51 protein-coding genes and 4 pseudogenes (1 of these 55 only partly in view) are annotated in these 53,601 nt (G+C 71.9%); 26 read left to right on the top strand and 29 right to left on the bottom strand.

Going from position 1 to position 53,601, the window contains the following annotated elements; translation table 11 throughout:
- Together ACFWWU_RS33645 and ACFWWU_RS33640 are read left to right on the top strand one after the other, a co-directional pair.
- A partial coding sequence (locus ACFWWU_RS33645; RefSeq protein ID WP_384151700.1) for a methylmalonyl-CoA mutase family protein occupies window positions 1-456 on the top strand: 456 nt, incomplete at its 5' end.
- Between the two features lie 42 nt (window positions 457-498).
- A pseudogene (locus tag ACFWWU_RS33640) lies at window positions 499-622 on the top strand (transcriptional regulator); the annotation flags it as partial.
- Between the two features lie 16 nt (window positions 623-638).
- On the opposite strand, the gene ACFWWU_RS33635 reads toward ACFWWU_RS33640, so the two are convergent.
- Complete coding sequence (locus ACFWWU_RS33635; protein WP_384151697.1) at window positions 639-1,073, bottom strand: hypothetical protein; 435 nt, start codon at window positions 1,071-1,073, stop codon at window positions 639-641.
- Between the two features lie 154 nt (window positions 1,074-1,227).
- Between ACFWWU_RS33635 and ACFWWU_RS33630 the strand changes: the two genes are divergently transcribed.
- Complete coding sequence (locus tag ACFWWU_RS33630) at window positions 1,228-1,551, top strand: nuclear transport factor 2 family protein (protein ID WP_384151695.1); 324 nt, start codon at window positions 1,228-1,230, stop codon at window positions 1,549-1,551.
- A gap of 42 nt (window positions 1,552-1,593) precedes the next feature.
- Here ACFWWU_RS33630 and ACFWWU_RS33625 read toward each other — a convergent pair whose 3' ends face one another.
- Complete coding sequence (locus tag ACFWWU_RS33625; protein WP_384151692.1) at window positions 1,594-2,337, bottom strand: SDR family oxidoreductase; 744 nt, start codon at window positions 2,335-2,337, stop codon at window positions 1,594-1,596.
- A gap of 192 nt (window positions 2,338-2,529) precedes the next feature.
- Window positions 2,530-3,531: a Gfo/Idh/MocA family protein gene (locus ACFWWU_RS33620; protein ID WP_384151689.1), complete on the bottom strand. Its 1,002-nt coding sequence runs from the start codon at window positions 3,529-3,531 to the stop codon at window positions 2,530-2,532.
- 81 nt (window positions 3,532-3,612) lie between these two features.
- On the opposite strand from ACFWWU_RS33620, the gene ACFWWU_RS33615 reads away from it, so the two are divergent.
- Window positions 3,613-4,923, top strand: coding sequence for a multidrug effflux MFS transporter (locus tag ACFWWU_RS33615; protein WP_384151686.1), 1,311 nt, complete (start codon window positions 3,613-3,615; stop codon window positions 4,921-4,923).
- A 116-nt stretch (window positions 4,924-5,039) separates the two neighbouring features.
- Entirely contained in the window at window positions 5,040-6,026 is a 987-nt protein-coding gene (locus tag ACFWWU_RS33610) for a small ribosomal subunit Rsm22 family protein (protein ID WP_384151683.1), read from the top strand.
- Here ACFWWU_RS33610 and ddaH read toward each other — a convergent pair.
- Entirely contained in the window at window positions 6,023-6,853 is an 831-nt protein-coding gene (gene ddaH, locus ACFWWU_RS33605) for a dimethylargininase (RefSeq protein WP_384151680.1), read from the bottom strand. The two genes, ACFWWU_RS33610 and ddaH, sit on opposite strands and share 4 nt — an antisense overlap.
- Before the next feature lie 232 nt (window positions 6,854-7,085).
- Here ddaH and ACFWWU_RS33600 point away from each other — a divergent pair, with 232 nt between their 5' ends.
- A complete protein-coding gene (locus ACFWWU_RS33600; RefSeq protein ID WP_384151677.1) occupies window positions 7,086-7,865 on the top strand; it encodes a bifunctional DNA primase/polymerase in 780 nt (259 codons plus the stop codon).
- Window positions 7,866-7,949: 84 nt separating this feature from the next.
- Here ACFWWU_RS33600 and ACFWWU_RS33595 read toward each other — a convergent pair whose 3' ends face one another.
- Complete coding sequence (locus ACFWWU_RS33595; protein WP_384151674.1) at window positions 7,950-8,987, bottom strand: hypothetical protein; 1,038 nt, start codon at window positions 8,985-8,987, stop codon at window positions 7,950-7,952.
- A gap of 141 nt (window positions 8,988-9,128) precedes the next feature.
- Between ACFWWU_RS33595 and ACFWWU_RS33590 the strand changes: the two genes are divergently transcribed.
- On the top strand, window positions 9,129-9,431 hold the full coding sequence (locus ACFWWU_RS33590) for an HtaA domain-containing protein (protein WP_384151715.1): 303 nt from the start codon (window positions 9,129-9,131) through the stop codon (window positions 9,429-9,431).
- A gap of 22 nt (window positions 9,432-9,453) precedes the next feature.
- Here the strand turns inward: ACFWWU_RS33590 and ACFWWU_RS33585 are convergent, their stop codons facing one another.
- The gene (locus tag ACFWWU_RS33585; RefSeq protein ID WP_384151671.1) at window positions 9,454-11,544 is read right to left on the bottom strand and encodes an FG-GAP repeat domain-containing protein; all 2,091 of its coding nucleotides are present in this window, start codon (window positions 11,542-11,544) and stop codon (window positions 9,454-9,456) included.
- Between the two features lie 82 nt (window positions 11,545-11,626).
- On the opposite strand from ACFWWU_RS33585, the gene ACFWWU_RS33580 reads away from it, so the two are divergent.
- Window positions 11,627-12,295 (top strand): PhzF family phenazine biosynthesis protein, encoded by a 669-nt coding sequence (locus tag ACFWWU_RS33580; RefSeq protein WP_384151668.1) that lies wholly within the window; start codon window positions 11,627-11,629, stop codon window positions 12,293-12,295.
- 39 nt (window positions 12,296-12,334) lie between these two features.
- Here the strand turns inward: ACFWWU_RS33580 and ACFWWU_RS33575 are convergent, their stop codons facing one another.
- Window positions 12,335-12,985, bottom strand: a complete 651-nt coding sequence (locus tag ACFWWU_RS33575; protein ID WP_384151665.1) for a heme oxygenase (biliverdin-producing) — start codon at window positions 12,983-12,985, stop codon at window positions 12,335-12,337.
- 114 nt (window positions 12,986-13,099) lie between these two features.
- On the bottom strand, window positions 13,100-13,957 hold the full coding sequence (gene map, locus ACFWWU_RS33570; protein WP_384151662.1) for a type I methionyl aminopeptidase: 858 nt from the start codon (window positions 13,955-13,957) through the stop codon (window positions 13,100-13,102).
- A gap of 61 nt (window positions 13,958-14,018) precedes the next feature.
- On the opposite strand from map, the gene ACFWWU_RS33565 reads away from it, so the two are divergent.
- Complete coding sequence (locus ACFWWU_RS33565) at window positions 14,019-14,252, top strand: hypothetical protein (protein WP_384151659.1); 234 nt, start codon at window positions 14,019-14,021, stop codon at window positions 14,250-14,252.
- 36 nt (window positions 14,253-14,288) lie between these two features.
- Here the strand turns inward: ACFWWU_RS33565 and ACFWWU_RS33560 are convergent, their stop codons facing one another.
- Both ACFWWU_RS33560 and ACFWWU_RS33555 read right to left on the bottom strand, forming a co-directional pair.
- The gene (locus ACFWWU_RS33560) at window positions 14,289-15,590 is read right to left on the bottom strand and encodes an MFS transporter (protein ID WP_384151656.1); all 1,302 of its coding nucleotides are present in this window, start codon (window positions 15,588-15,590) and stop codon (window positions 14,289-14,291) included.
- Window positions 15,591-15,674: 84 nt separating this feature from the next.
- A complete protein-coding gene (locus ACFWWU_RS33555; protein ID WP_384151653.1) occupies window positions 15,675-16,277 on the bottom strand; it encodes a hypothetical protein in 603 nt (200 codons plus the stop codon).
- Between the two features lie 106 nt (window positions 16,278-16,383).
- Here ACFWWU_RS33555 and npdG point away from each other — a divergent pair, with 106 nt between their 5' ends.
- Both npdG and ACFWWU_RS33545 read left to right on the top strand, forming a co-directional pair.
- Window positions 16,384-17,118: an NADPH-dependent F420 reductase gene (gene npdG / locus ACFWWU_RS33550; RefSeq protein WP_384151650.1), complete on the top strand. Its 735-nt coding sequence runs from the start codon at window positions 16,384-16,386 to the stop codon at window positions 17,116-17,118.
- Window positions 17,119-17,142: 24 nt separating this feature from the next.
- The gene (locus tag ACFWWU_RS33545; protein ID WP_384151647.1) at window positions 17,143-17,382 is read left to right on the top strand and encodes a hypothetical protein; all 240 of its coding nucleotides are present in this window, start codon (window positions 17,143-17,145) and stop codon (window positions 17,380-17,382) included.
- Here ACFWWU_RS33545 and ACFWWU_RS33540 read toward each other — a convergent pair.
- On the bottom strand, window positions 17,379-18,173 hold the full coding sequence (locus tag ACFWWU_RS33540; protein ID WP_384151644.1) for a site-2 protease family protein: 795 nt from the start codon (window positions 18,171-18,173) through the stop codon (window positions 17,379-17,381). The genes ACFWWU_RS33545 and ACFWWU_RS33540 overlap by 4 nt on opposite strands.
- 203 nt (window positions 18,174-18,376) lie before the next feature.
- On the opposite strand from ACFWWU_RS33540, the gene ACFWWU_RS33535 reads away from it, so the two are divergent.
- Complete coding sequence (locus tag ACFWWU_RS33535; protein ID WP_384151641.1) at window positions 18,377-21,685, top strand: BTAD domain-containing putative transcriptional regulator; 3,309 nt, start codon at window positions 18,377-18,379, stop codon at window positions 21,683-21,685.
- Between the two features lie 15 nt (window positions 21,686-21,700).
- Here ACFWWU_RS33535 and ACFWWU_RS33530 read toward each other — a convergent pair whose 3' ends face one another.
- From ACFWWU_RS33530 to panB, 3 genes are all read right to left on the bottom strand, one after another.
- Complete coding sequence (locus ACFWWU_RS33530) at window positions 21,701-22,564, bottom strand: ABC transporter permease (protein ID WP_384151638.1); 864 nt, start codon at window positions 22,562-22,564, stop codon at window positions 21,701-21,703.
- Complete coding sequence (locus ACFWWU_RS33525; RefSeq protein ID WP_384151635.1) at window positions 22,561-23,553, bottom strand: ATP-binding cassette domain-containing protein; 993 nt, start codon at window positions 23,551-23,553, stop codon at window positions 22,561-22,563. The genes ACFWWU_RS33530 and ACFWWU_RS33525 overlap by 4 nt, the downstream gene beginning before the upstream one ends.
- A gap of 121 nt (window positions 23,554-23,674) precedes the next feature.
- Entirely contained in the window at window positions 23,675-24,538 is an 864-nt protein-coding gene (panB, locus tag ACFWWU_RS33520) for a 3-methyl-2-oxobutanoate hydroxymethyltransferase (protein ID WP_384151633.1), read from the bottom strand.
- Window positions 24,539-24,970: 432 nt separating this feature from the next.
- On the opposite strand from panB, the gene ACFWWU_RS33515 reads away from it, so the two are divergent.
- Window positions 24,971-25,999 carry an endonuclease/exonuclease/phosphatase family protein gene (locus ACFWWU_RS33515; RefSeq protein WP_384151630.1) on the top strand — a complete coding sequence of 343 codons (1,029 nt, stop codon included), beginning with the start codon at window positions 24,971-24,973 and terminating at the stop codon, window positions 25,997-25,999.
- A gap of 92 nt (window positions 26,000-26,091) precedes the next feature.
- Window positions 26,092-27,333, top strand: coding sequence for an MFS transporter (locus ACFWWU_RS33510; RefSeq protein ID WP_384151627.1), 1,242 nt, complete (start codon window positions 26,092-26,094; stop codon window positions 27,331-27,333).
- Here ACFWWU_RS33510 and ACFWWU_RS33505 read toward each other — a convergent pair.
- A complete protein-coding gene (locus ACFWWU_RS33505) occupies window positions 27,296-29,071 on the bottom strand; it encodes an NAD+ synthase (RefSeq protein WP_384151624.1) in 1,776 nt (591 codons plus the stop codon). The genes ACFWWU_RS33510 and ACFWWU_RS33505 overlap by 38 nt on opposite strands.
- A gap of 113 nt (window positions 29,072-29,184) precedes the next feature.
- On the opposite strand from ACFWWU_RS33505, the gene ACFWWU_RS33500 reads away from it, so the two are divergent.
- From ACFWWU_RS33500 to ACFWWU_RS33490, 3 genes are read left to right on the top strand one after another with little or no spacing between them, the layout of a single operon-like run.
- Window positions 29,185-30,675 (top strand): APC family permease, encoded by a 1,491-nt coding sequence (locus ACFWWU_RS33500; RefSeq protein WP_384151621.1) that lies wholly within the window; start codon window positions 29,185-29,187, stop codon window positions 30,673-30,675.
- Window positions 30,676-30,688: 13 nt separating this feature from the next.
- A complete protein-coding gene (locus ACFWWU_RS33495) occupies window positions 30,689-31,516 on the top strand; it encodes a DUF998 domain-containing protein (RefSeq protein ID WP_384151618.1) in 828 nt (275 codons plus the stop codon).
- Complete coding sequence (locus ACFWWU_RS33490) at window positions 31,513-32,433, top strand: alpha/beta fold hydrolase (protein ID WP_384151616.1); 921 nt, start codon at window positions 31,513-31,515, stop codon at window positions 32,431-32,433. The genes ACFWWU_RS33495 and ACFWWU_RS33490 overlap by 4 nt, the downstream gene beginning before the upstream one ends.
- Here the strand turns inward: ACFWWU_RS33490 and ACFWWU_RS33485 are convergent.
- The 4 genes from ACFWWU_RS33485 to ACFWWU_RS33470 form a co-directional block, all read right to left on the bottom strand.
- Window positions 32,418-32,828, bottom strand: a complete 411-nt coding sequence (locus ACFWWU_RS33485; RefSeq protein WP_384151613.1) for a CBS domain-containing protein — start codon at window positions 32,826-32,828, stop codon at window positions 32,418-32,420. The two genes, ACFWWU_RS33490 and ACFWWU_RS33485, sit on opposite strands and share 16 nt — an antisense overlap.
- Window positions 32,829-33,002: 174 nt before the next feature.
- Window positions 33,003-33,629: a DUF305 domain-containing protein gene (locus ACFWWU_RS33480; protein ID WP_384151712.1), complete on the bottom strand. Its 627-nt coding sequence runs from the start codon at window positions 33,627-33,629 to the stop codon at window positions 33,003-33,005.
- Window positions 33,630-33,670: 41 nt separating this feature from the next.
- A complete protein-coding gene (locus ACFWWU_RS33475; RefSeq protein ID WP_384151610.1) occupies window positions 33,671-34,318 on the bottom strand; it encodes a DUF3105 domain-containing protein in 648 nt (215 codons plus the stop codon).
- Window positions 34,319-34,386: 68 nt separating this feature from the next.
- Window positions 34,387-34,719 carry a hypothetical protein gene (locus ACFWWU_RS33470; protein WP_384151607.1) on the bottom strand — a complete coding sequence of 111 codons (333 nt, stop codon included), beginning with the start codon at window positions 34,717-34,719 and terminating at the stop codon, window positions 34,387-34,389.
- A 298-nt stretch (window positions 34,720-35,017) separates the two neighbouring features.
- Here ACFWWU_RS33470 and ACFWWU_RS33465 point away from each other — a divergent pair, with 298 nt between their 5' ends.
- On the top strand, window positions 35,018-36,379 hold the full coding sequence (locus tag ACFWWU_RS33465; protein ID WP_015033133.1) for a glutamine synthetase family protein: 1,362 nt from the start codon (window positions 35,018-35,020) through the stop codon (window positions 36,377-36,379).
- A gap of 76 nt (window positions 36,380-36,455) precedes the next feature.
- On the opposite strand, the gene ACFWWU_RS33460 is transcribed toward ACFWWU_RS33465, so the two are convergent.
- Entirely contained in the window at window positions 36,456-37,721 is a 1,266-nt protein-coding gene (locus ACFWWU_RS33460; protein ID WP_384151605.1) for a tyrosine-type recombinase/integrase, read from the bottom strand.
- A gap of 194 nt (window positions 37,722-37,915) precedes the next feature.
- On the opposite strand from ACFWWU_RS33460, the gene ACFWWU_RS33455 reads away from it, so the two are divergent.
- Window positions 37,916-38,674 carry a hypothetical protein gene (locus ACFWWU_RS33455; RefSeq protein WP_384151602.1) on the top strand — a complete coding sequence of 253 codons (759 nt, stop codon included), beginning with the start codon at window positions 37,916-37,918 and terminating at the stop codon, window positions 38,672-38,674.
- Between the two features lie 36 nt (window positions 38,675-38,710).
- Here the strand turns inward: ACFWWU_RS33455 and ACFWWU_RS33450 are convergent, their stop codons facing one another.
- The 4 genes and pseudogenes from ACFWWU_RS33450 to ACFWWU_RS33435 form a co-directional block, all read right to left on the bottom strand.
- Window positions 38,711-38,932 (bottom strand): helix-turn-helix transcriptional regulator, encoded by a 222-nt coding sequence (locus tag ACFWWU_RS33450; protein WP_384151599.1) that lies wholly within the window; start codon window positions 38,930-38,932, stop codon window positions 38,711-38,713.
- Window positions 38,933-39,364: 432 nt separating this feature from the next.
- Window positions 39,365-40,840 carry an ATP-binding protein gene (locus tag ACFWWU_RS33445; protein ID WP_384151596.1) on the bottom strand — a complete coding sequence of 492 codons (1,476 nt, stop codon included), beginning with the start codon at window positions 40,838-40,840 and terminating at the stop codon, window positions 39,365-39,367.
- Between the two features lies 1 nt (window position 40,841).
- Window positions 40,842-41,297, bottom strand: a pseudogene (locus ACFWWU_RS33440) (DNA primase); the annotation flags it as partial.
- Window positions 41,276-41,635 (bottom strand): DUF6251 family protein, encoded by a 360-nt coding sequence (locus ACFWWU_RS33435; protein ID WP_384151593.1) that lies wholly within the window; start codon window positions 41,633-41,635, stop codon window positions 41,276-41,278. The gene ACFWWU_RS33435 and the pseudogene ACFWWU_RS33440, both read right to left, overlap by 22 nt.
- A 235-nt stretch (window positions 41,636-41,870) precedes the next feature.
- Between ACFWWU_RS33435 and ACFWWU_RS33430 the strand changes: the two genes are divergently transcribed.
- A complete protein-coding gene (locus tag ACFWWU_RS33430) occupies window positions 41,871-42,218 on the top strand; it encodes a hypothetical protein (protein ID WP_384151591.1) in 348 nt (115 codons plus the stop codon).
- 334 nt (window positions 42,219-42,552) lie between these two features.
- On the opposite strand, the gene ACFWWU_RS33425 is transcribed toward ACFWWU_RS33430, so the two are convergent.
- A protein-coding gene (locus ACFWWU_RS33425; RefSeq protein WP_384151588.1) for an IS5 family transposase occupies window positions 42,553-43,370 on the bottom strand; the annotation gives its coding sequence in 2 pieces (ribosomal slippage) (window positions 42,553-43,028 and window positions 43,028-43,370; 819 coding nt in all).
- A 99-nt stretch (window positions 43,371-43,469) separates the two neighbouring features.
- On the opposite strand from ACFWWU_RS33425, the gene ACFWWU_RS33420 reads away from it, so the two are divergent.
- The 5 genes and pseudogenes from ACFWWU_RS33420 (at window position 43,470) to ACFWWU_RS33400 (ending at window position 46,797) form a co-directional block, all read left to right on the top strand.
- The gene (locus ACFWWU_RS33420) at window positions 43,470-43,904 is read left to right on the top strand and encodes a DUF6228 family protein (protein ID WP_376322089.1); all 435 of its coding nucleotides are present in this window, start codon (window positions 43,470-43,472) and stop codon (window positions 43,902-43,904) included.
- An 878-nt stretch (window positions 43,905-44,782) separates the two neighbouring features.
- Window positions 44,783-44,869, top strand: a pseudogene (locus ACFWWU_RS33415) (glutamine synthetase); the annotation flags it as partial.
- Window positions 44,870-44,977: 108 nt separating this feature from the next.
- Window positions 44,978-45,451 (top strand): annotated as a pseudogene (locus tag ACFWWU_RS33410) (Imm21 family immunity protein); the annotation flags it as partial.
- Between the two features lie 106 nt (window positions 45,452-45,557).
- Window positions 45,558-46,052, top strand: a complete 495-nt coding sequence (locus tag ACFWWU_RS33405; protein WP_384151585.1) for a GNAT family N-acetyltransferase — start codon at window positions 45,558-45,560, stop codon at window positions 46,050-46,052.
- Between the two features lie 28 nt (window positions 46,053-46,080).
- Window positions 46,081-46,797, top strand: coding sequence for a histone deacetylase (locus ACFWWU_RS33400; RefSeq protein WP_384151582.1), 717 nt, complete (start codon window positions 46,081-46,083; stop codon window positions 46,795-46,797).
- Here the strand turns inward: ACFWWU_RS33400 and ACFWWU_RS33395 are convergent.
- The 3 genes from ACFWWU_RS33395 to ACFWWU_RS33385 all read right to left on the bottom strand — a co-directional run bounded on the left by ACFWWU_RS33395 (window position 46,724) and on the right by ACFWWU_RS33385 (window position 50,063).
- Entirely contained in the window at window positions 46,724-47,155 is a 432-nt protein-coding gene (locus ACFWWU_RS33395; RefSeq protein ID WP_384151579.1) for a VOC family protein, read from the bottom strand. The two genes, ACFWWU_RS33400 and ACFWWU_RS33395, sit on opposite strands and share 74 nt — an antisense overlap.
- Window positions 47,152-47,673, bottom strand: coding sequence for a pyridoxamine 5'-phosphate oxidase family protein (locus tag ACFWWU_RS33390; protein ID WP_384151576.1), 522 nt, complete (start codon window positions 47,671-47,673; stop codon window positions 47,152-47,154). Before ACFWWU_RS33390 ends, ACFWWU_RS33395 begins: the two co-directional genes overlap by 4 nt.
- Before the next feature lie 212 nt (window positions 47,674-47,885).
- Entirely contained in the window at window positions 47,886-50,063 is a 2,178-nt protein-coding gene (locus tag ACFWWU_RS33385) for a PIG-L family deacetylase (protein WP_384151573.1), read from the bottom strand.
- Window positions 50,064-50,316: 253 nt separating this feature from the next.
- Here ACFWWU_RS33385 and ACFWWU_RS33380 point away from each other — a divergent pair, with 253 nt between their 5' ends.
- Window positions 50,317-53,304 (top strand): bifunctional [glutamine synthetase] adenylyltransferase/[glutamine synthetase]-adenylyl-L-tyrosine phosphorylase, encoded by a 2,988-nt coding sequence (locus tag ACFWWU_RS33380; RefSeq protein WP_384151570.1) that lies wholly within the window; start codon window positions 50,317-50,319, stop codon window positions 53,302-53,304.
- Window positions 53,305-53,371: 67 nt separating this feature from the next.
- Here ACFWWU_RS33380 and ACFWWU_RS33375 read toward each other — a convergent pair whose 3' ends face one another.
- A protein-coding gene (locus tag ACFWWU_RS33375) for a phosphatase PAP2 family protein (RefSeq protein ID WP_384151567.1) crosses the window boundary here: on the bottom strand, window positions 53,372-53,601 show its end. Its footprint extends 694 nt past the window's final position; only the last 230 of its 924 coding nucleotides appear in the window; the start codon falls outside the window, past its right edge; it ends in the stop codon at window positions 53,372-53,374.

Here is a 53,601-nt window from a genome sequence, read left to right as displayed (position 1 = left end):
GTGGTCGAGAAGATGACGGACGACGTGGAGGCCGCGGCGCTTGAGCTGATGGCCAAGGTCGAGGACATGGGCGGCGCGGTCGCGGCGATCGAGCGCGGTTTCCAGAAGGGCGAGATCGAGCGCTCGGCGTACCGGATCGCGCAGGAGACCGACAGTGGCGAGCGGGTCGTCGTCGGTGTCAACCGGTACACGATCGACGTCGAGGAGCCTTACGAGCCCCTCCGTGTCGACCCGGCGATCGAGGCCCAGCAGGCCGAACGCCTCGCCAAGCTCCGGGCCGAGCGCGACCAGGCCGCGGTGGACGCGGCCCTGGTCGAGCTGAAGAAGGCGGCGGAGGGCACGGACAACGTCCTCTACCCGATGAAGGACGCGCTCAGGGCGCGGGCGACCGTCGGCGAGGTCTGCAACGCCCTGCGCGAGGTGTGGGGCACGTACGTCCCCACCGACGCCTTCTAGCTTCCGCGGACGGCGGCCCCGCCTCTCGGCAAGGTCTGTGCCGAGGCGCCGCTCCGGGGCGAGTACGAACTCACCGCGCTTGGAAGGTCGTTGCTCGCCCCGATCGAGGCGTTCGGGGCCGCGGGCCTTCGAGCGCGGCGACGAGGTCGTGGCCGCCCAGGAACGGCACGTCCGACCCTGGCTCAGGCGAGGACCTCGATCCTCCACTGGGGGTCGCGGTCGTCCGTCCGCGCGAACACGCGCTTGGGGAGCAGCGAGCGGTCCTCGAAGAGGTCGCGGCCGAGCGCGAAGCCGTTCTGGTCGATGACGTAGATCCCGTCCCGGAGGTCGTCGAGGCCGGTGACCGTGGTGGCGCCGTCCTCGCCGACGCGCTGGAGGCGCCAGACGGAGGCGGGGGAGTCGTCGGGCCGGACGGCGACCGGGGCCCGCTCGCCGCCCTCCGCGACGACCGTGTCCTCCGTGCCCTTCACGGTGAACCGGAACCCGCCGTCCACCGGGCTCACGGCCCACTCGGCGGCCTGCTGCCGCTCGACGAGCAGGCCCACCAGGTGTCCGTCCAGGACCCCGACGGGGGCCTCCTTCGCGTACAGCTTGACGACCTTGATCATGTCCGACATCGAGCCTCCTGTGCTGAGTGCGGCAGTTGTCCCGATCCTGCCCGCACGGACCTGGCGCGGGCCAGCGAACACGCAGGTGCGTCCGAGCGACACACGTCCCGCGCACGGCCGTGTTCCTCGGGGCGGGCGGGCCGCCGGGTGTACGGGTAGGGGCATGACGATCCCCGTGAACCAGCTCACCGACCCCGCCGTACGTGCCTTCGTCACGGCTCTCAACGCCAACGACGAGCAGGCCCTCCACGGGCTCCTGACCGCCGACGCGACCATGTCCGACGACGGTTCCGACCGCGATATCCGGGAGTGGCTCGACCGGGAGGTCTTCGCCTCCCGCGGCCACATGGACGTCGAGTCCGAGGCCGACGGCGGGCGCGTGCTCGTCGCCCGCTACCGCAACGACACCTGGGGCGAGATGCGGACCAAGTGGCAGTTCACCGTCGAGGGAGGCAAGATCTCCCGCTTCGAGACCGGCCAGGCGTAACCCCCCGTCCCCCCGTACCCCCCGGGGGCATCGGCCGGGGTGCTAGCCCCGGCCGATGTACGGCATCGCCGTAGCCATCACCGTCGCGAACTGGACGTTCGCCTCCAGCGGCAGCGCCGCCATGTGCACCACCGTCGCCGCCACGTCCGCGGCGTCCATCACCGGTTCCGCGACCTTCTGCCCGTTGGCCTGGAGGATGCCGGTCTGCATGCGGGCCGTCATCTCGGTGGCCGCGTTGCCGATGTCGAGCTGACCGCAGGCGATCCGGTACGGGCGCCCGTCGAGCGACAGCGACTTCGTCAGGCCCGTCATGGCGTGCTTCGTCGCCGTGTACGCGATCGAGTGCGGGCGCGGCACGTGCGCGGAGATCGAGCCGTTGTTGATGATCCGGCCGCCCTGCGGGTCCTGCTCCTTCATGGCCCGGAAGGCCGCCTGCGCGCAGAGGAACGCGCCCGTCAGGTTGACGTCGACGACCGCGCGCCAGGTCTCCGGGTCCAGGTCCTCGACGGGGACGCCGCCGCCCGCGAAGGTACCGGCGTTGTTGAAGAGCAGGTCGACCCGCCCGTACCGGTCCCGTACGGCCGCGAAGAGCGACGCGACCTCCGTCGCCGAGGTCACGTCCGTCGGGACCGTCAGGAAGTCGCCCGCCGGGAGGGCCTCGGCGGTCTCCTCCAGGGCCGTGGCCCTGCGGCCGGCCAGGGCCACCGACCAGCCGGCCTCCGCGAGGGCCAGCGCCACGCTCCGGCCGATGCCCGATCCCGCTCCCGTCACCACTGCGATGCTCATGGGCGCGCAGCGTACGCGAGACGCGTGCCCCGTGAACCCATCTGTCCGACACGTGGATGTGCTCCGCGCTGTGCGGTGAGTCTTCGCATGAGCGCCCGCGGCGAGTTCCGTACGGTCCCGTACGTCACGCCCCCGGGCGCCCATGCCGCCCCCCCGCCGCCTCCTACGTCACGGAGGCGGGGAACCGGGGCGTCACACCCGCGTAGCCACCACCTCGGAGGGATAGCGGACGCCGACGCGCTCCCGTACGGCGTCGAGCGTCCGCATCACCGCGAGCGAACCGTCCAGCGGCACGAGCGGCGACTCCGTCCCGCCCGCCCGCAGGCAGCGCATCACCTCGGCGGCCTCGTGCCGGAAGGAGTGCGGGTCGTCGCCCGACACGAACTCCTCCGGCTCCCGGCCGTTCCGGTGCAGGGTGAACCGCTCGGGGAAGAAGAAGCCGCGCGGCACGTCGATCCGGCCGAGCGTGCCCGTCACGGACGCCGTCAGCGGGGTGTCCGCGACGAGCGAGCAGGACAGCAGCGCCGAGGCGCCCGAGTCCCAGCCCAGCAGCATCCCCGTGTTCAGGTCGACGCCCTCCGGTGAGATCAGCGCGTGCGCCTGGACCGTGTCCGGCTCGCCGAGCAGCAGCTGCGCGAACGACACCGGGTACACCCCCAGGTCGAGCAGCGCCCCGCCGCCCACCGCGGGGTCCCGCAGCCGGTGGTCGGCGGCGAAGGGGCCCGCGAGCCCGAAGTCCGCCTGGACGGTCCTGACCTCGCCGATGGCCCCGCCCCGCACGAGCTCCGCGAGCCGCAGGATCAGCGGGTTGCAGTACATCCACATGGCCTCCATGAGAAAGAGGCCACGGTCCCGGGAGAGGGTGACCAATTCCTCCGCCTCGCGGGCGTTGAGCGTGAGAGCCTTCTCGCAGAGCACCGCCTTTCCCGCCTCCAGGGCGCGGCCGGCCGCCTCCCGGTGGGCGTGGTGCGGCGTCGCCACGTACACCACGTCGACGTCCTCGTCGGCGAAGAGCCCGGCCCACTCCCCGTACGCCCGCGGGATCCCGAACCGGTCCGCGAAGGCCTTCGCCGACGCCTCCGTACGGGACGCCACCGCCACGACCTCGGCGCCTTCGAGCGTCAGCAGGTCCGTCGTGAACCGCTCCGCGATGCCGCCCGTCGCCAGGATTCCCCAGCGAACCGTTTCCTTCATGTTCCCCACCTGTCCCCACCTGTCCCACAGAGGTCTCGACCATGCCGATCGAGCTGAGAGCATAGGCAAGGATTCAACGAAATGGAGCAGTCGATGCCGGAGAGCGGCCAGAAAACAACACAAGGGCACATAATCGAGAGCGCTCCGGTCGCTCCGGTCACCGGCGGTGCCCCCGCCGCCCGGAGCGTGGGACTGCTCGTCACCCTCGTCCTGGGCGGACTCACCGCCCTGCCCCCGCTCTCCATGGACATGTACCTGCCGGCACTGCCGGAGGTCACCGGAGCGCTCCACGCACCGGCCGCCACCGTCCAGCTCACGCTCACCGCCTGCCTCGCCGGCATGGCCCTCGGCCAGCTCGTCGTCGGCCCCATGAGCGACAAGTGGGGCCGCCGCCGCCCGCTGCTCGTCGGCATGGTCGTGTACGTCCTCGCCACCGCCGTCTGTGCCCTCGCGCCCACCGCCGAACTCCTCATCGGCTTCCGACTGCTCCAGGGCCTCGCGGGCGCCGCCGGCATCGTCATCGCCCGCGCCGTCGTCCGCGACCTCTACGACGGCGTCGAGATGGCCCGGTTCTTCTCCACCCTGATGCTGATCTCCGGCGCCGCCCCGATCGTCGCGCCCCTCATCGGCGGCCAGATCCTCCGGATCACCGACTGGCGGGGCGTCTTCCACGTCCTCACCGTGATCGGCATCCTGCTCACCGTCGTCGTCTGGCGCTTCCTCGGCGAGACGCTCCCGCCCGAGCGGCGCCACGAAGGCGGCGTCGGCGACGCCCTGCGCACCATGCGCGGACTCCTCGCCGACCGGGTCTTCACCGGCTACATGCTGACCGGCGGGCTCGCCTTCGCGGCCCTCTTCGCGTACATCGCGGCCTCGCCGTTCGTCGTCCAGGAGATCTACGGAGCCTCGCCGCAGACCTTCAGCCTGCTCTTCGGCATCAACTCGATCGGCCTCGTCATCGTCGGCCAGATCAACGGCAAGCTCCTCGTCGGCCGCGTCCGCCTCGACAAGGTGCTCGGCTGGGGCGTCGGGACCATCCTGCTCGCCTCCCTCGCCCTGCTCCTCATGACGACCGGCGTCTTCGGCGAGGTCGGGCTCGTGCCGATCGCCGCCGGACTCTTCGTCCTCATGTCCGCGATGGGCCTGGCCCTGCCCAACACCAACGCCCAGGCCCTCATGCGGACCCCGCACGCGGCCGGCTCCGCCTCCGCGCTCCTCGGCACCTCGTCGTTCCTCGTCGGCGCCGTCGCCTCCCCGCTCGTCGGCATCGCGGGCGAGCACACGGCGGTCCCGATGGCGGTCGTCCAGCTCACCTGCGCCGCCCTGTCCCTGGCCTGCTTCCTGGGCCTGTGCCGCCCGTGGCAGCCGGGCAGGACGGCCACGGGAATCTGACCGGACGGCGCCCCCAGCGGGCGTGCCGGGCGGGTCGGCACCCCGGGTTCTTGCCCGCCGCGACGATCCCGACCCGCTCGACCCGGGGGCGGGACGCGGCCGCCTAGACTGTCGCGGTGAACGCCACCCCTCCCTCCGCCGAGTCCCTGCGCGCCGCCCTCGCCGGGCTCCTCGACGGGCTGCCGCCCACCCAGGCGGCCAAGGCCGTCGAGCGGCTGATCGCCAACTACCGGGGCACCACCCCGACGGACGTCCCCGTGCTGCGCGACCGCTCCGACGTCGCCGCGTACGCCGCGTACCGGATGCCGGCGACCTTCGAGGCGGTACGGGGCGTCCTCGACGCCCTGCGGGAGGCCGCGCCCGACTGGGCGCCCGCCACGCACACCGACGTCGGCGGCGGTACCGGCGCGGCGAGCTGGGCCGTCGCCGAGGCCTGGGACGAGGCGCCGCCCCGGACCACCGTCCTCGACTGGGCCGAGCCCGCGCTCGCGCTCGGCCGCGAACTGGCCGCCGGCGCCCTCGACGCCGAGTGGCGGCGCGAGCGGATCGGCACCGCGCTGAAGCTCGCGGACACCGACCTCGTCACCGTCTCGTACGTCCTCAAGGAACTGACCGGGCCCGACCGCACGGCGCTCGTGACCGAGGCGGCGCGCGCCGCGCGGGCGGTCGTGATCGTCGAGCCCGGCACCCCCGACGGCTACGAGCGGATCATCGCCGCCCGCACCCTGCTCATCGACGCCGGATTCACCGTCGCCGCGCCCTGCCCGCACAGCGGGGCCTGCCCGATCGTGCCGGGCACCGACTGGTGCCACTTCTCGGCCCGCGTGAGCCGCTCCTCGCTGCACCGCCAGGTGAAGGGCGGCTCCCTGCCGTACGAGGACGAGAAGTACAGCTACGTCGCCGCCACCAGGTTCCCGGTGACTCCGGTGGTCTCTCGCGTCACCCGCAGGCCGCAGATCCGCAAGGGCCTGGTCCAGCTCGACCTGTGCGGCCCCGACGGGCTCGCCCGGGAGACGGTCACCAAGCGCCACGGGCCCCTGTACAAGCAGGCCCGGGACGCCGACTGGGGCGACTCCTGGCCGCCGGAGCGGGACACCCTCTAGAGGCGCAGCTCCTGCGTGCAGCACTTCACGCTGCCGCCGCCCTTGAGGAGCTCGCCCAGGTCCATGCCGACCGGCTCGAAGCCCCGCTGCCGCAGCGGCTCGTAGAGGCCCACCGCCGCCTGCGGCAGCAGCACGTGCAGACCGTCGCTCACCGCGTTCAGCCCGAGTGCCGCCGCGTCCTCTTCCGTCGCGATCAGCGCGTCCGGGAAGAGCCGGGCGAGCACCGCGCGACTGCCCGGGGAGAAGGCGGCCGGGTAGTACATGACCTCGTCCCGGGCGTCGTCCAGGACGCACAGCGCCGTGTCCAGGTGGTAGTAGCGCGGGTCCACGAGCTCCAGACCGATCACGGGCCGGCCGAAGAACTCCTGCGCCTCCCCGTGGGCGAGCGGGCTGGAGCGGAAACCGCGCCCCGCGAGGATCCACGATCCGGTGACGGCGAAGTCTCCCTCGCCCTCGTTCACGTGCTCCGGGAGCCGGAGTGCCTCACCAGGCCAACCGTTCCTGCGGAACCAGGACAGGTGCGCGGCGGCCTCGTCGGCCCGCTCGGCATGGGCGAACTTCGCGCCGAGGACCCGGCCGTCGACGACAGTGGCGCCGTTCGCCGCGAAGACCATGTCCGGCAGCGCCGGGTCGGGAGCCAGGAGCTCCACGGTGTGGCCCAGTACACGGTAGCGGTCGCGCAGGTCCTCCCACTGGGCGAGGGCCAGCGGCAGGTCGACCGGTTTCGTGGGGTCCATCCAGGGATTGATCGAGTACGTCACCGTGAAGTGCGTGGGTGGGCACATCAGGTATCGGCGGGGCGAGGGCGTGCGCGGAGTGGGGCGCAATGAGGGCTCCTCACGAACGGGCGGACGGAAGAACCGAAGATCGGTGGACCCATGGTCCGCCCTGGGCGCGCCCCGCGCTGTGGACCGTTCGGGTGGTTCGTACGTCCCACCCGCACCACCACTCCGCGTACCCCGTTTCTGCACCCCGGTTCCACACTCCGGTCACCCGAGGCGCAGGATGGTGGGACCATGGGCAGAGCCGAACGGGCGAGCATGAGCTGTGAGGGGATAGATGGGCGACGGCATCGGCCGCTACCGCGGCACGGAGAGCAAACTCGCACAGTGGCTGCGCAGGCGCCCGAAACGCACCGCGGCGGACGACGAGAACGACCGCGAGAAGCTGCTCCTGGCCATTGCCGCCGCCGGGCTGCCCCTGGCCCCCGCCGCGTATCCCGTCGGCTACAGCTGTTCCTGTGAGCGGATCGGCTGTCCCACCCCCGCTCGGCACCCCGTCTCCTTCGCGTGGCAGACCCAGTCGACCACCGACCGCGCCCAGATCGAGCGCTGGGCGCGGAACGAGCCCGAGGCGAACTTCGTCACCGCCACCGGCATGGTCCACGACGTCCTCGACGTGCCGCTGGCCGCCGGCCGCGCCGCCCTGGAGCGGCTGCTCGCCGAGGGCGTCGAGGTCGGACCGGTCGCCGAGTCCGCCGAGGTCGACACGGTCGGCGGGCGGATGCTCTTCTTCACCGCCACCCGCGGCACCCCCGAGGACGAGGACGAGTGGTGGCCGTGTGAGCTCGACTGCCACCCGGAGACGATGGACGAGCACCCGGGGCTGCGCTGGCACTGCCGCGGCAGCTACGTCCTCGTACCGCCGGCCCGGCTCCCCGGGGACGAGGACGCCCATCCGGTGGTCGCCTGGGTCCGCGGGCCGGAGCACCCCCTGCCGGACCCGCTGAACCTCCTGGAGACCCTCCAGGACGCCTGTGCGCGCCACGCGGCCGCCCGGGAGGCCGAGGGCGACGGGGAGCACACGGCCCACGAGATCGCCTGGCCGCTGACCCGCTGAAGCCCCCGGCCCGACGCCGGGGGTCCGGCCGAGAGCCCTCGGCCATGAGTCCTCGGCTATGAGCCCTCCGCTACGGGCCTTCCGCTACGAGCCTTCCGCGCCCACCACGCCCTGGAGCCGGCCCGCGATCGTGACCCCGTCGCGGTCCGTGCCCGCCGGCTTCACCAGGACCGCCAGGTTCGACACCCACTCCTTGGTGACGGTGTTCTTCACCTCGCCGGTCAGCAGTGCCTTGACGTCCGGGCCGACCTTCGGCCGGTAGCCCTTCGCCGCAGTCTGCCGCTCGAAGTACCGGGTCGCGAAGAAGACGAACGCGCCGCCGTCCTTCGTCCGCAGCCCCAGCGGGGCGAAGTCCCCCTGGTTCGCGACGCGGTCGATGTACTGGGTGGCGAGTCCGGGCCGCTTCGCGGTCTTCTGCCGCTCCTCGCGCCACAGCGAGGTGTGCGGACCCGCCGCGTACGGCCCCGGCTTCCCCTCCTGCAGATACGCCACGTACTCCGCCCCGAGGTCCTCGGGCGCGACCGCGAGGGCGTCGGTGTCCGCGGCGACCGGCACCGCGTACCCCTCCTCCTCGGCGAACTCGGGCACCGCCCGCGCGCTGAGGACCACCAGGTGGGCGACCTCCCACAGCTCGTCGGGCCCGTTGCGCACGAAGGCGAGGACCCAGCGCTGGTCGGCGCGGCCCTGGTCGACGTCGTGGTTCGAGTCGGTGTCCGCGACGAACCAGCGCGGCCAGCCCGCCTTGCGGGGCACGACGAACCGCGCGTCGGTCAGTTCGAGGGCCCGGTGGTCCGGGTTGCCGCCGGGGCTCGTGACCGCCCGCGAGCGCAGGCCCGCCTGGTTGATCGCCCCGAGCGGACCGGTGACCCGGCCCGAGTCGAGCGCGGGGTCGTTGGCCTTGTCGGCCCGGTTGTAGGCGGCGGTGAAGTCGGCGAGGGCCTGCGCGGCCTCGGACGTCGACACCGCCGGAAGCAGCGCCGTCTCACCGTGGACCGTCACGCAGCCGCTCGCGGTCAGCGCCAGCACGGTCGTCGCCGCGGTGGCCGCCAGCGCCCTCACCGGTCGCGCCGCGAGGCGCTCGACCGGTCGTCCCGGTGCTCGCCTCAGCCTCAGCCTTCTCATCGGTCGCCTTCTGCTTCTCCACCCGCACGGACGGACCCGACCCTATCGGGGCCGGGAACGGTGCGAGCGCCGGGATCGGATACAGCGCCCACACCGTGACCTGAAGGACCGTCGGGTCCGGCCGGCGTCGTCAACGGCAGGCTGACCTGGGGCGTCAAGCAGAGCAGGCAGCGGTACGTCGGCGAGATGTGCGGCGGCTCCGTCACGGCCTCCGTCACCGCCTCCGGCGGCGCCGTGAAGCGGGGCTCCGCCTACGACTTCGGTTTCGTCAAGGCCGACCTCGACCCCGACGCCCGCAAGGTCGAGGCCGCGTTCTCCGGCAAGCTCGCCTTCGTCTGCAACGCGCACGGCATCGACTGGACCGTCGCCGATCCGAAGGTCAAGGCGACCGGCACCACCGGCACCCTCATCGCCGACGTCACCGGGCAGGGCCGCACCCGATGACCGGGTGCGGCCCTGCCGTCCGCTAGCGGGCGCCCCAGCCCAGATCGACCGGGCCGCTGGCGCCCAGGCCGTCGACGCGGCCCGGGTAGAGCCGGGCCGTGCCGTCCGCCCAGACGGCGAGGACGTCCGGCATTCCGTCTCCGGTCAGGTCGCCGACACCGGCCATGGTCCGCACGATGCCCCAGCCGGTCGACAGCTCCTTGCGAGCGCCGAGGCCCCCGGACGTGTCGCCCGGGTACAGCCACAGCTTTCCGTCGGTGGCCACCGCGAGGACGTCCGGCCGGCCGTCGCCCGTCAGATCGCCCGCGCCCGTCACCAGGCGCATGGTGTTCCAGCTCGTCCCGATCTTGTGACTCGCACCGAGACCGCCCGGGCGGCCCTCATAGAGGTACGCGTCGCCGTTCTCCCAGATCGCCATGAGATCCGGGTTCGCGTCGCCGGTCATGTTGCCGACCCCCGTCATCCGCGTCACGACGCCCCAGCCGGTGGCCGAGACCGGCGTGCGGCGGCCGAGACCGTCGGCGGCGCCCGGGTAGAGCCACAGGGCCCCGCCGTCGTCCACGGCGAGGACGTCAGGCCGCGGGTCGGTGTCGAGGTTGCCGACGCCGGCCACGAGGCGCATGGTGTCCCAGCTGGTGCCGATGGACGAGCGGGCGGCCACGCCCCCCTCGGACCCGGGATACAGGACGAGGTTGCCGCTGCCCGCGCTCGCCGATGCCGACGCCGTCGGCCGGATCGCGATCACGTCCGGCAGAGCGGTGCCGGTCAGGCTCCCGCCGAGGCCGGTGAGGGAGCGCACCGGCAGTTCGGGCCTGGGCCACCGGATGTGGAAGACGGTGAGGTTCCCCGGGGCCTCGTTGACGGTCCACAGCTTGTCGGTCGCGGGCCAGTACGAGACGTTCTCGTTGTTGACGCCGGTACGGGTCCACAGCCGCACGGGCTCACCGGGCCAGGCGTGGTACAGGCAGCTGGGGATGTTCGCCCCGCCCTCGACGAACTCGGGGCACGGCGCGGAGACGACGAACCGTCCCCGGTTCATCGCGATGCCCTGCGCCCCACTGACGGTGGAGGTGTAGGCGTCGGACGGCCGGGCCCTCTCCACCTCGACCACGGGGTCCTGGCCCTTCTGCTCCTTCACCATCCGGGGCAGTCCCGTGGCGTCCAGCGGCCAGCGCAGGATCACCCCCGGGTCCAGGAACCGCTGCTGCTGCTTGGGCTGCACCCCGTTCAACTCGACGGTGACGAGGGCCGGCTCGGGGCCGCTCAGGTCGAGCGAGGCGCCGGTGAAGCACGGCGGGGCGGGGGTCTCCGCGTAGGTGCCGCAACTGCCGGGGGCGTGGTCCGCGTACCGGAACTCGTCGACCTGCGGCAGCGCGTACTCGTACCCGGGGGTGTAGTACGTGCCGTTCGAGACGCCGAAGGCGGTGCCGCCGGGGTTGGTGTCCCAGAACCGCGTGAGGTCGAAGAGCGCCATGCCGGCGCCGGTGGAGACGTACAGGCGGTTCTTGTACCACGTCACCGAGTGGGCGTGGCCGGTCAGCCCGGTGTAGCCCGTGGCGGTCGGCTTCACGAGTGCGACATGCCGGTACTTCACCTGCGCCGGATCGGTCACGTCCGCGAAGGTGACCCGGATCGCCCCTCCGGCCGTCTTCGGATACCAGCTGGTGACGACGATCTGCCGTTCGCCGACGAGCGCGGCGTTCTCCGGCGCCTCGCCGGAGCCCGTGAGGCCCTGGGCGACGTGGGTGTACCCCGAGGCCACGTCGTCGGCCGCGTCCCAGCAGAAGCCCTGGGCGCCCGCCGCGTTGGTCGCGTGACACAGGGGCCGTCCGGCCCGGTTCAGACCGTTCAGCACGGTGCCGATGCCGACCTTCGGTACCCCGCTCGTGCCGTTCTCGACCGCGGCCGCGTCCCGCGCGTAGTGCGTCGTCCCGTCCGTCTCGGTCAGACGCGCCGACCAGCGGGCATCGACCGGCCGGTCCACGATCGTCGCGGCGACGACCTCGCCGTTCAGTACGGTCGCCGCCGCTGCCTGCTGCGGCACCAGACCGACGAGCAGCAACCCCGCCGCCAGCGCACCCGTGACGTGCCCGCCACGTCCCCACCTGGGCATGACAAATCCCCCTCCATGGTGTTCCCCGACGGAACACGCGCGGTCGGCACACTAACCCGGCTTCGGATGCTTCAATTCCGCCATGAACACGACCGCCACTGACGTCGACGTCCTCCGGGTCTTCTGTGCGGGCGACGGCCGCCACGGCAACGCCCTCGGAGTCGTACGGGACCCCCGCCACCACCCCGACGAGGCCTCCCGGCAGGCGCTCGCCAAGGAGCTCGGCTTCAGCGAGACGGTGTTCGTGGACGACCCGGAGCGCGGTCACGTCGACATCTACACCCCCGGCCTGCGGCTGCCGTTCGCCGGACACCCACTCGTCGGGGCCGCCTGGCTGCTCGACCTGGAGGTCGTCTGCCCGCCGGCGGGCGAGGTGTGGGTGCGCGGGGACGGGGAGTTCACCTGGATCGAGGCGCGCGCCGAGTGGGCGCCGCCGCGGACCCTGCGCCGGTACGGCTCCGCCGCCGAGGTGGACGCCCTGGAGGTGCCCGAGCCCGGCGAGTGGATCTACGCCTGGGCGTGGCAGGAGGAGGCCGCGGGCCGGGTCAGGGCGCGGGCGTTCCCCGGGCGCGGCGACGGCATCGACGAGGACGAGGCGACCGGCGCGGCGGCGCTGCTCCTGACGGCCCAGCTGGGACGGGCCCTGAACATCACACAGGGCCGGGGTTCGCAGCTGCTCACTGCCCCCGGCCCTGACGGCATCGTGGAGTTGGGCGGACGTGTCCGCCTGGAGGGAACCCTCACGTGCTGAACACGCTGGACACGCAGGGCCCCGAAGGGCCCCGAAGGGTCACGCGCTGAGCGGGAACTCGCCGCCCAGCTGGTGGAAGACCGCGCTGTTGAAGTCGAAGGCGCGCTTGCACTCGTCGACGATCCGCTGCTTCTCCAGATCGTCGGCGTTCACCGCGTCGAGCAGCTCCCGGTAGGTCCGCTTGAACGCGGCCGGGTTGGAGATCTCGTCGAAGACGTAGAAGCGCACGCCGTCGCCCTTGCGCGTGAAGCCCCAGGTCCGCTCCGCCTTGTCGCGGATGATCTGACCGCCCGACAGGTCGCCCAGGTAGCGCGTGTAGTGGTGGGCCACGTAGCCGGCGGGCCAGTCACGGGCGCACTCCGCGACCCGCTCGGCGTACGCGACGGTGGCGGGCAGCGGGGAGACCCCGGCGCGCCAGTCAGGACCCCGCAGGTGGGCGAGGTCCTGTTCCAGGGCGGCCGTGCGGAACAGCTCGGCCTGTATGAACGGCCCGGCGACCGGGTCCTCGCGCAGCGCCTCCGCCCCCTCCTCCAGGGCGCGGTAGACGAACCAGAGCTGCTCCGTGTAGCGGGCGTAGGCGTCGACGGCCAGGCGTCCGCCCAGGAGGTCGCCCATGAAGGACGACGTCTCCGCCTCCGTGTGCTGCTCGTGCGAGGCCGTACGGATGAGCGTGGAGAAGGGCGTGTCCAAGGCGTGCCTCCGGGACCGATGGGACGGGAACCAGTGCTGATCCTGCCAAGTTAGGCATACCTAAGTCAACTGGTTCCCGACGTCCTGTCGGTAAAAACGTACCCGTTCGAAGGGTCAGGGCAACGTAAGGATTTCGGCCCCGTTCTCGGTCACGACGAGCGTGTGCTCGAACTGCGCCGTCCGCTTCCGGTCCTTGGTCACCACGGTCCAGCCGTCGTCCCACATGTCGTAGTCGTGCGTACCGAGGGTCAGCATCGGCTCGATCGTGAAGGTCATGCCGGTCTTGATCTCGGTGGTGTGGTGGGGGGAGTCGTAGTGCGGGACGATCAGGCCGGAGTGGAACGACGAGTTGATGCCGTGCCCGGTGAAGTCGCGGACGACCCCGTAGCCGAAGCGCTTGGCGTACGACTCGATGACCCGCCCGATGATGTTGATCTGGCGGCCCGGCCGCACGGCCTTGATGGCCCGGTTCAGGGACTCCCGGGTCCGCTCGACGAGCAGCCGCGACTCCTCGTCGACGTCGCCGCAGAGGTAGGTGGCGTTGTTGTCGCCGTGGACGCCGTTGATGTACGCCGTGACGTCCAGGTTCACGATGTCGCCGTCCCGCAGCACCGTGGAGTCCGGGATGCCGTGGCAGATGACCTCGTTGATCGAGGCGCAGAGCGACTTCGGGAACCCGCGGTAGCCGAGGGTCGAGGGATAGGCGCCGTGGTCGCACATGTACTCATGGGCGACCCGGTCGAGCTCGTCGGTGGTGACACCCGGAGCGATGTGCTTGGCGGCCTCCTCCATCGCCCGCGCGGCGATGCGGCCGGCGATCCGCATCCGCTCGACGGTGTCGGAATCCTGCACCTCGGGCCCGCTGTACGGGGCCGGGGCAGGCTTCCCGACGTACTCGGGGCGGCGGATGGAGCCCGGGACGGAGCGGTGGGGGGAGAGCTCCCCCGGAACGAGAAGCGACTGGCCAGACATGTCAGCGAGTCTAACGACCGCGTCTGGGGCAGCATGGTCTCGGAGGAAGGAGCCGACGACGATGGCCCTGTTCAAGAAGCGCACCGCGGGCAAACCGGGCGAGTGGTACTACTGCCTGGAGCACAAGAAGGTCGAGGAGGGTCCCGAGTGTCCGGCGAAGAACCGATTCGGCCCGTACGCCAACCGTGAGGAGGCGTCCCACGCCATGGAGACCGCCCGCGAGCGGAACCTGGAGTGGGAGACGGACCCGCGCTGGCACGAGGGCGGACGCCCGGACGAGAACCCGGAGGCGTAGCCCCGAGGCATGATCTCGGCAGGAGGCCGGGACCGCTCAGGCGGCCCCGGCCTCCTGCTGTGCCGCCTCCTGCTGGGCCTTGCGGCGCAGCGAGTCCTCGTCCGTCTCGGAGTCGTACGTGAGCAGCTTCGGCAGCGCCAGGCAGAGCAGCCCCACCGAGGCGACACAGGCCACACCGCCCGACCAGACGGCCGCCCTGGTGCCGGTCCACCCGGCCATCACGCCCGCCCGGACCTGGCCCAGCTGCGGGCCGACGCTGTAGGAGAGCACCTCGATGCCGGCGAGCCGCCCGCGCAGCTCCTCCGGGATCGTCTGGTTCCAGATCGTGGCCCGGCCGAGACCGCTCAGCATGTCGCCGGCGCCCGCGAAGGCCAGGCAGAGCAGGACGAGCCAGATGTTCCCGAACCAGCCGGCCGCCGCGATCGCCAGACCCCAGCCGGCCGCGCCGCCGACCACGAGCAGCCCGTGCCGCCGCACCTTCGACGTCCAGCCGCTGGTCAGGCCGAGCACGAGCGAGCCGACCGAGCCCGCCGCGTACATCAGGCCGAGGGACCAGTCCGCGTCCAGCTCGTCCGCGAGGAACGGGAAGATCGTGTTCGGGAAGGCGAAGAACATCGCCGCGAGGTCGATCGCGTACGTGCCGAGCAGCACCGGCCGCGACCAGGCGTACCGCGCGCCCTCCGCGATGCCCCGCAGCGAGGGCTTCTCCGCGTCGTGCGCGGGCGGCGCGGGGGAGAGGCGGCGGCACATCAGCACCGAGGCGGCGAAGCCGACGATCGTCACCGCGTACGCCGGGGCGTGACCCGCGAACGCGACGACGAGGCCCGCGATCGACGGGCCCGCGATCGAGCCGATCTGCCAGCGCAGCGAGTTGAGGGCCGCGGCGGCGGTCTGGTGCTCGTGCGGCACGATCCGGGCCAGCAGCGAGTCGAGCGCGGGACGCTGGAGCCCCGCGAGCGCGGAGACGCCGGCCGCGACCACGTACAGAGGCCACAGCAGAGGCTCCGGCAGCAGCGCGTTGAGCAGCAGGAGCAGGGCGAGCACGCCGAGACCCGCCTCGGTCCCGATGATCACCTTCCGCCGGTCCACGGCGTCGGCGAGCGCGCCGCCGTACAGCCCGAACACGACCAGCGGCACCAGCTCGACCGCGCCCATCGCCCCGACCGCGAGCGGCGAGTTCGTCAGCTCCTTGATCTGGAGCGGCAGGGCGATCATCGCCATCGCGCTGGCGAAGTAGGTCACGAGCCCCTGACTCCACAGGAGCCGGAAGTCACGGGACGTACGCCAGGGCGCCAGATCGGGCAGGAGGGCGGAGAGCTTGGAGGAGGGGGAGGACACGAGGGGTCATCTTCCGACCGGAAGACGCCCGGGGCAACCGAATAAGCCGGTCACCGGGCCACAGGTCCCGGCACCGCGCTCCCGCTACCAGCGGCTGGGCGGCGGTGCCGTCAGACGGTCGGCGAGATCGGCGAGCCGGTCACGGAAGCGGCGGCTCCCGCGCGGCGACGGCAGACTGTTCTCCCCGGCCGCCGCGCTCACCAGGTGCTGCACCGTGTCCAGGTCGACCTCCGCCCCCTCCGCCACCGTGAGCGACTCGTGGGCGAGCCCCCGCACCTCCGCGTCGCCGCCGTCGAGCGAGAGCACCGTCGCCCCCGCCCGCCGGGCGTCGTGCATCCGCTGGAGCAGCCCCGCGTCCGGCCGCTCCGGCGCCACCATCAGCAGCGTCGCCCCGCGCCCCGCCGCCTCCAGACGGCCGAGACCGACCGCCAGATGCGCCGGATCACCCGGCCGCACCCGGTGGCGTACGAGCGTGGGGGCCAGCTCCGGCAGCCCCGACCAGGCCGCCTCGTCGACGAGGTGCGCCGCCAGGTGCCAGGGCTCGTACTCCTCCGTGCCGACGAGCAGCAGCCCGCCCCGGTGCGGCACGACCGAGGAGCGGAGCGCCCCCGCGAAGCGGCGGGCCGCCCGCGGCCACTCCGTCCCGGCGAGCACTTCCCGCAGCAACGCGACCCGTACGGCATCCATGGGGTGGCATCCTGCCCCAGCGGCGCCCGGAGCGTGGCCGATTGTGGGAGGGGCCACCCGTAAGGGACGGGCCCCCGCGCCCCGACCGGTGGGTAATGTCGGGTCCATGACTTCCTCGACTGGCTCGACCGACTCCACCGCCGCTCCCCAGGCGGCCCCCAAGGCGGCTCCCAAGGACCCGTGGGACCTCCCCGACGTCTCCGGGCTCGTCGTCGGCGTCCTCGGCGGCACCGGCGAGCAGGGCCGCGGCCTCGCCTACCGGCTCGCCAAGGCCGGCCAGAAGGTGATCCTCGGCTCCCGCGCCGCCGACCGGGCGCAGGCCGTCGCCGAGGAGCTCGGCTTCGGTGTCGAGGGCGCCGACAACGCCGACTGCGCCCGCCGCAGCGACATCGTGATCGTCGCGGTCCCGTGGGACGGCCACGCCAAGACCCTGGAGTCCCTGCGCGAGGAGCTCGCGGGGAAGCTCGTCGTGGACTGCGTCAATCCGCTCGGCTTCGACAAGAAGGGCGCCTACGCCCTCAAGCCCGAGGAGGGCTCCGCGGCCGAGCAGGCCGCCGCGCTCCTGCCGGACTCCCGGGTGGCCGCCGCCTTCCACCACCTCTCCGCCGTCCTCCTCCAGGACGCCTCCCTCGACGAGATCGACACGGACGTGATGGTCCTCGGCGAGGAGCGCGCCGACGTCGAGCTCGTCCAGGCCCTCGCCGCCCGCATCCCGGGCATGCGGGGCGTCTTCGCGGGCCGCCTGCGCAACGCCCACCAGGTCGAGTCGCTCGTCGCGAACCTGATCTCGGTCAACCGCCGCTACAAGGCCCACGCGGGACTCCGGGTCACCGACATCTGAGCCGGTCCCGGCCGGGCGCACGGCATGGGGGACACTGGACGGGCACCAGCAGCCGTACCCGGACAGGAGCCGTCCCCCATGCCCCGCCTCGCCCTCTACGCCCTCGTGGTCTGCGCCCTGGCCGTCGCCGCGGCCGTCGTCTCCTTCGTCCAGGGCAGCTTCCTGGGCGTGATCTGGGTCCTCCTCGCGGGCCTCTCCTCGAACATGGCGTGGTACTACATCCGCCGCGCGAAGGTCGAGAAGCAGGCCGCGGCCCAGGGCTAGACCTGGCAGAACTCCGGGGTCTCCTGCCAGAACCGGAACAGCTGCGAGCCGCAGTAGCGGGAGAGTTCCGGCACCCCGAGCGACCGCATCAGCGCGTCGATCGCGTCGAAGAAGGCGCCGTTGACCGCCGGTACGAACAGCAGCGCGATCACGATGAAGAAGCCGTACGGCGCGTACGGCTCGATCTGCCGCTTCAGCTTGTACGAGAGCCAGGGCTCCACGACCCCGTAGCCGTCGAGGCCCGGCACCGGCAGGAAGTTCAGGAGCGCGGCCGTCACCTGGAGGAACGCCAGGAACGCCAGCGCGTACCGGAAGGCCACGGGCACGCCGTCCAGCGCGTCCAGCCAGAACGGCGCCGTGCAGACCAGCGCGAACAGGACGTTCGCCAGCGGGCCCGCCGCCGAGATCAGGCTGTGCTTCCAGCGCCCCTTGATACGGCCGTGCTCGATGAAGACGGCCCCGCCCGGGAGACCGATCCCGCCCATGATGACGAACAGCACCGGCAGGATGATGCTCAGCCACGCGTGCGTGTACGCGAGCGGGTTCAGGGTCAGATAGCCCTTGGCCCCGACCGTGATGTCCCCGCCGTGCAGGGCGGTGCGGGCGTGCGCGTACTCGTGGAGGCAGAGCGACACCACCCACGCCGAGGTCACGAAGAGGAACACCGCCAGGCCGGGCGAGGCGGCGAAGTCCGTCCACACCGCCCAGCCGGTGACGGCCATGACGGCGAGGATCGCCAGGAAGACGGGACTGATCCGCCGTTCGTGACGCCGAGTGGTGGCCGTGCTCATCGCGGAGACTCCCGTGGGCCGGAGGGCTGGTGTGCGGGAAACGTACCGGGCACCGGCCGGGTTCCGGGACGCGGGTCCCGGTGCGAGTACGAGTACGAGTGCGGGCCCGGTGCCCGGACTCCAGGCCCCTTCCCGCGCCGCGTGCCCCGCCGTTCGCGTGCCCTGATTCCGGAGCCGAGGGGCTTCTCGCGGAGAATGGTGTCGTGCGTTACTCCCTGCTCGGCCCGACCCTCGCCCATACGCCCGACGGCGCCGACGTGACCGTCGGCGGCCCGCGGGTGCGCGCGCTGCTGACCGTCCTCGCCCTGCGGGCCGGCCGGACCGTGCCCGTACCGGACCTCGTCGACGAGGTCTGGTACGGCGACGAGCCGCCCGCCGACGCGGTCGCCGCGCTCCAGGCGCTCGTCGGGCGGCTGCGCCGGGCCCTCGGCCGCACCGCGGTGATCTCCGCCGACGGCGGCTACCGGCTCGACGCCCGGCCCGAGGACGTCGACACCCACCGCTTCGAGCGGCTCGCCGCCGAGGGCGTGGCCGCGCTCGGCGCGGCCGACGCCGGGCGGGCCGCCGCGCTCCTCGACGAGGCCCTCGGCCTCTGGCGCGGTGCCGCCCTCGCCGACCTGCCGGACCGGGACGCCGAGGCGGGCCGCTGGGAGGCCCGCCGCCTCGACGCCCGCCGCGCCCGGCTCGGCGCCGCCCTGGCCCTGGGCGAGGCGGCCGCCGCCCTCCCCGAACTGACCGCCCTCACCGCCGCCCACCCGCTCGACGAGCCTCTCCAGGCCCTCCGTATCCGGGCCCTGCGGGACACCGGCCGCGCGGCCGAGGCGCTCGCCGCGTACGAGTCGGTCCGCCGCGCCCTCGCCAACCGCCTCGGCACGGACCCCTCCCCGGCCCTGCGCGCCCTCCACGCGGAGCTGCTCGCCCCGGCGCCGCCCGCGCCGCCCGCGCGGCCGGAGGCACCGAAGCCGCCCGTCCCCGGGAACCTCCGCGCCCGGCTCACCAGCTTCGTCGGGCGGGACGAGGACATCACCGCCCTCCAGGAGTCCCTGCGGACGGCCCGGCTCGTCACCCTCCTCGGGCCCGGCGGCGCCGGGAAGACCCGGCTCTCGCAGGAGGCGGCCGAGCGCGGGGCCGAGGCCTGGCCGGACGGCGTGTGGGTGGCCGAGCTCGCCCCCGTCACCGACCCGGAGGCCGTCCCCGAGGCCGTACTCGCGGCCGTCGGCGCCCGGGAGACCGTGCTGCGCGGCGCGAGAGCCGAGGAGCTGCGCGGCGGGGGCGACCCGCTCGACCGGCTCGTCGAGCACTGCGCCGGGCGGCGGATGCTGCTGCTCCTCGACAACTGCGAGCACCTCGTCGCGGCCGCCGCCGAGCTCGCCGAGGCCCTCCTCGCCCGCTGCCCCGGACTGCGGGTCCTGGCGACGAGTCGGGAGCCGTTGGGGGTGCCGGGGGAGGTGTTGAGTGCGTTGGGGCCGTTGCCGGTGGACATGGCGTTGCGGTTGTTGGGTGAGCGGGGTGCGGCGGCGCGGCCGGGTTTCCGGGTGGCGGACGATGTGGGGGCGGCGGAGGAGGTGTGTCGTCGGCTTGACGGGTTGCCGTTGGCGATCGAGTTGGCGGCGGCGCGGTTGCGGTTGTTGTCGGTGCGGCAGATCGCGGACCGGCTTGACGATCGTTTCCGGTTGTTGACGTCGGGGGCGCGGACGGTGTTGCCGCGTCAGCAGACGTTGCGGGCGGTGGTGGACTGGTCGTGGGAGTTGCTGGACGGGGTGGAGCGGGGGGTGTTGCGGCGGCTCGCGGTGTTCACGGGCGGGTGTGATCTGGCGGCGGCGGAGACGGTCTGTGCCGGGGAGGGTGCCGGGGTTGACGTTCTGGACGTGTTGGGTGCTCTTGTCGACAAGTCGCTCGTGGTCGCGGGGCCGGGTCCGGACGGTGTGGGGATGCGGTTCCGGCTGCTGGAGACGGTGGCGGAGTACGCGGGGGAGCGGTTGGACGAGGCCGGGGAGCGGGCGGTGACGGAGCGGCGGCATCTCGCGTACTACCGCGAGCTGGCCCGCCGTACCGACCCCGAGCTCCGCGGCTCAGGACAGGTCGCCGCCATCGCCCGGTTCGGGACCGAGTACGGCAACCTCCGCACCGCCCTGCGCCGGGCCGTCGCCGCCCGCGACGAGGACGAGGCGCTCGTCCTCGTCCACTCCCTGCTCTGGTACTGGCAGATGCGCGACCTGCGCACCGACGCCCTGCACTGGGCCCGGGCCGCCGCCGACCTCGGTCCCGACCCGTTCACGCCGCCCGCGGCCCCCGTCGTCCCCCTCCACGAGCCGTGCACGGCCGCGCCGCCGCCGCTCTCCGAGGAGCAGCGCTGGGAGGCCCGGCGCGGGGTGCGGCTCGTCGAACTCCTCAACATGGACCACGAGACCGGGCGCTGGACCAGCCCCGAGGGCGTGCACCGGCTCCGCGAGATGACCGCCGTCTACGAGCCCGGGCTGCCCCAGACCTGCCGGCTGCCCGGCTCCTTCGCCGTCTTCGCGGTCCTCATCATGGGAGAGGCCGGCCGGCTCCGCGAACTCCTCGACACGACGGTGGCGGCCTGCCGCCGGCACGGCTACGACTGGGAGCTCGCCAACGCCCTCCAGATGCGTGCCAACATGTTCGCCAACCGGGCGGACCTGGCCGGCGAGGCGACCGGCGACGCCGACGAGAGCCTGGAGATCTTCGCCCGGCTCGGTGACGCCTGGGGCGCTGCCGAGGCGCTCTCCTCCCGCGCGGAGGCCCACGAGCGGCGGCTCGAGTTCGAGGAGGCGGCCGAGGACTTCGCCGCCGCCATCGACTACGCGGAACGGATCGGCGCCCAGTCGCAGATGGCGCTGCTGCGGGCCCGTTACGCCGGGACGCTCGTCGAGACCGGGCGGCTCGACGAGGGGGAGGCGATCCTGCGCGAGATCGTGGGCGGGGGCCACGGCTGGGGCCACGAACCCCTGCTCGGCGCCCGCATCTTCCTTGCCCTGGCGCTCGGCCGCAGCGGTCGCACCGCCGAGGCCCGCGAACACCTGCACGCGCTGCGGGGGGAGTTCGGCTCCGAGACCCTCTCCCTCTTCGAAGGCTTCACCCTCGGCAGTCTGGGCTGGCTGGACAACGTCGACGGGCGGTACCACTCCGCGTTCCACCTCGCCGCGCAGGCGTACGAGCGCTCCCTCGGCTCCCTGTCGATGATGGTCGCCCCGCAGATGCCGGCGGTCCACGTCGTCGTCGCGGCCTGGGCGCTCGCCGGCCTCGGCAGCCCCACCGCACGGCTCGCCGCCACGCTCCTCGGGACCAGGGAGAGCCTCCTCCCGCCAGGCCACCTGCCGCCGCCGCTGGAGCGGGAGAACCTGGCCACGGCCACGGAGCTGACCCGGTCCGTCCTCGGCGACGAGGAGTTCGCCGCGGCACACGCCGAAGGCGACGGCCTCTCCCTGGAAGAGACCGCCGCCCTGCTCGGCCGCGCCGCCGACGCGATCAGTGAGCGCGCCGAGTCCTGAACCCCCTGTCGTCCCTCAGGTCTTCTTGCGGAACTTGGTGACCGCGAGCGGCGCCGTGACGACCGTGATCAGCAGCGCCCAGCCGAGGACCATCCACACCGAGTGGGCGACCGGACCGCCGTTGATCAGGTTCCGGGCGGCGTCGGCGAGGTTCGACAGCGGGTTGTAGTCGGTGAAGGTCTCCAGCCAGCCCGGCATCGACGCCGTCGGGGCGAAGATCGAGGAGCCGAACTGCAGCGGCATCAGGACGAGCATGGCCATGCCCTGGACGGCCTGGGCCGTCTTGAGGCTGAGCCCGAGCAGGATGAAGATCCACATCAGCGAGGCGCCGAAGACCATCGAGAGACCGATGGCGGCGAAGAGGTGGAGGACCGAGGTGTGGATCTCCATGCCGAGCAGGAAGCCCATGCCGAGCAGGATCGCGGTGGCGATCAGCATCCGGCCGACCTCGACGACGATCTTCGCGATCAGGACGGAGGACCGGGCGATCGGCATCGTCCGGAACCGGTCCATGACCCCCTTCTTGAAGTCGTCGTTGATGCCCACGCCGACGGCCATGGCGATGTTCATGCCCATCATCGCCATCAGGCCGGGCGTCACGTAGTTGACGTAGACGTCGTTGTTGCCCTTGCCCGAGATGGCGCCGCCGAAGACGTACACGAACAGCAGGATGAAGATGATCGGCATCAGGACGGCGTCGAACATCGACTCCGGGTCCTGCTTGATCTGGAGGGCGTTGCGGCGGGCCAGCGCGCCGATGTGGCGGAGATTGGCCCGCAGCCCGATCCGGCCCTCGGCGGACGGCGCGGGGCGCGCCGGAGCCGTCCTCGGCCCGTCGACGGGGGACTTGGTGACGGTGGTCGTGGTCGTCGTGCTCATGCGGCGACCTCCTCGCTGATCGCGTCGGACACGTCGGTCTTCTGGCCGGTGATCGCGAGGAACACCTCGTCCAGGCTGGGCAGATGGGTCCCGATGTGGGCGATGCCGAAGCCGCGCGCGCCGAGCAGCGCCACGACGGCGGTCAGCTGCTGGTCGGTGAGGATCGGCACGTACAGCGCGCCCTCGTCGGGCACGACGGTCGAGCCGGCGACGCCGTCGAGACCGGTCTCGCGGAGCGCGGCGGCCATGGCCGACAGCTGGTCCGGGTCGACCGGGCGGATCTTCAGGGTCCGGCCGCCGACCTTCGCCTTGAGCTCGTCGACACCGCCCTTGGCGATGACCTTGCCCTTGTCGATGACGGTCAGCTCGCTCGCGAGCTGCTCCGCCTCCTCCATGTACTGCGTGGTCAGCAGGACGGTGACGCCCTCGGAGACCATCCGCTGGACCTCGTCCCACACCTCGTTGCGGGTGCGCGGGTCGAGGCCGGTCGTCGGCTCGTCCAGGTAGAGGACGGAAGGCTGCCCGATCATCGAGGCCGCGAGGTCGAGCCGGCGGCGCATACCGCCGGAGTAGGTCATCGCGGCGCGCTTGGCGGCGTCGGTGAGGGAGAAGCGCTCCAGCATCTCGTCGGCCCTGCGGCGGGCGTCCTGCCGGGACAGGTCGAGCAGCCGCCCGATCATGTAGAGGTTCTCCCAGCCGGAGAGCTTCTCGTCGACCGAGGCGTACTGGCCGGTGAGGCCTATGGTGCGGCGCAGCTGGCGGGGGTGCTTCACCACGTCGTACCCGGCGACGATGGCGGTCCCGGCGTCCGGGACGAGGAGGGTGGACAGGCAGCGGACGAGGGTGGTCTTCCCGGCGCCGTTCGGCCCGAGGACCCCGAGGACGGTGCCCTCCCGGACGTCCAGGTCGACCCCGTCGAGGGCCTTCGTCGCGCCGAAGTGCTTCACGAGGCCCCGGACCTCGACGGCGTTGGTGTGTGATCGCGTCATGGCAGCTACTACACCAGCCACCACCGACATTCCCCCGACAGACGACCGACAGCCCGCCGATGGGGGATGTCGGCGGGCTGTCGGAGGTGCCGCAGTGGCTCCGGGGGAACTCTCCGTCGAACTAGTGGAAGGTGTGCTCTTCGGCGGGGAACTCCCCGCCGGAGACGTCCTCCGCGAAGGCGCGCGCGGCGTCGCCGAGCGTCTCGCGGAGGTTGGCGTACTGCTTGGTGAAGCGCGGGACCTTGCCGCCGGTCAGACCGGCCATGTCGGTCCAGACGAGGACCTGCGCGTCGGTGCCGGCGCCCGCGCCGATGCCGATGGTCGGGATGTGCAGGGAGCGGGTGACCTCGGCGGCCAGCTCGGCCGGTACGAGTTCGAGGACGACCGCGAAGGCGCCCGCGTCCTGGGCCGCCTTGGCGTCGCTGAGCAGCCGGTGGGCGGCCTCGTCGGTACGGCCCTGCACCCGGTAGCCCATGGTGTTGACGGACTGCGGGGTGAGGCCGAGGTGGGACATGACGGGGATGCCGGCCTGGACGAGCAGCTCGGTCTGGGCCAGGGAACGCTCGCCGCCCTCCAGCTTGACCGCGTGGACCCCGGCGTCCTTGATCAGCCGGGTGGCGTTGCGCAGGGCCTGGACGGGCCCTTCCTGGTACGAGCCGAAGGGGAGGTCGCCGACGACGAGGGCGCGCTTCGTGCCCCGGACGACGGCGGCGGAGAGGAAGGTCATCTCGTCCATCGTGACCGGCACGGTGGTCTCGTAGCCGAGGTGACAGTTGCCCATCGAGTCGCCGACGAGGATCACGGGGATGCCGGCCTCGTCGAAGACGGAGGCGGTCATCGCGTCGTAGGCGGTGAGCATGGGCCACTTCTCGCCGCGGGCCTTGGCGGCGGCGATGTCGTGGACGGTGATGCGGCGCGTGCCCTTGCCGCCGTACAGCGCCTTGCTGCTGTCGGCGGACGGTTTCCGGGCAGCCTGAAGCGTCATGGGAAACGGCTCCTTCGTCATCTCGAGGCGCCCTGACGGCGTCCCCGGACCACATCCATGGTGGCACTTCGCCGGGCGGGCGGGGAAGTGGGCCGGAGTGGCGCTGTTCACACCGGTGCAACGTGTAGGCGCGTCGTGAAGCTTCCTTCACAAGCCCCCCGCTTCTCCGTACCGTCATCCGGCCCCCACCCGACCTGCACCCGGCCCGCACCCGACCTGCACCCGGCCCGCACCCGACCTGCACTCGCTCCGCACCCGACCCCCACTCGGCCCGTACGAATGTGCGCGTTCTGTCACAGGGCCGCCGCCCGCGTCACCTGCAGGAACCCGCCACGCACCAGTCTCGTCCCTGGGGGAGTACGACGGACCCGGGATCGCCTAGTGTCGGCACCGGGTCACGCAAGACGGCAAGGCAGCAGTGAGGACAGTGCGATGGCGCGGGTGGACATGACGGAGACCGAGTACGGCGGCGGCGAGAACGGGCGTCCCGGTTCCGGATCCCGGTTCCGGACCGCCCTCGACGGCCTCCGGCGCGACCGCGGCATCTGGCGCCGGGGCATCCTGATCGCCGCCGCGGCGGTGGCGCTGACCCTCCTGATGGTGTTCCACGCCGATATCCCCAACAGGATCGGCAACCTCGGCAGCCTGACCGAGACGTTCCTGCCGTGGCTGGGCCTCTTCGTCCCCCTGCTCCTCGTCCTCGCCCTGGTGCGCCGCTCCGCCACCGCCCTGATCGCCCTGCTGCTGCCGGCCGTGGTCTGGCTCAATCTCTTCGGCGGCCTCGTCGCCGACAAGTCGGCTTCCGGCGGCGACCTGACCGTCGCCACCCACAACGTGAACGCCGACAACCCGGACCCCGAGGGCACCGCCCGCGAGCTCGCCGCGTCCGGCGCCGACGTGCTGGCCCTGGAGGAGCTCAAGGGCGACATGGTCCCGACGTACGAGCGGGGCCTCGCGGAGGCGTACCCGTACCACTCCGTCCAGGGCACGGTCGGCCTCTGGAGCAAGCTCCCCCTGCGCGCCGCGCGGCCCGTCGACATCCGGATGGGCTGGACCCGCGCCATGCGCGCCGACGTGGTGACCCCCCAGGGCGAGGTCGCGGTGTACGTCGCCCACCTGCCGTCCGTCCGGGTCAAGCTGAACGCGGGGTTCACCGCCAATCAGCGTGACAACAGCGCCAACGCGCTCGGCGAGGCCATCGCCCGCGACAAGCACGAGCGGATCGTCCTCCTCGGCGACCTCAACGGCACCATGAACGACCGCTCGCTCAACGCCGTCACCTCGCAGCTGCGCTCCACCCAGGGCGCGGCCGGCGACGGCTTCGGCTTCAGCTGGCCGGCCTCGTTCCCGATGGCCCGGATCGACCAGATCATGGTGAAGGGTGTGGAACCGATGTCGTCCTGGGCGCTGCCGGAGACGATGAGCGACCACCTCCCGATCGCCGCCCGCGTGAAACTCTGACGCCATCCCCCGGAAGCCGCGGGGAAGAATCCACCTGAGAGTCTTTGTTCCGACGAAGAACTATCTTCGGGACATTCTGAAAGGCTCTCCCCATGCCCCTGGCGCTGCTCGCGCTCGCCGTCTCCGCCTTCGGCATCGGCACGACCGAGTTCGTGATGATGGGCCTCCTGCCCAACGTCGCCGACGACCTCGGCACCTCCGTCCCCACCGCCGGGTACCTCGTCTCGGCGTACGCGATCGGCGTGGTCGTCGGCGCCCCGCTGCTCACGGCCCTCGGCTCCCGGATCCCGCGCAAGCGGATGCTGCTCCTGCTGATGGCCCTGTTCGTCGTCGGCAACCTCGCCTCCGCGTTCGCCCCCGGCTTCGGCTGGCTCGTCGCCGGACGGATCCTCGCCGGGCTCCCGCACGGGGCCTTCTTCGGCGTCGGCGCGGTCGTCGCCGCCCGCCTCGTGCCCGAGGACCGGCAGGCGCGGGCGGTGGCCACGATGTTCCTCGGCCTCACCGTCGCCAACATCCTCGGCGTACCGGCCGCGACCCTCCTCGGCCAGCACCTCGGCTGGCGGTCGACCTTCCTCGTCGTCACCGTCATCGGCCTGCTCGCCATGGCCGCGCTCGCCCGCCTCGTCCCGTACGTCCCCGTGGACGAGCGGCAGGGCCTCGGCCGCGAGGTGCGCGCCCTCGGCCGCCCGCAGGTGCTGCTCGGCCTGCTCACCGCGGTCTTCGGCTTCGCGGGCGTCTTCGCCGTCTACTCCTATCTCGCCTCGATGACCACCGAGGTGATGGGCTTCGGCGAGTCCACCGTCACTGTCGTCCTCGCCCTCTTCGGCCTCGGCATGACCGGCGGGGCGCTCGCCGCGGGCCCGCTGACCGACCGGGCGCTCCGTCCGACCCTGTACGGCTCGCTCGCGGCCCTCGTCCTCGCCCTGGTCGCGTTCCGCTTCACCGTCCACGTGCCCTGGCTGGCCCTCGTCACGGTCGTCGTGCTCGGCGCGGTCGGCTTCATGACCACCACCCCGCTCCAGATGCTGGTCATGCGGAAGGCCAAGGACGCCCCGACGCTCGCCTCCGCCTCCAACCACTCCGCCTTCAACCTCGCCAACGCGGGCGGCGCCTGGGCGGGCGGGGCCGCCGTCGCCGCCGGCTGGGGCTGGACCTCCCCGGCCCTCGTCGGCGCGGGCCTCACGGTCGTCGGCCTGGCGATCGCGGCCGTCGCGGGCCTGCTCGACCGGGCCCCCGGGACGGCGGAGGGGGCCTCCCGCGTCGTGGCGGGAAGCCCCCTCGACACCGACAGGGTGGTCAGCGGGACGGCGTCGTCTCCCGCCAGCGGTTCGTGATCGGCAGCCGCCGGTCCTTGCCGAAGCCCTTCGCCGAGATCTTGGTGCCCGGCGGGTACTGGCGCCGCTTGTACTCCGCCGCGTCCACCATCCGCAGCGTGCGCGCGACGACCTCCTCGTCGAAGCCGGCCGCCACGATCTCGTCCTTGCCGCGGTCCGCGTCCACGTACAGCGCGAGGATCCCGTCGAGGACGTCGTAGTCCGGCAGCGAGTCCGTGTCGACCTGGCCGGGGCTCAGCTCGGCGCTGGGTGGCTTGGTGATCGAGCTCTCCGGGATCGGCGGGGTCATCCCGCGCTCCTCGGCGGCCCGGTTGCGCCAGCGCGCGAGCCGGAAGACGGTCGACTTGTAGACGTCCTTGATGGGCCCGAACGCGCCGACGGAGTCGCCGTACAGCGTCGAGTAGCCCACCGCCAGCTCGGACTTGTTGCCCGGCGCGAGGACGATGTGCCCCTCCTGGTTGGAGAGGGCCATCAGCGTCGTGCCGCGCAGCCGGGACTGGAGGTTCTCCTCGGCGAGGCCGGTGAGACCCAGCGAAGCCATGTACGCGTCGAACATCGGCTCGATCGACACCGTGCGGTAGTGGAGGCCGGTGCGGCGGGCCAGCTCGGCGGCGTCGCCGCGCGAGTGGTCGGAGGAGTACTTGGAGGGCATCGACACGCCGTACACGTTCCCCGCGCCGACCGCGTCGCAGGCGATCGCCGCGACGAGCGCCGAGTCGATGCCGCCGGAGAGGCCGATCAGGACCGAGCGGAAACCGTTCTTCGCGACGTACGCGCGCAGCCCCACGACCAGGGCCGAGTAGATCTCCTCGTCGTCGTCGAGCCGGTGCGCGTACCCGCCGGCGAGCTCCGGCTCGTACGCGGGCAGCGGCTTCTCGGAGAGCACGACCCGGTCGATCCGCAACCTGTCGACAACGCCGTCGCCCACGGTCCCCTCCGGGGCCTCGGGGTCGGCCGCCGGCAGCTCCAGGTCGAGGACCACGCTGCCCTCGACGAACTGCGGGGCGCGCGCGATCACTTCGCCGGCCGCGTCCACGACGATCGAGTCGCCGTCGAAGACCAGCTCGTCCTGGCCGCCCGTCGACGCCAGGTACGCCGTGACGCAGCCGGCCTCGCGGGCCCGCCTGCGGACCAGTTCGAGCCGCGTGTCGTTCTTGTTCCGCTCGTACGGAGAGGCGTTGACCGACAGGAGCAGCCCGGCCCGGGCGGCGCGCGCCGCCGGGACGCGGCCGCCCTCCTGCCAGAGGTCCTCGCAGATCGCCAGGGCCACGTCGACGCCGTGGACGCGGACGACCGGCAGCGTGTCGCCCTGGACGAAGTAGCGGTACTCGTCGAAGACGCCGTAGTTGGGCAGATGGTGCTTGGCGAAGCGCAGCGCCACCTCGCCGCGGTACAGCACGGCCGCGGCGTTCTCCGGCGAGCCGGCGGGCCTGCCGAGCCGCGGTTCGGCCCGCTCGGAGCGGTCGAGGTAGCCGACGACGACCGGCAGCTCGCCGAAGCCCTCGTCCGCGAGCCGCCGGGCGAGCCCGCGCAGGGCCTCCCGGGAGGCCTCGACGAAGGAGGACCGCAGGGCCAGGTCCTCGACGGGGTAGCCGGTCAGCGCCATCTCGGGGAACGCGACGAGATGCGCGCCCTGTCCGGCGGCGTGCCGGGTCCAGTGGACGATCGCCTCGGCGTTCCCGGCGATGTCTCCGACGGTCGAGTCGATCTGATTCAGGGCGAGGCGTAGTTGAGGCACCCGGCCAGTGTAATCGTCACACCGACGCGATGTCCCGGGAAACGCCCCGAACGGCTGCCGAGACCGCCCCTGCTCGACATGCGGCCCGCCCCCGCCCCACTGATCATGGGCCCATGACGACCACTGACGACCCGGCGGAGTCGGCGCGGCCGGCCGCCGGCGACACCGTGACGGCCCAGGACGACGGCACGAAGCGGCAGTTCATTTCCTGGCTGACGCTCGCCTTCATGACCACCGCGTCCGTCGCGAGCCTGCGGCCCTCGCCGGCGATGGCCATCTACGGCCTCGCCGCGATCTTCCTCTACCTGCTCCCGGCCATCGTCTTCCTGCTCCCCACCGCCCTCGTCGGCGCCGAGCTCGCCTCCGGCTGGTCCGGCGGCATCTACCGCTGGGTCAGCGAGGCCCTCGGCAAGCCGCTGGGCTTCCTCGCGGTCTGGTGCCAATTCGCCATGACCATCGCGTACTACCCGAGCCTGCTCGCGTACGTCGCCTCGACGTTCGCGTACGTCATCGACCCGTCCCTCGCCGAGAACGGCGTCTACGTCGCGATCGTCATCATCGTCATCTACTGGAGCGGCGTCTGGATCTCCTCGCGCGGTACGAAGACGATCGCCGGCCTCTCCTCCTTCGGCCTGATCATCGGCACCCTCATCCCCGGCGTGCTGCTCGTCGTCCTCGGCATGGTCTTCCTCGGCCAGGGCAACCCCTCCGCCCAGCCCATGACCGCCGACCACTGGCTCCCGCCGTGGACCGGCCTCGCGAGCCTGGTCCTCATCGTCAACAACTTCCTGTCCTACGCGGGCATGGAGATGAACGGCGTGCACGTCTCCTCGCTGCGCGACCCCAAGCGCGAGTACCCGAAGTCGATGTTCCTGGCGACCGGCCTCGTCCTGCTGATCTTCATCCTTCCGGCCCTCGCCATCGCCTGGGTCATGCCCTCCGCGCAGCTCAGCCTCACCGCCGGTCTCATGCAGGCCTTCCAGGCCTTCTTCGACCACTTCTCCATCGGCTGGATGACCAAGATCGTCGGCGTCATGCTGGTCTGCGCCGCCCTCGGCGGCATGCTCACCTGGCTCGCCGGACCCGCGAAGGGCCTCGTCCTGCTCTCCCGGCAGGAGGGCTACCTGCCGCCCGCGCTCCAGAAGTTCAACAGGAACGGCGTGCCGCAGAACATCATGATCGCGCAGGGCGTCGTCACCACCCTGATCGGCGTCCTGTACGCGTTCAGCGACGACGTCTCCAGCGCGTACTGGATGTTCTCCGTCATCACGGTGCAGATCTACCTGATCGCGTACCTCCTGATGTTCGTGGCCGTCGTCAAGCTCCGCAGGAGCCGGCCGGAGGTCGAGCGCGGCTTCCGTGTCCCCGCGGTCCAGTGGGTCGCCGGCATCGGCTTCGTCGCCTCGGTCGCCGCACTCGTCATCGGCTTCGTCCCGCCGGACCAGTTCGGCGACCAGCCGCTCTGGCGCTACCTGCTCATCGTCGGCGGCGGCCTGTTCGTCCTCGGCATCGCCATCCCGGCCGCGCTCCTCAAGTACCGCAAGCCCAGCTGGGTCCACCCCGACCACAGGGCCGACCAGGGGGAACCTTCCGGTACGTCCTGACGTTCGAACCACCATGCCCGGAAAGGCGCCCGGAAGGGCGACGAGAGCGGCCGCGGTCCTCCTGGGCCTCGGCGCGCTCGCGTACACCGCCTGGCTCCTCGAAGTCCTCGTCCGGACCGGGCTCGACCCGGTCCGGACGTACGTCTCCGAACTCGCCGCCGCCGACCAGCCCCTCGGCGGCCTCTTCCGCGCCACCGACCTGGCGGCCGGCCTCCTCGTCCTCGCCGGCGCGCTGACCGGGCTCGCCGCGACCCGCGGACCCCGCGGACCCCGCGGACCCCGCAGACCCCGCAGACACGGCGGACACGGCGGACACGGCGGACACGGCGGACACGGCGGACACGGCGGACGCGGCGGACACGGCGGACACGGCGGACGCGGCGGACACGGCGGACGCGGCGGACACGGCCCCTGGGCGCTCGGCGGCTGGATCGCCCTCGCCGTCTTCGGGGCCGCCACCGCCGTCGACTCGCGGCTCCCGCTCAGCTGCGCCCCCACCGCCGACCCGGAGTGCGCGGCGCGCGAGACCGCCGGCCTCGTGCCCGCCACCCATATGGCCCACGCCGTCAGTTCGAGCCTCGCCATGACCGGCGCCCTCGCCGCGATGGTCGCCCTGACCGTGGCCGCCCGCCGGTACGGCCACTGGCGCCCCCTCGCCCGTACCGGCCCCGCCCTCGTCGTCCTGGAGCTCGCCGCCACCGCCTGGACCCTGACGGCCGTCGCCGCCTTCGAGGCCGGCAAGGGCACGTGGTCGCTCGGCCTGGGCCAGCGGCTCCAGGTCCTCCTGGTGGCCGTCTGGCTCGCCGTCCTGGCCGGCTCACTGGGAAGGCGCGCGCGATGACCTTCGTACGGATCGGCGGAGTGGCCCACCATGTGGTCGTCGAGGGCTCGGGGCCCGTCGTCGTCCTGAGCGCCGGTCTCGGCCTGAGCTGGTTCGACTGGGACCCGGTCGTGCCGCTGCTCGCCCCGTACCGCACGGTCGTCCGCTTCGACCGCCCCGGCCACGGCCTCTCCGCCCCCGCGCAGGCCCCGCCGACGGCGGCGGGCGAGGCGCACCGGATCGCGTCGCTCCTGGACGCGCTCGGCGCACTCGGGGCACTCGGCGCACCCGACGTGCTCGGCGCACCCGACGTGCTCGGCGCGCCCGACGTGCTCGACGCACTCGGCGCGCCAGACGATCTCGACGTGCTCGAAGGCCGTCAGGACCCCGTCACCGTCGTCGGCCACTCCCTCGCCGGATTCCACGCGGAGGCCTTCGCGCGCCTCCACCCCACCCGTACGGCCGCGCTCGTCCTCGTCGACTCCTCGGTGGAGGAACACCCCCGCCCCTCCTCCCGTACGGCCGCGGTGTCCGAGGCCCTCGGCAGGGCGCTCTCCGCCGCCGGCGTACCGGCCGCGCTCGGCCCGGCGGTCCGCCGGGCGGCCGTACGAAGGGACCCGGCGCCCGGCGCACTGATCCGCCGCGTCTACCGCACCTCACGCGTCCTGCGCGGCGCCCTCCTGGAGAACGCCCACTACGGCGCCGTCGCCGCCGAACTCCTCGACCTCCGGGACCGCTTCCCCCTCCCGCCCGGCCTGCCCGTCACCGTCCTCGCCGCCCCCGACGGCTCCGCCCGCTGGGAACGCCGCCAACGCGCGCTGGCCCGAAGGCTCGACGCCTCCTACGAGGCGGTCGTGCCGTCGGGCCATCTGGTCATGCTGGACCGCCCGGACGCGGTGGCCCGGGCGGTGCTCCACCCAGGTCAGGTCGCGGCGTAGACGCTCGTGCAGAACGCCTTGATCTGCTCGTCCGACAGATGCTGGGCCAGGTCGGCCTCGCTGATCATGCCGACGAGCCGCTTGCCCTCGATGACGGGGAGCCGACGGATCTGGTGGCTCTGCATCTCCTCCAGAACCGCGCCCACGTCGGCGCCGGCCTCGACCCAGCGGGGCGTGCCCTTCGCCATCTCGCCGCAGGTGATCTTCGCCGGATCGTGGCCCATGGCCACACAGCCGATCACGATGTCGCGGTCCGTGATGATGCCGCAGAGCCGCTCGTTCTCGTCGGCGATGGGCAGCGCGCCCACGTTCAGATTGCGCATCATCTGCGCGGCGGTCTCGTGAGCCGGGATCCACTGGGCCCCGGGATGCATGATGTCCTTCGCCGTGGTCATGAGCTGCGTACCTTTCGTCGAACGTCGTCACACGAACGTCCCCGAGCCCACTCATTGTCGGCGCACGGCACGGCCCCCGCGACCGCAGCGGGTCACGGGGGCCGGACGGCCGTGCGGGACCAGGCCCCAACCGGCTCCATGCGGCTCCATTCGGCTCCGCACGGCTCCGCGGGATCAGGCCCCGCGCTTCCTGAGCATGTCCGCCATCAGCAGGATCTCGGACTGCTGCGCGTCGACCATGCCCTGGGCGAGATCGCGCTCGACGCCCGGGGCGCACTTCTGCACGCAGCCCTGCGCCATGTGGACCCCGCCCTTGTGGTGCTCGGTCATGAGCTTCAGGTACAGGACCTCGGCCTCCCGGCCACTGGCCTCGCGCAAGGCGTCCATCTGCGCGTTGGTCGCCATGCCGGGCATCAGCGCGCCGTCCGCACCGGCGCCCGTCCCCATGCCCATCCAGGTCATCGGCTCGACCCCGGACTGGAGCTTGGGCAGCCCCCAGATGTCCAGCCAGCCGAGCATCATGCCCCGCTGGTTGGCCTGGGTGTTCGCGATGTCGTACGCGAGTCGGCGGACCGACTCGTCCCGGGTGCGGTCCCGGACGATGAACGACATCTCGACGGCCTGCTGGTGGTGGACGGACATGTCCCGGGCGAAGCCGGCGTCCGCGGAGTCCGTGGCGGGAGTACGCGGCGCCTCGTCGCGCTCGGCGGAGGCGACCGTGACGGCGCCCCCGGCGAACAGCAGCGCGAGCGCGACGGCGGTGATCGCCGCCCACTGCGTCCGCCCGGGCCCGCGCCGCACGGCTGGCGCGAACTCCTCTTCGGCCTCCGTGCTCTCCCCGCTCACTGACCGACCCCGCCGGTGCAGGCGGCGCCCGGCTCGGGGGTCTGCGGACCCTGCACGTACTTCGTGAAGAAGGCGTCGATCCGCGGGTCGGTGGCGCTGTCCACGGTCACCTGCTTGCCCCAGGCGGACAGCATGATCGCCCCGGCCTGGTCGTCCACGGGGCTCATCAGCGTGTACTTGGTCTTGCCGACCTTCTCGGACAGCTTCTCCACGTCGGCCTTGTCGGCCTTCTTGTTGTACGTCACCCAGACGGCGCCGTGCTCCAGCGAGTGCACGGCGTTCACCTCGTTGATCGCCTTGTCGTAGACCACGCCGTCGCAGTTCATCCAGACCGGGTGGTGGTCACCGCCGACCGGCGGCTTCATGTCGTACTTCACGGCGGTCTCGACGTGGTTGCGGCCGAGCTTCTTCGCGTCCCAGGTCTGTTCGGCCTTGATGGGGGCCTTGGCGGCGGCCTCCTTCGCGTCCTGCTCGTCGGACTTCTTCATCAGCACGAAGGTGCCGAAGCCGACGAGGCCGAGGACGACGACTCCGGAGACGCCGATGGTGATGAAGCGGTTGCGACGCTCGCGGGCCTGCTCGGCGCGGCGCATCTCCTCTATTCGGGCGCGGCGGTCGGCGTTGGAGGAGCGGTTGGCGGCCATGGTGATGTCGTCCTTCTGGAGAGAGGGGGGTGGAGTTCGGAGCGAGACACGAGGGGGAGGGGGTGCCCTTATGTCCGGAGAACTTGAAGGACGTGCAGGTCCGGCGCGCGCGGCCGGACGCCGGGGCGGCGGGCCGGGCCGTCACCGGCGGGCGGGTCGAGGCGCGGCAGCCGGCCCTCCGTGTGGAGCGGGGGGTCGAGCGGGGGCGCGCTGAGCACCGCGGGGGAGAGGGAGGGGACGAGGGAGCAGCCGCCGCGGTCGTACGGACAGATGTACTCGGCCACGACCGCCGACGCCCGCGCGCCGTACGTCTCCGGTGCCGCCGCGTGATGCGGATCGGTCCCGGGCCCGGGACCCAGACAGACGAAGAGCGCGGCGAGGAGCGTCGCCACGGCACTCATCAGTGCCATGGGACGCGCGTGTCGGAACAGGCGTACGAGCCGCGGGGCCCCCATGGGCGCAGATCGTAGTGGGCGCGGACCCTCCGTGGGCCGAATGGGGTACCACTCGGTGCCGGTGAACGGCCACGACACGACCGGACGACCGCCGTCCACCTGCCTCGCGTTACCTGCGTCACACCCGAGCAGGCACTATGGGTGTGCAACGTGCGCGAAACCATGTGGTGGGATGCTCAGGTGCCCCCCGATGTACCGGAGGCGGTGGGAGCAGGCGGCCTGACCAGCAAGGATGGGTGTGGAAATGGACAAGCAGCAGGAATTCGTGCTCCGTACGCTCGAGGAGCGCGACATCCGCTTCGTGCGCCTGTGGTTCACCGACGTGCTGGGCTTCCTCAAGTCGGTGGCCGTGGCGCCCGCCGAGCTTGAGCAGGCCTTCGACGAGGGCATCGGCTTCGACGGCTCGGCGATCGAGGGCTTCGCCCGCGTATACGAATCGGACATGATCGCCAAGCCGGATCCGGGGACCTTCCAGATCCTGCCGTGGCGCGCCGAGGCCCCGGGCACGGCCCGGATGTTCTGCGACATCCTGATGCCGGACGGCTCGCCGTCCTTCGCGGACCCGCGCTACGTCCTGAAGCGGGCCCTGGCCAAGACGTCGGACCTGGGCTTCACCTTCTACACGCACCCCGAGATCGAGTTCTTCCTCCTGAAGGACAAGCCGCTCGACGGCACGCGGCCGACCCCGGCCGACAACTCGGGCTACTTCGACCACACCCCGCAGAACGTGGGCATGGACTTCCGCCGCCAGGCGATCACGATGCTCGAATCGATGGGCATCTCGGTGGAGTTCTCCCACCACGAGGGCGCGCCGGGCCAGCAGGAGATCGACCTCCGCTACGCGGACGCCCTCTCCACGGCGGACAACATCATGACGTTCCGCCTGGTCATGAAGCAGGTCGCCCTGGAGCAGGGTGTCCAGGCCACCTTCATGCCGAAGCCGTTCTCGGACTACCCCGGCTCGGGCATGCACACCCACCTCTCCCTCTTCGAGGGCGACCGGAACGCCTTCTACGAGTCGGGCGCCGAGTACCAGCTCTCCAAGGTGGGCCGCTCCTTCATCGCGGGCCTCCTGAAGCACGCGGGCGAGATCTCCGCCGTCACCAACCAGTGGGTCAACTCGTACAAGCGCATCTGGGGCGGCTCCTCCCGCACGGCCGGCTCGGGCGGCGAGGCCCCCTCGTACATCTGCTGGGGCCACAACAACCGCTCGGCCCTCATCCGCGTCCCCATGTACAAGCCGGGCAAGACGGGTTCGTCCCGCGTCGAGGTCCGCTCCATCGACTCGGGCGCCAACCCCTACCTGACGTACGCGGTCCTCCTCGCCGCCGGCCTCAAGGGCATCGAAGAGGGCTACGAACTCCCGGCGGGCGCCGACGACGACGTCTGGGCCCTCTCCGACGCGGAACGCCGCGCGATGGGCATCGAGCCGCTCCCGCAGAACCTCGGCGAGGCGATCGCCCTGATGGAGAAGAGCGAACTGGTCGCGGAGACGCTCGGCGAGCACGTCTTCGACTTCTTCCTCCGCAACAAGAAGCAGGAGTGGGAGGAGTACCGCTCGGAGGTCACCGCCTTCGAACTCCGCAAGAACCTGCCGGTGCTGTAAGCGCAGGTCAGAGTAGGTAGAACCCGGAACTTGACGATCAGGGCCGACGGTGGTGAACCGTCGGCCCTGAGTCGTCTCATCTCTCCTGGGCCGTCTGTGGGCCGTCCGGCGTCACACCGGCGGCCTCGTACATGCCGTCCACGGCCCTCCGGGTGCGCCCCTCACTGCTCGGCATGAGGTGGGTGTAGACGCGGAGGGTGAACCCGGGGTCGCTGTGGCCCAGGTACGTGCTCAGCGCCTTGATGTTCTCGCCTGAGTCGAGGAGGACGGAGGCGTAGAAGTGCCTCAGCGCGTGCATCCCGTGCTTGCGGGCCGCCTGGTGACGCTCGCCCTCTCTAGGCTCCGGAATGACGCCGGCCTGGACGAGAGCGAGCTTCCACACCCGCGTATTGAAGTCGGTCCGCCGAACTGCTCCGCCGCCCGTGAGAGAGAAGAACAGCCGCTTCGTTACGAGCGGCCCGTCCGGCTTTAACCACGGCAGGGAGACGTCGACAGGCGGGAACTCCTCGGCGTGCTCGCGGAGGATTCGGGCGACCTGGCGGGGGAGAGGGACATCGCGCTCCTTTCCGCGCTTCGGCGGGCTAAATACGAGACGACCGTTGACCACCTTCACCTGGTTGGCCACGTGCAGCCATCCGGTGTCGTACCGGACGTGCTCCACCGCGAGACCGAAGATCTCTCCCTGGCGGAGTCCGCAGCCTCCTCCGATGTCGACCATCGCCTGATATCGCTTCGGGAGTGCAGAGCGAACTGCGAACAGCCGATCCGAGGCCCATGGCCTCACTCGGGGCTCTACCGGTGCCGGCGCCCGAACCGAGCGGGACTTGCACGGGTTCTTGGAGAGCAGCTCGTCGTCCACGGCTGCGGCCAGGACGGCGGAGACGCTGGCGAAGATGACGCGCCGGTACGAGGACACGGGTAGCGCTGACTCCAACTCCTTCAGCCAGTCCCGGATGTGTTCGGGCCTGAAGGAGTCGATGGGGCGCGTCCCGATGTACGGGAATGCGTGGAGCCGCAGGTGGACGTTCACCGATGTGCGTGTCGTGTGGTCGGTCGTCTGCGAGTTGAGCCATTTCTCGCCGTACTGCCGGAACGTGGTCCGTCCGGCGGAGGGGTCGATGTACTGGCCCCGGGACATGTCGGCCTCGATGGCGGAGAGCCACTTCTCGGCGAGGCGCTTCTGCCTGTCGGGGAAGCTCTTGGACTTCTCGGTGCCGTCGGGGCCGATGTACCTGGCGCGGTAGCGCATGCCGATGCCGTAGCGGTCGGTCTTGATCCGGACAGGCCTTCCGTCGGGGCCGGTCTCGTTCTTGAACCAACGGTCCTGGATGTGGCCAGCCATCGGGGCTGTGGCTCCTTTCGGAGTACGCGAAGGCCCATGGCGCTCCGGTTGGGAGCACCACGGGCCGAAAGGGGGAACTAGGCCGTGTCTCATTGATCAGGTGGATGATCGCCCTGGCCTGACCAGCGGCGTGGCGGCTGGTTGCTTGATTGCGAACCCATGCAAGGTGGCGGCATCCTCAAGAGGGAGAGCGCATGGATCAGGAGACGCCGCCGAGTACGGGTGCGCCGGATGGAGAGGGCCGCCCCGACCAGTCCCGCGGTAGCCGTCTGCAGAGCTGGCAAACATTGCTGGCTGCCTTGGTTACTGCGGCGGCAGCGGTGATCGGCGTCCTACTCACGAGAGGGTCCGATGACTCGGAACCGCCGCGCATCGAGTCCACCGACGAGATCAGGCAGGAGGCATACATCACTAAGGCGCGGTCCGGACCGCACCCGAATCTGCCTTCGCCAGCCGTGGCGTGGCATCTTGAGGGAACGTTCAAGAACCTCGAGCCTGGAACAGCTGTAGTCGGTCTCCTGGGGCCTGAGATGGCTGCTGGCAATGGAGAACGGTGGGTAGTCGCCAACGCCGTCCTAAACAGAAGCCGCGGCACCTGGACGGTGGATCTCCGGCTGCGGCGTCCGGCGAAGAGCATCGCGTACCAAGTCGGTACAGCCTCGGAGGACCTTTGGAAGGAGTGCACTGCCGAGACGGAGTGCCTCGCTGGCCCCCGTGAGAGCAGCCCGAGCCCGACGGAGCAGGACGCTACCGCCGAGCCCGAGCCCGAGTCGTCGGGGGAGCAGGACCTTACTGCCGAGCCCCTGCCCCCGCCCCCGCCCGAGTCCGAGCCATCGGGGGAGGCCGACGAGGGAGCACTGGAATCCCCGGTGGACGGGCTCACCCCCACGACACCCCTCACCGACACCAAGACGGGCCAGGAGTACTCATCGCCCCCTCCTGGCCAGGAATGACTGAATCGCTGTCCCTGGGCGTCAAAGAGAGAGGCCCTAGGCAGCGGCGTCGAGGTCGCTCTGCTGGATGACCCATGCCTGGACGGCTGTGGGGTCGTAGCGGACGTGGCGGCCGACGCGGAATCCGGGCGGGCCGGTGCGCTGCTTTCGCCAGTGGTAGACGGTTTCCAGGGGCACGCCGAACAGCTCGGCGATGTCATCGGGGGTGAGGTAGCGGTCGGGGAGTCCGGCCCGCAGGGTGGTCACGGCGGATGCCATCCGCGGCTCTCCTCTCAGATGTGTCCGAGGTCGGGATTTCTGCGTCATCGCGTCATTCGCGTCACTCATTCGTCTGACCTGCGGGTTTCAGTGACGCAGGGGTGGTCGGCCTGCGTCACTGGTGACGCAGGCTCTCCGTCACCGGTGACGCGGGTGACGCGGAGTGACGCAGACTTTGGCGTCTGCGTCACCGCCGTAGCGGCAGGTCAGGTGCCGTTTGGGGCCGTCTGTGACACAGGTGACGCAGCGTTTCTCTCTTAGGAAAGAGAGAGGGTGGTGTCTGTGGTTGTGCGTGCCTTAGAGCGTGAAGAGGGAGCCGCTGCGCGGCACGTTCCTTGCAGCGGCGGTACCCCGCCGAAGAACAAGAGGAGCACCACCCGGCGGGGCGGGGCCGTGCTCCTCTTGCTTGTGCGGCGGCCCGTGCGGCGCGGTCTAGAACATCTCGCGCTGCTCGTCCGGCGTCGGCGGTGTGGGGCGGGTCATTTCGATGTAGCGGGCGGTCTTGGTGCGGCCCCAGTCGACGACGACGCCGCGTGCGGCGAGGACGGGCTGGAGGCGCTTGAGGCGGTCGGAGAGGACCTTTCCGGTGGTGGGCCACCCCTTGGGTGCGATGCGGAGGCCTTCGCGGGTGTAGAGCTGGGTGAGGCAGTGCAGCCACTCGGACGATGTCATCCGGACGTCCGTGCCCGGGTCGATGCCGGCGGCGTGGTCGAGGACGGTCTGTGCGAGGACGTCTCCTTCGATGACGTCGTCGTTGAGGTCGTCCAGGCTGGTCCGGTAGGCGTCCAGCGCGCCGAAGCCGGTGGCGGCGTCGAGCTGGGCGCACAGGTGGGCGAAGTCGGCCATGCGCAGGTCGGTGGGGATCTGGGCCTGGGCGGCGCGGACCTTGACGGTGAGGTCGAGCAGGGAGCCGAGGATGACCGGGAGGATCTCCTCGAACTCCGCCCACAGTTCCGCCTCGGTGCGCCGGATGCGGGGGCGTTCGAGGCGGAGGGGGAGGAGGCGTTCGGCGAGGTCGGGGCGGATGACGCCGACGTCGATTCCGGTCAGGAGCAGGGGCTTGCGGTAGCGGGAGCGCACGACGTCGCCGTCGGTGAACAGGGCCCGCTTGATGGTCTCGGCGCCGGTGACGATGCAGCACATCAGGTCCGAGAGGTCCGGGCCGAGGTGGGAGAGGTTGTCCAGGGCGGTGACCCATCCGGCGGCCACGGCGGCGATGAGGTTGTCCTCGTCCTTCGGGGCGCGGCGCAGGTCGCTGCTCATGCCCTCGATGATCCGCAGGAGCATCCGGGCGCCGGTGGACTTGCCCGCGCCCTGGGGGCCGGTGAGGAACGGGGCGGGGACGGGCACGGACGGCCCCAGGCAGCCGATGAGCCAGGCGATGGCCAGGCTTTCGGTCTGGGCGTTGGCGAAGTTGCACAGCCGCATCAACAGGTCGATGCCCTTGCCGTCGGTGTCCTTGGTCGGCAGGGGCAGCTCTCCGGTGAGCTGGGTGCGGCGCCAGCACACCTCGGCCGGGTCGGGGGTGAGGATGTCCCAGCCGGTGGGGTGGATGCGGACGGACTTGCCGTCGTTGCGGCCGAGGTCGAGCCAGGTCGCTCCGTCGAATCCGGGGGCGACGCGGATGTGGACGGGCTGTACCTGCTCGGTGATGGCCAGTGCTTCGATCAAGTCCAATGCCTCCTTGAGTGCGGTTCCGTTGAAGACGCCGTAGCCGTCCTTGAACAGGCCGACCATGAGTTCCTGGCGGTGGCTGCCCGTCGTTCCCTGGGAGCGGATCGGGCGGGCGACGGGGTGGCCGTTGCGCTGCGCGTACACGGTGCCGTCGGCGGTGCGGAAGTACCGGAAGTGGGCCTGGGCGTAGTTGGAGATGACTTCGCGGGCCGGGTTCTTCTCGTCCTCGGGCACGTCACATCCCCAGAGCCGTGCGGGCGTTGGACCACGCGTCCGTGCAGTGCCGCGGGGACTCCCCCTTGGCCTGCGCGGCGGTGAACAGGCGCCCGACGTGCGCGTCGGTGAGGCAGCCGCACCGGCCATGCGCGGACAGCACCGCGAGAAACGTCCCGTACACGGTGGCGTGGACCGCGCTGGCCGCGTCGGCGATCCGCTGCTCGGCCATGGCGATGCCACGTTCCAGGTAGGCGGGCGAGCGGTGCGGGCACTGCCCGCCGCTGGCGGGCGCGGCCACGGTGAGGGTGTGCGTCGCCGGGCGGGCCAGGGCGGGTTTCGTCGTGGCCAGGGAGCGCACGATGTCCGGCAGCGCCGCCATGGTGCCGGTGCCGGGTCCGCGCCACCGTACGTAGGACTGGGAGGACTTCAGGTCGACGCCCGCCCGCACACCGTTCACGGAGCGCGTGGTGCCCTGGCAGCCTTCCCGTCTGGGCCACCGACCGACTTCACGACGCTCACGACCCCCCAGGCCAGGACGGCGGCGAGGAACGCGAGCAGGGCGAGGTTCGCGGCGATCGCGGTGAGCGCGCCGACGAGGAGCGGGCCGAAGTAGACCCCGGCGGCGACGGTGCCGGCGCCGATCCCGGAGCCGAGCGCGATCCGCTGGACGGTGCGGTCCGGCGGCGCCTGGTGGAGGTGCTGGTGGACCACCTGCGGGGTGGTGGTCGGCTGCACGGCGGGGAGGTGGTCGGCGTAGGCGTAGGTACCGTCCGGGAGTTGCACGACCCGGACAGGGTCGGGGAGGTTCGACATGGGTTCTCCCAGGTCAGAGGCGGCCGCTAGAGTCACAGGCCATGGGGGATCGGATACGTGTGAAGCACTGCAAGCAGTGCCATCGGCCGCTCGATGAGCGCAGCCGGTGGCGGCGCCCGAAGCGGTTCTGCAGCCGCCGGCACCGCCTGAGGTACTGGGTGGAGGAGATCTTGGACGCCGTCCTGGGTTAGCGGCTTGCCCCGTTCACAGCGCGGCGTGGAAACGAGGGGGCAGAGTGGAACGGATCACTGAGGACCAGGTCGCCCAGCTGAGCAAGTTCGTGCTGGCACGCATCGCTGATGCGGACTCGCTGGAAGAGGAAGCCCGCCCTGTGGTCATGGCTCTCCGCATCGCCGCGGGCAAGCAGATTGCGGCGGTGCTCTTCCACCGCACCTCTTCACCCGCACAGGGGGCGGAGACCGAACTGCACGCCGCGGCCTCGTGGAACCTTCTGGTCGCTATCGCGGAAGTCTGGCGAGACCATCCCGACTTCCCCGCCGACGCTGCCATCGAGACATTCGAGTTCGACAGCGAGACGCCACTCTCCCCCCTCGACAGTCACCCGGCGGACGCGCCCGGGTAGGCGCAAGGGCTGCACATGCCCGTCAAGTAGCCCTCTGGCCTGCCCGGCTTGCCACCGCCAAGTGGAAAGCCACGAAATAGTGGAGTCTAGCGATCTATTACGAATTGCTCTCTCCAGCTGATCTTCAGCGTGATTCAACTGGGGAATCAAGACGAGGAGGGAGGCTCTTCCTACGTCCTCACGGGCGCCCTGGGCGGCGTCTCGCGCCATTTCGGCAGCCCTCTTCGCCTTATTGATCTGCCAAATAGTTACGCTAAATCCAGTCAAAGCAAAGGGAACTGCTGTCCAGGTGCTTATCCCGTCAACCACTGAATAGATGGACATAGAGGTTGTCTCACGTGGTGAGTTTCGCGAGTTTCTTGTAGCAGGTGAGAGCTGCGGCGAGGCCCAGGAAGGCGAGGAAGTGGCTGCCCTTGCGTTCATAGCGGACGGCGAGGCGGCGGTAGCCGAACAGCCAGGCGATCGACCTCTCGATCTTCCAGCGGTGTCGGCCGAGCCGCTCGCCGGACTCGATCCCCGGGCGCGCGATGCGCGGGATGAGCCGTCGTGAGCGGAGCCAGGCGAGGTGTTCGGCGGAGAAGTATGCCTTGTCGGCGCGGACCTTGACCGGTCGCCGTCGTCGTGGCCCGCGCCGGGACCGTATGGCGGGGAGGCCCAGGAGTAGCGGCTTGAAGGCCTGGCTGTCGTGCACGTTCGCGCCGGAGACCGCGACGGCCAGCGGGATGCCCTGGGCTTCGGACAGCACATGCAGCTTGCTGCCATTCTTGCCGCGATCGACCGGGTTCGGTCCGGTCAGCGAGCCCCCCTTTTCGCGCGGACGGATGCGGCGTCGATGATCGCTGAGGTCCAATCCAGCTCGCCCCTGGCACCGAGCTCGTCCAGCACCGCCCGATGCAGCCGCCGCCACAGACCGGCCTTGGTCCACGTCGTGAACCGGCGATGCGCAGTGGCCGGCGAGGTGCCGAACGTCGGCGGCAGATAGCGCCAGGCACAACCGCTGGTCAACACGTAGACCACCGCCGTGAACACCTTCCGGTCCGCCACCGGCGCTGTCCCACCGCCCTGTTGTCTGGGCCGGAACGGCGGTATCAGCGGCGCGGCTATCTTCCACAGTCCATCGGGGACCAGTTCCCGCGCAAGATCCACAGCCATGACGGACGATCATGCCCCAAGCGGCACCCGCGGCCTGCGGCCGGGGCAGTGTGGGTATATCAGCTGGTCATCGAGCCCCACGACTTCTAACCTGCTCAAATGACCGAAGATGGGCCCGCGGTACGCGTGGGAGAGCCCGGACCGAGACCGGTCCACCTGCTCTTCTCCGAGCCGACAAGACCCTATGGGGAAGACCCCACACTCGACTTCCTCGTGAAAGCTCGCGGGCAGTGGGTGAGCATCGAGACCTTGGTGCGGACGTGGGACGGCGACGGCCTCGACACCTTCCTCTCCTCACTGGCCGAGGACTTCCGCGGCTGGGAAGGAGCGCGCAGCTGGCGCTCCCTGGAACGCGACCTGACGATCTCGGCGGAGCACCGCCCGGGCGGCTACGTCCACCTGACGTGGGGCATCCACGACCGGCCTCCGTCCGAGGAGTGGCACTTCGAGACCACCACCGTGCATGCGGCCGGCGAGGAGATGCGAAACCTCGCCGCAGAGTTCCAGATGTTTCTCACGAGCACGGTCGGATAGCTGAGCCACCACGTGAGACAACCTCATAGTCCCCCATGCTCTAAGTCGATGCCTCGCTCGCCTGTGGCGACGCTGCCCCCGTGTGTTCGTGGTGACAAGAAAATGTTGGTGCATGGACACCCAAGTCTGCAAGCAGCTTGGGATCTTGGGTAGCCCTGATCGCCCTCGCTCCCGAAGTTGGATCAGCGGCGCAGCGTCAGCGCCATGCGCTGAGGCTCCGTCGGCAGCCCATCAGTCGGTGCCTTCCTCGCGCACTTCAGGCCAACCTCGCCCGATAACTCCCTCCGGGGCCCTCGGAGCGGCCAACCGCCCTCGTTGCCCGATCCCGCTAAAACTACGGTTCAGGGGGTCTGGGCATCCCAGGGCGCGCGTGCCAGTCACGTGTCAGACAGGACGGTGAGCGGCGGTCAAGGACGAGTGCCACAGGGAGCCGCAGGGTTCACTCTGGCACCAGTATGAGCTGGCCAGAGGCCTAACTCAGGGTGAAAGACCGGTGATTCCCAAGCAGCATGATCTCTTGGGTATCGTGCGCGGCATGTCTAGTGGTCCTCCCACCTGCCCCGAGTGCGCTCAGCCGATGAAGTCGGGCGGCTTTGCACTCATGCAGCGGGAGGAGGACGGCAAGCGGACATGCCGCGCCCTATGGCGGTGCCCAGACCGGCAGCTCTGGTGGCATTGGGCCGATCAACCGGATGCGCCCATGGAGCTGTGTCCCTTCCCGCACGCGTTCGGCAAGTGAGAGCGGCCGACCGTCGGGCGGTCTCTGGGCCGTCCGAGGGCGGCCCAGGGGCACCGACACCCACCAGCAGTCACTAGTCCTCGGTCGCTGCGACCTGGATCAACGGCAAGTGCCCGAGGCCAGCGGAGAGGCTCGTCACTTCCTCCGCAACAAGAAGCAGGAGTGGGAGGAGTACCGCTCGGAGGTCACCGCCTTCGAACTCCGCAAGAACCTGCCGGTGCTGTAAGCGCAGCCCAGAGCGGGAAGCCCGGAAACACCGGTCAGGGCCGGCGGCACTCAGCCGCCGGCCCTGAGCCGTCCGGCAGTGTCAGAGGCCGGTGGCACACTGCGGCGCATGACGAACTGGGTCACCTCCATGGGTGGGCCGCTCGTCGTGGTGCCGGTGACGGCGCTGCGGGAGTGGGGCGGGTGTACGGAGGAAGGGATCATCGTCGGGGACGGGGACGTTCCCGACGACTACGACCGGGCCTGCGGAGTCGACGAGTTGGCCGGAGTGATCGGTGCCGGGACGGGGGGCACCCGGGTGCTCGTGCTGGGGGACGAGCCCGCGACGACGTTGTACCTGCCTGAGCGGCAGGCGTTCGTGCGGTGGATCTGCGCGGACTCCGAGGAGGAGCTGATCGCTGCGGCGGAGGCCGTACTGGACGCCCCGGACACCCCGTGGGAGGACTGCGGCGCCTGGGAGACGGACGGGGCCGCCGTGTTGATGGACTCGGCCGAGGCCGGTGCCGACCTCGGGGTGCCCTACCCCGGCGACACGCGGATGCCGGAGCAGGCCGACGTCCCCCTTCCGGCGGGACGGTGGCGGGTCGGCGGGCATCAGGCGTCCGGCACGTCGACCCAGGTCGGAGTGTGCGGCTGCTGCCGGAAGGAAATGCGTTGCCCGGGGGGCGGGGGCGGATCAGACTGCACCGGTGAAGATCGATTCTGTCGCCACCGAGCGGCTTACGTTGCACCCGTTGAGCGTGGGAGAGGCCGAGCGCATCGTCGCCCGCGAGCCCGGGGACCAGGACCTGTGGGCGGAGGGGTATCCCGGCGACGGGGACGTCCGCTCCAGCACCGGATTTCTGCGGGGAGTTGCCGAGCGGGGGGATCCGGGGGTGTTCCGGCCCTACACGATACGGCTCCTCGAGAGCGGGGTCACCGTCGGCGGGATCGGGTTCCACGGGCCGCCGGACGAGCTCGGGGTCGCCACCATCGGATACGGGATCGTGCCCGGGGCGCGCGGGAACGGGTACGCCTCCGAGGCGCTGCGAGCGCTCCTTGAGCTGGCCCGGCAGGCCGGCGCCGAAGGCGTGAAGGGGGACGCCGACCTCGACAACCCGGCCTCCCACCGCGTGATGGAGGCCGCCGGGATGCCGTGCGTGGCGGAGGACGACAAGCTGCGCCACTTCTACCTGGGGTTCTAGGGGCCCGCACGCGCTAGCGTCTGACGGCATGTCGGACGTCTCTTCCCGCGCCCCCTCCCGTGTCTGGTACGCCGCCTACGGTTCCAACACGCATGCCGAGCGCCTCGGGTACTACCTCGCCGGCGGCCGGCCGCCCGGGGCCGCGCGGGCGTTTCCCGGGTGCCGGGAGCCACAGGGGCCCGAGGCTTCGGTGGCCCTCCTGCTGCCGGGGCAGGTGTACTTCGCGACCGAGTCGCCCGTGTGGGGCGGCGGCCGGGCCTTCTACGACCCCGCCGCCGACGGCACCGCCTGGGCCGTCGCCCACCTGCTCACCCTCGGCCAGTTCTCCGACATCGCCGCACAGGAGATGTACCGGCCGCCCGGCAGCGACCTCGACCTCACGGAGGCGCTCGCCACCGGGCGCTGCGCGCTCGGTCCGGGGCGTTACGAGACCCTCGTCTGTGCCGGGTTCCTCGATGGCGGCGACGGTGATGGTGACGGCCTGCCCGTTCTTACCTTCACCGCTCCGTGGCCGATGCCGGAGGTACTGCGGCCGCCCTCCGCCGCGTACCTCCGGTACCTCGCCGCCGGGCTGCACGACGCCGGGGCGTGGCGGCCCGCCGAGGTCGCCGTCTATCTCGCCGGCCGCCCCGGCGCGGCCGGGCACTGGACCGCGGAGGCCGTGGCCGCCCTCAGCGTTCCGACAGCTCCGACGGGGCCTCTTGGGCCAGCCAGCCGTTGCCGTCCGGGTCCTCGAAGGCCATGAACGCGTTCCAGGTGCCGCCCTTCCCTTCCTTCCAGCCCGACTCGTCGACGTGCATCACCGGCGAGACGTCGACGCCCCGGCCCACCAGCTCCGCCCGCGCCGCCTCGATGTCCGTGACGCAGAACTGGAGGCCCTGCAGGCTCCCCGGGGCCATCTCCTTCGTGCCCGGCATCGCCGGCATGCCGCTCAGCAGCGCGATCGAACAGCGCGAACCCGGCGGGGTCAGCTGCACCATCCGCATGCCCGGTGCGAAGTCGGCGTCCAGGTCGATCGTGAAGCCGCACTTGTCGCCGTAGAACTCCTTGGCCCGGTCGATGTCGGTCACGGGGACCGGGACGACCTCCAGGGTCCAGTTCACGTCCGCTCCTCTGCTCCTCGGAAACGCCAGCGGGTCTGGCCGAACGGTTCACCCTTGGCGAAGCCGAAGACCGTACGAGGCGCGACCGCGAACACCAGGGCCTTACCACCGTGGCCCGCGAACGCCCCGTCCCGCACCTCGAACCGCCAGTGCGGGCCGTACTTCTCCACGTACGCCTCCGCGAGCTCCCGCAGCCGGGCCTCGTCCGTCACCCGGACCGCCTCGCCCTCGACGACGAGGTCGAGGCCCTCGCCGAGGGCCGCGGAGCCGGTGGTGAGGACCACCGACGCGTTCTCCGCGAGATTGAGGGCCTTGCGCTCGTCCTGCCCGGTGCAGAAGTGCAGGGCCCCCGCCGACCAGACCGCGATGAGCGGCGTGACGTGCGGGCGGCCCTCCGGGCGGACCGTCGTCAGCCAGAAGACCTCGGCCGCCGCGAGCCGGGCGGCCGCGTCGGACCAGGGCAGCGGGGCCGCCTTCGGGTCGCTGTAGCGGGGGTCGAGAAAAGTACGCGGATCCATGACCGGCCGTCCTTTCGCCGTGACCCACGGGAAGGGCCACACAGGGGAGACCGGTCCGCCCGACGGAACTCATCGGTCGGCGCCCGAGGACCTGGTGCCCGACGTGGACCCGGCGCCCGACGTGGACCCGGCGGTCGGCGCGGACCCGACGCCCGGCGCGGACCCGGCGCCCGACGCCCGACGCGGACCCAGTGGTCCGCGGGCGTCCGGACTCAGCGGTCCGCGGGCGTCCAGTGCAGCCGGCCGTTCAGGCCGATCGCCGCGACCCCGTCCGTCCCCGCGTCGGGCGCCCCGGCGAACAGGAACCGCTCCAGCCGCCACGTCGGCCGCGTCCCGCCCCGGCCCAGCGGGGCCGTCGCCAGGACGCCGGTACGGGAGCGGACCGCGAGCATGCCGCCGACGTCCGCCGAGCCCGCCGGGCCCCCCACCGCGCCGCCGACCGTACCCCCGGCCGAACCGCTCACCGGGCCGAAGCCCGCGACGCCGCCCGCCAGCTCCCGCATCGGGGAGGTCAGGCCCGCGCCCGAGAAGTCGGCGGTCCGCAGGTCGTTGGAGGCCGGCTTGCGGAACCAGAGCCGTACGCCCTCGCCGCCCGGCGCCGCGTTCGCGCTCAGCGCCAGCGTCGTCGGCGGCAGCCCCGTCCGCACCGGACCGGTCAGCGGCCCGCCGGGGCGCTGCGCCGCCCACGCCAGGACGGTGTTCGGAGTGCTCGCGAAGACGTACCCGCGGCCCGTCGCGTCGGTCGCCGCCACCGGGTCGCCGTGCACGTCGGCGCCGCCGAGCGCCCGCCACGGACCCCACCGGCCGTCCGCGCCCTGCTCGCGCGCCACGAGCCGGTGACCGCTGTCCCGCAGGACCAGGGTCGCCCGGCCGTCGAGGCCCAGGGTCACGGCGGGCGCGCTGATGTCGGAGGTGCCCCCGACGTCGTCAAGCTCGGGCGAGCCGAGCGAACGCCACGGGCCGAAGACACCGCCGCCGGTGCCGCCCGCCGCCGTCTGCTCGGTCGTCACCACCTCGCGCCGGTAGTCCGCCGGGCCGACGCCGATCGTCGTCCGGGTGCCGAAGACGGCCAGCCGGCCGTCGGGCAGCAGGGTGGCGGTGACCCCGCTGTCCAGGCCGCCGCCGGGCAGCAGCACAGGCCCCTGCCACACCGTCGCGTCCGCCGCCTTCCGCCAGGTCGCGAGGCGCCCGTCGAGTACGGAGAAGGCGTGCAGCGCGCCGTCCCGGTCGCGCTGCACCCAGGAGGTGGAGGTGCCCCGGGCGTACCGGATGGTCTGCGCCCAGCCCCGGCCCGCCGGCCGCGCGGCCACCTTCAGATCACCGCAGCCCGAGGAGGTCCCGCAGTCGTTGACCCCGTCCATCCACGCGTACGTCTTGAGGGTCTTCAGCTTCGCGTCCGCCGTCTCGGGGTCGAGGGTGTGCGGCAGGACGCTGGTCGGGTAGCCGAGGTAGTTCTGCACGCCGACGTGCGGGTGGCCGGGGACGTCCGCGTACCGGGCGAGCGCGGCCTGGACGAACCGCGCCCCGTACAGGTGGTCCTGATGGTCCTGGTAGCGGTCCGTGCCGGCGACCTTGCCGGAGGTCGGGTCCTGCATCCGGACGAAGGTGGGCCGGAAGCGCTCCAGGATCCCGGTCACCGTCGCGACGACCTGGTCCTTGGTGTACGTGAAGTCCGCCGCGACCGGGGTGCCGGAGGCGCGCTGGGAGGCGAGCGCGGATATCCGGCCGTGCCACAGGCCGTTCAGGCTCTCGGGGCGGTCGCCGTTGGTCGCCCCGGCCTCGCGCATCTGCAACCAGACGAGCTTCACGTGCGGCTTCGCCCGCAGGGTGTCCAGCTCGGCGGTCGCCCCGCCGGCCGTCGGGATCGCGACCCGGTTCCAGGGGCTGGTGCGGCTGCCGGTGGCCATCTCGGCGTACGCGGCGCGGATGCCGTTCTGCCGGGCCTCCGCGTACCCCGCCTTGTCGGGCTCGGCCCCGGCGGCGTCGCGCGGGCGGGCGTTGACGCCGTCCGACTCGCCGGAGGTGAGGTAGACGGAGGTCAGGGCGTTGCCGGAGCGGATGGACTGGGAGGTGTCCGGGTTCATGAAGAACAGGTCGTCGTCGGGGTGCGCCACGATCTGCACCACGGACGCGCCGTCGGAGGCGGCGGCCGGCGCCTCGGCCGCGCGCTCCTTCGCCCCCGCCTCGACCGGGCGGACCTTCCCCTCCGGCGGCGTCCGCGGGGGCAGGGGGGCCGACGCCGCCGAGGAGTCCGGTGCCGTCGTCACCGACAGCAGACCGGCGAAGGTGCCGCCCACCAGGACGGTCGTCACGGCCGTCGTGACGACCCTGCGGCGGGAGACCCCGCGGCGGGAGGAGGCGGCGGGAGAGCGGGTGAGGCGGACGGGCATCGGTGAGGGCGCGCTTTCACAGAAGGACGGGCGTGAGGACGGGCGTGCGGGGGTGATGCACGCACAACAAGACGGACTTTCAAGAAATACGGTTCATCGGGTGCGAAAAGCGATCAATGTGCGAGATGTCACGTGTGATCCGCTTCGATCCGAAGGCCTGGGCGCCCGCGCTCCCCACTCCGGATAGGCTCGATCCCCCGGGCCCGACCTTGTGGGAGACCTGGGACGGGACCTGCTTGGAGGGAGCGGTCGGATGACGGTGCCGGGACGCAGAAGCAGTACTTTCTCACGTCTGCTGCGCCACGGATTCACCGATCCGTCGGGGGCCGAACGGCTCCTCGACGTGCCCGAGCTGTCCGCCCTCCGCGGCGACGCCGTCCTCCTCGACGCCCTCGGTGCCACCGCCGACCCCGATCTGGCCCTCCGCGGCCTGGTCCGCCTCGTCGAGGCCCAGCCCGAGACCGAGCGGCAGACCCTCACCGCCACCCTGCTCTCCGCGAAGCCCTTCCGGGACCGGCTCCTCGGGGTGCTCGGCGCTTCCGAGGCGCTCGCCGACCACCTGGCCCGCCACCCCCGCGACTGGGAGTCCCTCGTCACGTACGAGGCGGCCGACCTGCACCCGGGCGTCGCCGAGTTCGAGCACGGGCTCGCCGAGGCCACCGACGCCGTCTCGCTGCGCGTCGCCTACCGCCGCTGCCTGCTCGCCATCGCGGCCCGTGACGTGTGCGGCACCATCGACCTCGCCGAGACGGCGGCCGAGCTCGCCGACCTGGCGACCGCGACCCTGCGCGCCGCGCTCGCCATCGCCCGTACCGCCGAGCCCGCCGACGCCGCCCAGTGCCGGCTCTCCGTGATCGCGATGGGCAAGTGCGGCGGCCACGAGCTCAACTACGTCTCCGACGTCGACGTGATCTTCGTCGGGGAGCCCGTCGAAGGCGCCGACGAGGGCAAGGCGCTCCAGGCCGCGACCCGGCTGGCCTCGCACCTCATGCGGATCTGCTCCGAGACCAACATCGAGGGCACGATCTGGCCGGTCGACGCCAACCTCCGCCCCGAGGGCCGCAACGGCCCCCTCGTCCGCACCCTCTCCTCCCACCTCGCCTACTACCAGCGCTGGGCGAAGACCTGGGAGTTCCAGGCGCTCCTGAAGGCGCGCGCCGTGGCGGGCGACCCGGAGCTCGGCGCCCAGTACATCGACGCCGTCTCCCCGCTCGTCTGGCAGGCCACCGAGCGCGAGAACTTCGTCCCCGACGTGCAGAAGATGCGCCGCCGGGTCGTCGACAACATCCCCGCGGCCCAGGTCGAGCGCGAGCTCAAGCTCGGCCCCGGCGGGCTGCGGGACGTCGAGTTCGCCGTCCAGCTCCTCCAGCTCGTGCACGGCCGCAGCGACGCCGGCCTGCACAGCGGCAAGACGCTGGACGCGCTCGCCGCGCTCGCCGGCGGCGGCTACGTCGGCCGCGCGGACGCGGCCCAGCTCGACGAGGCGTACCGCTTCCTGCGGGCCATGGAGCACCGCATCCAGCTGTACCGGCTGCGCCGCACCCATCTCGTCCCCGAGGACGAGGCCGACCTGCGCCGCCTCGGCCGCTCCCTCGGCCTGCGCACCGACCCGGTCACCGCGCTCAACAAGGAGTGGAAGCGGCACGCGGCCGTCGTCCGCCGGCTGCACGAGAAGCTCTTCTACCGGCCGCTGCTCGACGCCGTCGCCCAGCTCGCCCCCGGCGAGATCCGGCTCAGCCCCAAGGCGGCGGGACAGCGCCTCGAAGCCCTCGGCTACCAGGACCCGGCCGCCGCCCTGCGTCACCTGGAGGCGCTCTCCGCCGGCGTGAGCCGCAAGGCCGCGATCCAGCGGACGCTGCTGCCGGTGCTCCTCGGCTGGTTCGCCGACTCGGCCGACCCGGACGCCGGCCTCCTCGGCTTCCGCAAGGTCTCGGACGCCCTCGGCAAGACCCCCTGGTACCTCCGGCTCCTCCGGGACGAGGGCGCCGCCGCCGAGAACCTCGCCCGGGTGCTCTCCGCCGGCCGCCTCGCCCCCGACCTGCTGCTCCGCGCCCCCGAGGCGGTCGCGATCCTCGGCGACCCGGAGGGGCTGAAGCCGCGCGGCCGGGACCACCTGGAGCAGGAGGTCCTGGCGGCCGTGGGCCGCGCGGACGACGCCGAGCAGGCCGTCGCGGCGGCCCGCGGGGTGCGCCGCCGGGAGCTGTTCCGTACCGCCGCGACCGATCTCATCGGCTCGTACGGCACCGAGGACAACCCCCGCGAGCCCGACCCCGGCGCGCTGGTCGACCGGGTGGGGGAGGCCGTCACCGACCTGAACGCGGCGACGATCGCGGGCGCCCTGCGGGCCGTCGTGCGCGCCGAGTGGGGCGACACCCTCCCGACCCGGTTCGCCGTCATCGGCATGGGCCGCTTCGGCGGCCACGAGCTGGGGTACGGCTCCGACGCCGACGTGCTGTTCGTGCACGAGCCGCGCGAGGGCGTCGACGAGCAGGAGGCGGCGCGGGCCGCGAGCAAGGTGGTCGCGGAGATGCGGCGACTGCTCCAGCTCCCGACCGCCGACCCGCCGTTGCTGATCGACGCGGACCTCAGGCCGGAGGGCAAGAGCGGACCCCTGGTCCGCACCCTGAAGTCGTACGAGGCCTACTACCGCCGCTGGTCGCTCGTCTGGGAGAGCCAGGCACTGCTGCGCGCCGAACCCATGGCGGGCGACCGGGAACTGGCCGACCGGTTCATCGAGCTCGTCGACCCGCTGCGCTACCCCGCGGAGGGCCTCGGCGAGGACGCGGTCCGCGAGATCCGCCGCCTCAAGGCCCGCATGGAGTCCGAGCGGCTGCCGCGCGGCGCCGACCCGACGCTCCACGCCAAGCTGGGGCGCGGCGGCCTGAGCGACGTCGAGTGGACGGTCCAGCTGCTCCAGATGCGGCACGGCTGGGCGGAACCGGGGCTGCGGACGACCCGTACCCGCGAGGCCCTCGCGGCCGCGCACGCGGCGGGGCTGATCCCGACGGAGGAGGCGCAGACCCTCGACGATGCCTGGGTCCTCGCCACCCGCGTACGCAACGCGGTGATGCTGGTCCGCGGCCGCCCCGGCGACACGTTCCCCTCGGACCCGCGCGAGCTGGCGGCGGTCGGACGGTACCTGGGGTACGTCCCCGGTCACGTCGGGAAACTGGTCGACGACTACCGCCGCGTCACCCGCCGTGCCCGGGCCATCGTCGAGGAGCTGTTCTACGGGGCGTAGCCGTCCCCGACGGGCGGCGAGCATCCCGTGAGCGCCGGCTCGACAGGGGCCAGGGCTGCCCGCAGGGTTACCTGCGGGAGCCGACCGGGCTCTCGGCGTCCGTGTCCTGTCCCGCCGCCTCGGGGGCCGTGTCCTCCGTCGCGGGGCGCGGACCGCCCCGGGCCACGGTCACGGCCGGCTCCACCAGCTTGGGCAGCTTGTGCGGCCGGGAGCCGTACCAGAAGTACGAGACCAGGAAGCCGAAGGCCAGGCAGATCATCCCGCCGACCGCGTCCAGCCAGAAGTGGTTCGCGGTCG

The sequence above is a fragment of the Streptomyces sp. NPDC058650 genome (assembly GCF_042717315.1).
In the GTDB taxonomy this organism is placed as follows: Bacteria; Actinomycetota; Actinomycetes; order Streptomycetales; family Streptomycetaceae; genus Streptomyces.
The sequence above is the reverse complement of the archived record's forward strand: the minus strand, read 5'-3'. Positions and strand labels throughout refer to the sequence as shown.

What these genes read in the sequence shown, in the direction of transcription:
- ACFWWU_RS33380 (WP_384151570.1), top strand. Translation starts at nt 50,317, where the DNA reads ATGACGGTGCCGGGACGCAGAAGCAGTACTTTCTCACGTCTGCTGCGC.
- ACFWWU_RS33510 (WP_384151627.1), top strand. Translation starts at nt 26,092, where the DNA reads ATGCCCCTGGCGCTGCTCGCGCTCGCCGTCTCCGCCTTCGGCATCGGC.
- ACFWWU_RS33585 (WP_384151671.1), bottom strand. Translation starts at nt 11,544, where the DNA reads ATGCCCAGGTGGGGACGTGGCGGGCACGTCACGGGTGCGCTGGCGGCG.
- ACFWWU_RS33625 (WP_384151692.1), bottom strand. Translation starts at nt 2,337, where the DNA reads ATGAGCATCGCAGTGGTGACGGGAGCGGGATCGGGCATCGGCCGGAGC.
- ACFWWU_RS33390 (WP_384151576.1), bottom strand. Translation starts at nt 47,673, where the DNA reads ATGGATCCGCGTACTTTTCTCGACCCCCGCTACAGCGACCCGAAGGCG.
- ACFWWU_RS33475 (WP_384151610.1), bottom strand. Translation starts at nt 34,318, where the DNA reads ATGGCCGCCAACCGCTCCTCCAACGCCGACCGCCGCGCCCGAATAGAG.
- ACFWWU_RS33530 (WP_384151638.1), bottom strand. Translation starts at nt 22,564, where the DNA reads ATGAGCACGACGACCACGACCACCGTCACCAAGTCCCCCGTCGACGGG.
- ACFWWU_RS33635 (WP_384151697.1), bottom strand. Translation starts at nt 1,073, where the DNA reads ATGTCGGACATGATCAAGGTCGTCAAGCTGTACGCGAAGGAGGCCCCC.
- ACFWWU_RS33400 (WP_384151582.1), top strand. Translation starts at nt 46,081, where the DNA reads ATGTCGGACGTCTCTTCCCGCGCCCCCTCCCGTGTCTGGTACGCCGCC.
- ACFWWU_RS33470 (WP_384151607.1), bottom strand. Translation starts at nt 34,719, where the DNA reads ATGAGTGCCGTGGCGACGCTCCTCGCCGCGCTCTTCGTCTGTCTGGGT.
- ACFWWU_RS33495 (WP_384151618.1), top strand. Translation starts at nt 30,689, where the DNA reads ATGCCCGGAAAGGCGCCCGGAAGGGCGACGAGAGCGGCCGCGGTCCTC.
- ACFWWU_RS33600 (WP_384151677.1), top strand. Translation starts at nt 7,086, where the DNA reads ATGGGCGACGGCATCGGCCGCTACCGCGGCACGGAGAGCAAACTCGCA.
- ACFWWU_RS33485 (WP_384151613.1), bottom strand. Translation starts at nt 32,828, where the DNA reads ATGACCACGGCGAAGGACATCATGCATCCCGGGGCCCAGTGGATCCCG.
- ACFWWU_RS33460 (WP_384151605.1), bottom strand. Translation starts at nt 37,721, where the DNA reads ATGGCTGGCCACATCCAGGACCGTTGGTTCAAGAACGAGACCGGCCCC.
- ACFWWU_RS33595 (WP_384151674.1), bottom strand. Translation starts at nt 8,987, where the DNA reads ATGAGAAGGCTGAGGCTGAGGCGAGCACCGGGACGACCGGTCGAGCGC.
- ACFWWU_RS33450 (WP_384151599.1), bottom strand. Translation starts at nt 38,932, where the DNA reads ATGGCATCCGCCGTGACCACCCTGCGGGCCGGACTCCCCGACCGCTAC.
- panB (WP_384151633.1), bottom strand. Translation starts at nt 24,538, where the DNA reads ATGACGCTTCAGGCTGCCCGGAAACCGTCCGCCGACAGCAGCAAGGCG.
- ACFWWU_RS33500 (WP_384151621.1), top strand. Translation starts at nt 29,185, where the DNA reads ATGACGACCACTGACGACCCGGCGGAGTCGGCGCGGCCGGCCGCCGGC.
- ACFWWU_RS33525 (WP_384151635.1), bottom strand. Translation starts at nt 23,553, where the DNA reads ATGACGCGATCACACACCAACGCCGTCGAGGTCCGGGGCCTCGTGAAG.
- ACFWWU_RS33515 (WP_384151630.1), top strand. Translation starts at nt 24,971, where the DNA reads ATGGCGCGGGTGGACATGACGGAGACCGAGTACGGCGGCGGCGAGAAC.
- ACFWWU_RS33465 (WP_015033133.1), top strand. Translation starts at nt 35,018, where the DNA reads ATGGACAAGCAGCAGGAATTCGTGCTCCGTACGCTCGAGGAGCGCGAC.
- ACFWWU_RS33615 (WP_384151686.1), top strand. Translation starts at nt 3,613, where the DNA reads ATGGAGCAGTCGATGCCGGAGAGCGGCCAGAAAACAACACAAGGGCAC.
- ACFWWU_RS33630 (WP_384151695.1), top strand. Translation starts at nt 1,228, where the DNA reads ATGACGATCCCCGTGAACCAGCTCACCGACCCCGCCGTACGTGCCTTC.
- npdG (WP_384151650.1), top strand. Translation starts at nt 16,384, where the DNA reads ATGACTTCCTCGACTGGCTCGACCGACTCCACCGCCGCTCCCCAGGCG.
- ACFWWU_RS33420 (WP_376322089.1), top strand. Translation starts at nt 43,470, where the DNA reads ATGACCGAAGATGGGCCCGCGGTACGCGTGGGAGAGCCCGGACCGAGA.
- ACFWWU_RS33545 (WP_384151647.1), top strand. Translation starts at nt 17,143, where the DNA reads ATGGGGGACACTGGACGGGCACCAGCAGCCGTACCCGGACAGGAGCCG.
- ACFWWU_RS33540 (WP_384151644.1), bottom strand. Translation starts at nt 18,173, where the DNA reads ATGAGCACGGCCACCACTCGGCGTCACGAACGGCGGATCAGTCCCGTC.
- ACFWWU_RS33490 (WP_384151616.1), top strand. Translation starts at nt 31,513, where the DNA reads ATGACCTTCGTACGGATCGGCGGAGTGGCCCACCATGTGGTCGTCGAG.
- ACFWWU_RS33385 (WP_384151573.1), bottom strand. Translation starts at nt 50,063, where the DNA reads ATGCCCGTCCGCCTCACCCGCTCTCCCGCCGCCTCCTCCCGCCGCGGG.
- ACFWWU_RS33620 (WP_384151689.1), bottom strand. Translation starts at nt 3,531, where the DNA reads ATGAAGGAAACGGTTCGCTGGGGAATCCTGGCGACGGGCGGCATCGCG.
- ACFWWU_RS33555 (WP_384151653.1), bottom strand. Translation starts at nt 16,277, where the DNA reads ATGGATGCCGTACGGGTCGCGTTGCTGCGGGAAGTGCTCGCCGGGACG.
- map (WP_384151662.1), bottom strand. Translation starts at nt 13,957, where the DNA reads ATGTCTGGCCAGTCGCTTCTCGTTCCGGGGGAGCTCTCCCCCCACCGC.
- ACFWWU_RS33455 (WP_384151602.1), top strand. Translation starts at nt 37,916, where the DNA reads ATGGATCAGGAGACGCCGCCGAGTACGGGTGCGCCGGATGGAGAGGGC.
- ACFWWU_RS33580 (WP_384151668.1), top strand. Translation starts at nt 11,627, where the DNA reads ATGAACACGACCGCCACTGACGTCGACGTCCTCCGGGTCTTCTGTGCG.
- ACFWWU_RS33435 (WP_384151593.1), bottom strand. Translation starts at nt 41,635, where the DNA reads ATGTCGAACCTCCCCGACCCTGTCCGGGTCGTGCAACTCCCGGACGGT.
- ACFWWU_RS33565 (WP_384151659.1), top strand. Translation starts at nt 14,019, where the DNA reads ATGGCCCTGTTCAAGAAGCGCACCGCGGGCAAACCGGGCGAGTGGTAC.